57 protein-coding genes and 1 pseudogene (2 of these 58 running past the window's edge) are annotated in these 55,300 nt (G+C 71.3%); 22 read left to right on the top strand and 36 right to left on the bottom strand.

The genetic code is table 11. The annotated features are described in order from the left end of the window. A protein-coding gene (locus IEY88_RS04515; RefSeq protein WP_189153233.1) for a hypothetical protein crosses the window boundary here: on the bottom strand, nt 1–215 show its 5' portion. Its footprint begins 436 nt before the window's first position; the window shows 215 of its 651 coding nt (coding positions 1–215); it begins with the start codon at nt 213–215; the stop codon falls past the left edge of the window. Between the two features lie 256 nt (nt 216–471). Between IEY88_RS04515 and IEY88_RS04510 the strand changes: the two genes are divergently transcribed. Further along, nucleotides 472–1,233, top strand: coding sequence for a hypothetical protein (locus IEY88_RS04510; protein WP_189153232.1), 762 nt, complete (start codon nt 472–474; stop codon nt 1,231–1,233). Here IEY88_RS04510 and IEY88_RS04505 read toward each other — a convergent pair. Then, nucleotides 1,219–2,580 carry a caspase family protein gene (locus tag IEY88_RS04505; RefSeq protein ID WP_189153231.1) on the bottom strand — a complete coding sequence of 454 codons (1,362 nt, stop codon included), beginning with the start codon at nt 2,578–2,580 and terminating at the stop codon, nt 1,219–1,221. The two genes, IEY88_RS04510 and IEY88_RS04505, sit on opposite strands and share 15 nt — an antisense overlap. Nucleotides 2,581–2,584: 4 nt before the next feature. Continuing rightward, nucleotides 2,585–2,929 carry an effector-associated constant component EACC1 gene (locus IEY88_RS04500; protein WP_189153230.1) on the bottom strand — a complete coding sequence of 115 codons (345 nt, stop codon included), beginning with the start codon at nt 2,927–2,929 and terminating at the stop codon, nt 2,585–2,587. Between the two features lie 273 nt (nt 2,930–3,202). Here IEY88_RS04500 and IEY88_RS04495 point away from each other — a divergent pair, with 273 nt between their 5' ends. Continuing rightward, nucleotides 3,203–4,465 (top strand): putative glycoside hydrolase, encoded by a 1,263-nt coding sequence (locus tag IEY88_RS04495; RefSeq protein ID WP_189153229.1) that lies wholly within the window; start codon nt 3,203–3,205, stop codon nt 4,463–4,465. A 71-nt stretch (nt 4,466–4,536) separates the two neighbouring features. Here the strand turns inward: IEY88_RS04495 and IEY88_RS04490 are convergent, their stop codons facing one another. Beyond that, the gene (locus tag IEY88_RS04490; protein ID WP_189153228.1) at nt 4,537–5,130 is read right to left on the bottom strand and encodes a TetR/AcrR family transcriptional regulator; all 594 of its coding nucleotides are present in this window, start codon (nt 5,128–5,130) and stop codon (nt 4,537–4,539) included. Between the two features lie 65 nt (nt 5,131–5,195). Between IEY88_RS04490 and IEY88_RS04485 the strand changes: the two genes are divergently transcribed. Continuing rightward, a complete protein-coding gene (locus IEY88_RS04485) occupies nt 5,196–6,614 on the top strand; it encodes an aldehyde dehydrogenase family protein (RefSeq protein ID WP_189153227.1) in 1,419 nt (472 codons plus the stop codon). On the opposite strand, the gene IEY88_RS04480 is transcribed toward IEY88_RS04485, so the two are convergent. From IEY88_RS04480 to IEY88_RS04465, 4 genes and pseudogenes are all read right to left on the bottom strand, one after another. Next, a complete protein-coding gene (locus tag IEY88_RS04480) occupies nt 6,611–7,558 on the bottom strand; it encodes a TIGR03564 family F420-dependent LLM class oxidoreductase (protein ID WP_189153226.1) in 948 nt (315 codons plus the stop codon). The two genes, IEY88_RS04485 and IEY88_RS04480, sit on opposite strands and share 4 nt — an antisense overlap. Nucleotides 7,559–7,606: 48 nt before the next feature. Continuing rightward, on the bottom strand, nt 7,607–8,539 hold the full coding sequence (locus IEY88_RS04475; RefSeq protein WP_189153225.1) for a LysR family transcriptional regulator: 933 nt from the start codon (nt 8,537–8,539) through the stop codon (nt 7,607–7,609). A 37-nt stretch (nt 8,540–8,576) separates the two neighbouring features. Further along, nucleotides 8,577–9,487 (bottom strand): annotated as a pseudogene (locus tag IEY88_RS04470) (TauD/TfdA dioxygenase family protein). 123 nt (nt 9,488–9,610) lie between these two features. Then, complete coding sequence (locus IEY88_RS04465; RefSeq protein ID WP_189153224.1) at nt 9,611–10,165, bottom strand: CGNR zinc finger domain-containing protein; 555 nt, start codon at nt 10,163–10,165, stop codon at nt 9,611–9,613. A gap of 87 nt (nt 10,166–10,252) precedes the next feature. Here IEY88_RS04465 and IEY88_RS04460 point away from each other — a divergent pair, with 87 nt between their 5' ends. Both IEY88_RS04460 and IEY88_RS04455 read left to right on the top strand, forming a co-directional pair. Further along, a complete protein-coding gene (locus IEY88_RS04460) occupies nt 10,253–11,176 on the top strand; it encodes an EamA family transporter (RefSeq protein WP_189153223.1) in 924 nt (307 codons plus the stop codon). A gap of 90 nt (nt 11,177–11,266) precedes the next feature. Next, entirely contained in the window at nt 11,267–12,064 is a 798-nt protein-coding gene (locus tag IEY88_RS04455) for a DUF1353 domain-containing protein (RefSeq protein WP_189153222.1), read from the top strand. A gap of 14 nt (nt 12,065–12,078) precedes the next feature. Here the strand turns inward: IEY88_RS04455 and IEY88_RS04450 are convergent, their stop codons facing one another. Next, the gene (locus IEY88_RS04450) at nt 12,079–12,987 is read right to left on the bottom strand and encodes a DUF4082 domain-containing protein (protein ID WP_189153221.1); all 909 of its coding nucleotides are present in this window, start codon (nt 12,985–12,987) and stop codon (nt 12,079–12,081) included. 281 nt (nt 12,988–13,268) lie between these two features. Here IEY88_RS04450 and IEY88_RS04445 point away from each other — a divergent pair, with 281 nt between their 5' ends. The 3 genes from IEY88_RS04445 to IEY88_RS04435 are packed head-to-tail and all read left to right on the top strand — an operon-like array spanning nt 13,269 to nt 15,892. Then, nucleotides 13,269–13,940, top strand: a complete 672-nt coding sequence (locus IEY88_RS04445) for a response regulator transcription factor (RefSeq protein ID WP_189153220.1) — start codon at nt 13,269–13,271, stop codon at nt 13,938–13,940. Then, complete coding sequence (locus tag IEY88_RS04440; protein WP_189153219.1) at nt 13,937–15,346, top strand: sensor histidine kinase; 1,410 nt, start codon at nt 13,937–13,939, stop codon at nt 15,344–15,346. The genes IEY88_RS04445 and IEY88_RS04440 overlap by 4 nt, the downstream gene beginning before the upstream one ends. Before the next feature lie 30 nt (nt 15,347–15,376). After that, nucleotides 15,377–15,892, top strand: a complete 516-nt coding sequence (locus IEY88_RS04435) for a P-loop NTPase family protein (RefSeq protein WP_189153218.1) — start codon at nt 15,377–15,379, stop codon at nt 15,890–15,892. A 202-nt stretch (nt 15,893–16,094) separates the two neighbouring features. Here the strand turns inward: IEY88_RS04435 and IEY88_RS04430 are convergent, their stop codons facing one another. Both IEY88_RS04430 and IEY88_RS04425 read right to left on the bottom strand, forming a co-directional pair. Then, nucleotides 16,095–17,468 (bottom strand): flavin monoamine oxidase family protein, encoded by a 1,374-nt coding sequence (locus IEY88_RS04430; protein ID WP_308425953.1) that lies wholly within the window; start codon nt 17,466–17,468, stop codon nt 16,095–16,097. 102 nt (nt 17,469–17,570) lie between these two features. Further along, entirely contained in the window at nt 17,571–17,963 is a 393-nt protein-coding gene (locus IEY88_RS04425) for a hypothetical protein (protein WP_189153558.1), read from the bottom strand. A 185-nt stretch (nt 17,964–18,148) separates the two neighbouring features. Here IEY88_RS04425 and IEY88_RS04420 point away from each other — a divergent pair, with 185 nt between their 5' ends. Further along, complete coding sequence (locus IEY88_RS04420; protein WP_189153216.1) at nt 18,149–18,910, top strand: NYN domain-containing protein; 762 nt, start codon at nt 18,149–18,151, stop codon at nt 18,908–18,910. A gap of 34 nt (nt 18,911–18,944) precedes the next feature. On the opposite strand, the gene IEY88_RS04415 is transcribed toward IEY88_RS04420, so the two are convergent. The 9 genes from IEY88_RS04415 to modA form a co-directional block, all read right to left on the bottom strand. Further along, nucleotides 18,945–19,748: a hypothetical protein gene (locus IEY88_RS04415; protein ID WP_189153215.1), complete on the bottom strand. Its 804-nt coding sequence runs from the start codon at nt 19,746–19,748 to the stop codon at nt 18,945–18,947. Between the two features lie 23 nt (nt 19,749–19,771). Further along, the gene (locus tag IEY88_RS04410; RefSeq protein WP_189153214.1) at nt 19,772–20,794 is read right to left on the bottom strand and encodes an LLM class flavin-dependent oxidoreductase; all 1,023 of its coding nucleotides are present in this window, start codon (nt 20,792–20,794) and stop codon (nt 19,772–19,774) included. A gap of 62 nt (nt 20,795–20,856) precedes the next feature. Further along, complete coding sequence (gene paaK, locus IEY88_RS04405) at nt 20,857–22,155, bottom strand: phenylacetate--CoA ligase PaaK (RefSeq protein WP_189153213.1); 1,299 nt, start codon at nt 22,153–22,155, stop codon at nt 20,857–20,859. An 18-nt stretch (nt 22,156–22,173) separates the two neighbouring features. Then, nucleotides 22,174–22,950, bottom strand: coding sequence for a three-helix bundle dimerization domain-containing protein (locus IEY88_RS04400; protein WP_189153212.1), 777 nt, complete (start codon nt 22,948–22,950; stop codon nt 22,174–22,176). Nucleotides 22,951–22,980: 30 nt separating this feature from the next. After that, on the bottom strand, nt 22,981–24,069 hold the full coding sequence (locus IEY88_RS04395; RefSeq protein ID WP_189153211.1) for a YeiH family protein: 1,089 nt from the start codon (nt 24,067–24,069) through the stop codon (nt 22,981–22,983). Beyond that, on the bottom strand, nt 24,069–24,200 hold the full coding sequence (locus IEY88_RS45005; protein WP_268241206.1) for a hypothetical protein: 132 nt from the start codon (nt 24,198–24,200) through the stop codon (nt 24,069–24,071). Before IEY88_RS45005 ends, IEY88_RS04395 begins: the two co-directional genes overlap by 1 nt. Nucleotides 24,201–24,284: 84 nt before the next feature. After that, the gene (locus IEY88_RS04390; RefSeq protein WP_189153210.1) at nt 24,285–25,331 is read right to left on the bottom strand and encodes an ABC transporter ATP-binding protein; all 1,047 of its coding nucleotides are present in this window, start codon (nt 25,329–25,331) and stop codon (nt 24,285–24,287) included. Beyond that, a complete protein-coding gene (modB, locus tag IEY88_RS04385) occupies nt 25,328–26,125 on the bottom strand; it encodes a molybdate ABC transporter permease subunit (protein ID WP_189153209.1) in 798 nt (265 codons plus the stop codon). Before modB ends, IEY88_RS04390 begins: the two co-directional genes overlap by 4 nt. After that, a complete protein-coding gene (modA, locus tag IEY88_RS04380) occupies nt 26,122–26,952 on the bottom strand; it encodes a molybdate ABC transporter substrate-binding protein (RefSeq protein WP_308425952.1) in 831 nt (276 codons plus the stop codon). Before modA ends, modB begins: the two co-directional genes overlap by 4 nt. Nucleotides 26,953–26,993: 41 nt before the next feature. Between modA and IEY88_RS04375 the strand changes: the two genes are divergently transcribed. The 5 genes from IEY88_RS04375 (at nt 26,994) to IEY88_RS04355 (ending at nt 30,953) form a co-directional block, all read left to right on the top strand. Then, nucleotides 26,994–27,266, top strand: coding sequence for a hypothetical protein (locus tag IEY88_RS04375; protein WP_189153208.1), 273 nt, complete (start codon nt 26,994–26,996; stop codon nt 27,264–27,266). Nucleotides 27,267–27,660: 394 nt separating this feature from the next. Then, nucleotides 27,661–28,620: a threonine/serine dehydratase family protein gene (locus tag IEY88_RS04370; protein ID WP_229693071.1), complete on the top strand. Its 960-nt coding sequence runs from the start codon at nt 27,661–27,663 to the stop codon at nt 28,618–28,620. A gap of 23 nt (nt 28,621–28,643) precedes the next feature. Further along, nucleotides 28,644–29,312: an ankyrin repeat domain-containing protein gene (locus tag IEY88_RS04365; protein WP_229693070.1), complete on the top strand. Its 669-nt coding sequence runs from the start codon at nt 28,644–28,646 to the stop codon at nt 29,310–29,312. A gap of 38 nt (nt 29,313–29,350) precedes the next feature. Then, the gene (locus IEY88_RS04360) at nt 29,351–29,545 is read left to right on the top strand and encodes a DUF2795 domain-containing protein (RefSeq protein ID WP_189153207.1); all 195 of its coding nucleotides are present in this window, start codon (nt 29,351–29,353) and stop codon (nt 29,543–29,545) included. An 88-nt stretch (nt 29,546–29,633) separates the two neighbouring features. Then, the gene (locus IEY88_RS04355; RefSeq protein WP_229693069.1) at nt 29,634–30,953 is read left to right on the top strand and encodes a calcium:cation antiporter family protein; all 1,320 of its coding nucleotides are present in this window, start codon (nt 29,634–29,636) and stop codon (nt 30,951–30,953) included. A gap of 37 nt (nt 30,954–30,990) precedes the next feature. On the opposite strand, the gene IEY88_RS04350 is transcribed toward IEY88_RS04355, so the two are convergent. Beyond that, nucleotides 30,991–31,575, bottom strand: a complete 585-nt coding sequence (locus tag IEY88_RS04350) for a LysM peptidoglycan-binding domain-containing protein (protein ID WP_189153205.1) — start codon at nt 31,573–31,575, stop codon at nt 30,991–30,993. Between the two features lie 384 nt (nt 31,576–31,959). Here IEY88_RS04350 and IEY88_RS04345 point away from each other — a divergent pair, with 384 nt between their 5' ends. Together IEY88_RS04345 and IEY88_RS04340 are read left to right on the top strand one after the other, a co-directional pair. After that, nucleotides 31,960–32,889, top strand: a complete 930-nt coding sequence (locus tag IEY88_RS04345) for a heme oxygenase-like domain-containing protein (RefSeq protein ID WP_189153204.1) — start codon at nt 31,960–31,962, stop codon at nt 32,887–32,889. A gap of 72 nt (nt 32,890–32,961) precedes the next feature. Then, entirely contained in the window at nt 32,962–35,598 is a 2,637-nt protein-coding gene (locus IEY88_RS04340) for a SpoIIE family protein phosphatase (RefSeq protein ID WP_189153203.1), read from the top strand. Nucleotides 35,599–35,624: 26 nt separating this feature from the next. On the opposite strand, the gene IEY88_RS04335 is transcribed toward IEY88_RS04340, so the two are convergent. The 3 genes from IEY88_RS04335 to IEY88_RS04325 form a co-directional block, all read right to left on the bottom strand. After that, on the bottom strand, nt 35,625–36,020 hold the full coding sequence (locus IEY88_RS04335; protein ID WP_189153202.1) for an STAS domain-containing protein: 396 nt from the start codon (nt 36,018–36,020) through the stop codon (nt 35,625–35,627). A 394-nt stretch (nt 36,021–36,414) separates the two neighbouring features. After that, nucleotides 36,415–37,458 carry a glycosyltransferase gene (locus tag IEY88_RS04330; protein WP_189153201.1) on the bottom strand — a complete coding sequence of 348 codons (1,044 nt, stop codon included), beginning with the start codon at nt 37,456–37,458 and terminating at the stop codon, nt 36,415–36,417. Between the two features lie 151 nt (nt 37,459–37,609). Further along, nucleotides 37,610–38,002 carry a hypothetical protein gene (locus tag IEY88_RS04325; protein WP_189153554.1) on the bottom strand — a complete coding sequence of 131 codons (393 nt, stop codon included), beginning with the start codon at nt 38,000–38,002 and terminating at the stop codon, nt 37,610–37,612. 84 nt (nt 38,003–38,086) lie between these two features. Here IEY88_RS04325 and IEY88_RS04320 point away from each other — a divergent pair, with 84 nt between their 5' ends. The 3 genes from IEY88_RS04320 (at nt 38,087) to IEY88_RS04310 (ending at nt 41,361) form a co-directional block, all read left to right on the top strand. Then, entirely contained in the window at nt 38,087–39,076 is a 990-nt protein-coding gene (locus IEY88_RS04320) for a carboxylate-amine ligase (protein ID WP_189153200.1), read from the top strand. Next, entirely contained in the window at nt 39,051–40,073 is a 1,023-nt protein-coding gene (locus tag IEY88_RS04315; protein ID WP_189153199.1) for an iron-containing redox enzyme family protein, read from the top strand. Before IEY88_RS04320 ends, IEY88_RS04315 begins: the two co-directional genes overlap by 26 nt. 103 nt (nt 40,074–40,176) lie before the next feature. After that, nucleotides 40,177–41,361, top strand: coding sequence for a zinc-dependent alcohol dehydrogenase (locus IEY88_RS04310; protein ID WP_189153198.1), 1,185 nt, complete (start codon nt 40,177–40,179; stop codon nt 41,359–41,361). Between the two features lie 72 nt (nt 41,362–41,433). Here the strand turns inward: IEY88_RS04310 and IEY88_RS04305 are convergent, their stop codons facing one another. Beyond that, entirely contained in the window at nt 41,434–41,880 is a 447-nt protein-coding gene (locus tag IEY88_RS04305; RefSeq protein ID WP_189153197.1) for a DUF4383 domain-containing protein, read from the bottom strand. A 145-nt stretch (nt 41,881–42,025) separates the two neighbouring features. Between IEY88_RS04305 and IEY88_RS04300 the strand changes: the two genes are divergently transcribed. Then, nucleotides 42,026–44,221 carry a catalase gene (locus IEY88_RS04300; protein ID WP_308425951.1) on the top strand — a complete coding sequence of 732 codons (2,196 nt, stop codon included), beginning with the start codon at nt 42,026–42,028 and terminating at the stop codon, nt 44,219–44,221. Then, entirely contained in the window at nt 44,218–44,613 is a 396-nt protein-coding gene (locus IEY88_RS04295; RefSeq protein WP_189153195.1) for an ankyrin repeat domain-containing protein, read from the top strand. The genes IEY88_RS04300 and IEY88_RS04295 overlap by 4 nt, the downstream gene beginning before the upstream one ends. A 28-nt stretch (nt 44,614–44,641) precedes the next feature. On the opposite strand, the gene IEY88_RS04290 is transcribed toward IEY88_RS04295, so the two are convergent. The 10 genes from IEY88_RS04290 to IEY88_RS04245 all read right to left on the bottom strand — a co-directional run bounded on the left by IEY88_RS04290 (nt 44,642) and on the right by IEY88_RS04245 (nt 54,364). Then, the gene (locus tag IEY88_RS04290) at nt 44,642–44,914 is read right to left on the bottom strand and encodes a hypothetical protein (RefSeq protein WP_189153194.1); all 273 of its coding nucleotides are present in this window, start codon (nt 44,912–44,914) and stop codon (nt 44,642–44,644) included. A gap of 65 nt (nt 44,915–44,979) precedes the next feature. Next, on the bottom strand, nt 44,980–45,363 hold the full coding sequence (locus IEY88_RS04285) for an ATP-binding protein (RefSeq protein WP_189153193.1): 384 nt from the start codon (nt 45,361–45,363) through the stop codon (nt 44,980–44,982). Next, nucleotides 45,360–46,904 carry a fused response regulator/phosphatase gene (locus IEY88_RS04280; RefSeq protein ID WP_189153192.1) on the bottom strand — a complete coding sequence of 515 codons (1,545 nt, stop codon included), beginning with the start codon at nt 46,902–46,904 and terminating at the stop codon, nt 45,360–45,362. Before IEY88_RS04280 ends, IEY88_RS04285 begins: the two co-directional genes overlap by 4 nt. Next, on the bottom strand, nt 46,901–48,628 hold the full coding sequence (locus IEY88_RS04275) for an ATP-binding response regulator (protein WP_189153191.1): 1,728 nt from the start codon (nt 48,626–48,628) through the stop codon (nt 46,901–46,903). Before IEY88_RS04275 ends, IEY88_RS04280 begins: the two co-directional genes overlap by 4 nt. Further along, complete coding sequence (locus IEY88_RS04270; RefSeq protein ID WP_189153553.1) at nt 48,625–49,653, bottom strand: ATP-binding SpoIIE family protein phosphatase; 1,029 nt, start codon at nt 49,651–49,653, stop codon at nt 48,625–48,627. Before IEY88_RS04270 ends, IEY88_RS04275 begins: the two co-directional genes overlap by 4 nt. After that, entirely contained in the window at nt 49,650–50,063 is a 414-nt protein-coding gene (locus tag IEY88_RS04265) for an anti-sigma regulatory factor (RefSeq protein ID WP_189153190.1), read from the bottom strand. The genes IEY88_RS04270 and IEY88_RS04265 overlap by 4 nt, the downstream gene beginning before the upstream one ends. Continuing rightward, complete coding sequence (locus IEY88_RS04260) at nt 50,063–50,431, bottom strand: STAS domain-containing protein (protein ID WP_189153189.1); 369 nt, start codon at nt 50,429–50,431, stop codon at nt 50,063–50,065. Before IEY88_RS04260 ends, IEY88_RS04265 begins: the two co-directional genes overlap by 1 nt. After that, nucleotides 50,431–51,282 (bottom strand): STAS domain-containing protein, encoded by an 852-nt coding sequence (locus IEY88_RS04255; protein ID WP_229693068.1) that lies wholly within the window; start codon nt 51,280–51,282, stop codon nt 50,431–50,433. Before IEY88_RS04255 ends, IEY88_RS04260 begins: the two co-directional genes overlap by 1 nt. A 368-nt stretch (nt 51,283–51,650) precedes the next feature. After that, nucleotides 51,651–52,334: a DUF899 domain-containing protein gene (locus IEY88_RS04250; protein WP_189153188.1), complete on the bottom strand. Its 684-nt coding sequence runs from the start codon at nt 52,332–52,334 to the stop codon at nt 51,651–51,653. Between the two features lie 47 nt (nt 52,335–52,381). Beyond that, complete coding sequence (locus IEY88_RS04245; protein WP_189153187.1) at nt 52,382–54,364, bottom strand: 2Fe-2S iron-sulfur cluster-binding protein; 1,983 nt, start codon at nt 54,362–54,364, stop codon at nt 52,382–52,384. Nucleotides 54,365–54,419: 55 nt separating this feature from the next. Between IEY88_RS04245 and IEY88_RS04240 the strand changes: the two genes are divergently transcribed. Beyond that, nucleotides 54,420–55,037 carry a TetR/AcrR family transcriptional regulator gene (locus tag IEY88_RS04240; protein ID WP_189153186.1) on the top strand — a complete coding sequence of 206 codons (618 nt, stop codon included), beginning with the start codon at nt 54,420–54,422 and terminating at the stop codon, nt 55,035–55,037. A gap of 7 nt (nt 55,038–55,044) precedes the next feature. On the opposite strand, the gene IEY88_RS04235 is transcribed toward IEY88_RS04240, so the two are convergent. Then, a protein-coding gene (locus IEY88_RS04235) for a GAF domain-containing protein (RefSeq protein WP_229693067.1) crosses the window boundary here: on the bottom strand, nt 55,045–55,300 show its 3' portion. Its footprint extends 983 nt past the window's final position; 256 of the gene's 1,239 nt are visible here — the last part of the coding sequence; the start codon falls outside the window, past its right edge; it ends in the stop codon at nt 55,045–55,047.

Here is a 55,300-nt window from a genome sequence, read left to right as displayed (position 1 = left end):
CTCGCGTCACCGCTCACCATGCCGGTCGCTGCCTTCTTGGCAGGCATGGCGGGCTGCTTCACCGTGTCCGCTCCTTCGCGGGCCTCGGGCTTGACTCGTCGGGCTCCGTTCGTCGTGCCGGCCGGCGGTTCCACGGTGCCACCCTGTTCCCGCCGCGGTCGCCCGACTTCGGCGCGCAGCTCGTTCGCTCCGGCGGGAACGTTCTTGTCGCTCATCGGTGTGCCCTTTCACTGGCGGTGGCCATGTCCTGCTCGCGGCCGATCAACTTGATCTACCTCTACCCAAAAGAGCCGTGGTGTACGCACGGAGTTCGGGACGACCCGTCGCTCAGGGCGCACGATGGGTACGGGCCCGCGGCGATGCTCCTACCGATCTGAACGGCCGGCGCTTCGTGATGTCGCGCGACTCATTGCGGTCCGCACCGCGGCGCCCTCCCGGTTCAGTACGATCTCCTCTTGGAGGGAGACCGGGGTGCTGCTCAGCGGACTTGTGCTGATCGTGCTGGGCATCGCGGGCTTGGTGGTCGACGCGCCGAAACCGCTGGACCAGTACGACCAGCTGATCACCGGTGGCGCGGTGGTCGCGATCGTCATCGGCGGTGTGCTGGTGCTCAGGCACGTCCGCGAGGAGCTCAGCACCGCCGCGAGCATCTCGCTGGTCGGCATCGCGCTCCTGGTCAGCGAGGGAATCGCGACGTGGCTCCCGGAAGGGCTGCGACCGTGGGTGCTCCCGCTGGTCAGCGCGGTCGTCGTGGTCGCCGTGCTCTTCGCGCTGTTCGACTTCGCCTTCGGCAGCCTCTTCATGTTCGGCACGTTCATGGCCGGCTTCGGGGTCGTCGTCTTCGCCACCGACTTCTTCCTCGACCTCGGCGGCTGGGACCCGGCGCTGAACGTTCTCGGCACCGCGCTGGTGACCGCGGCGCCGATCCACCTGTTCGCCGAGGCGCACCTGGACGACCGCGAGGGCACGAACGTCTACGCTGGTGCGGCCGCCGCCACGGCGTCGTTCGCGGTCGCGATCACCTCGGTCGTCGCGGTGAACGTGTTCGACCTCTGGACATGGGCCCACGTCGTGCTGATCGTGGTGTCGGTGCTCGGGTTCATCGGTGGAGCCTTCGGAGTGCTGTACGCGATCGGCAGTCAGCCGTCCTCGGCCCCGCCCGCACCAGAAGCGTCGCTGGCCCGCCTGCGGGACCAGCCCGACGGCGCGTACCGGCTGCTACCGCGCATCTAACAGGTTCGTCACCTGCACCTCCTTCAGGAGACCGATCGACTTCTCGGTGAGCATGCCGCGCAGCACGGCGTCGGCGTGATCCGGCCGCCCCAGCCCGCGCAGCTCCAGCGCGGCAGCGAGGCGTTGCTCGAAACCCAGGCGCGCCGCGGCCATGAGCCCGGCCATCACGATGCCCCACAACGAGTGGTCGTCGACCTCCGCCGGCACGTCCCAGGACTTGATCATCCTTCGCCGGAAACGCTGGACGTCCTTCAGCGAGTCGACGTACTCGACCAGCTCGACCAGGTTCTTGAGCCCGTACGAGTGGCCGGTGATCGCGTTCAGAGCGGCTGCGGCGGTCTCCCGGTGGTCGGGCAGCGTGCCCAGCTCGTGAACGAGGCGCAGCCGCATCAGGATCGGCAGGGCCGGGTCTCGAACGAGCTCCGCCAGCTCACCCGCCGCGTCCGCACCGAGCTCCACCAACGCGTCGACCGCGTCCATGCGCGGGTTCAGGTCGAGCTGCCGGTCGCGCACCTGGCGGCCGAGCCCGCGGACGTCCTGCGCGAGTTCCGGCACCGTCAGGAGGTCGTGGACGAGCGGCGCGACCTCCTTCGGCCCTGATGGGGTGGCTTGGACCCGTGCGCCGAACGCGACGTTGCGCGCCAACGCCAGCGACGCCGCCGTCTCGCTGTGCAGCTGCCGGGGAGCCGGGAAGTTCTTCTTCCGCAACGCGATCTGCAACTGCTGGTACACCGTGCGCAGCGAGATCAACTCCTCGCCACCGGCCATCCCGTTGTGCAGCAACGAGATCAGCTCGCCGCTGAACGCCGTGTGCCTGGCCCCACGCGGCGCGAGCGACACCTCGTCACGTGCCGAGGACGCCAGCGTGTAGGTGCCCTCGATCTCCGCCAGCTCACCCGGCCCGCTCATGAAGCCGGGATCGGTGATGCGGCCCGAGTAGCAGCAGTCGAGCACGAGCACCTGCACCGCGGCCGGGCTCGCGCGGAAGATCGCGCGCAGCTGGTCGAGGTGCAGCGAGTTGATTTCGCGGTGCCGTTCGCTGGTGTCGCTCAACGCGAACAGCAACCGCCCGTTCTCGCTGATCAGTCCGTGCCCGGCGTAGTAGACCAGCAGGACGTCCTCTGCCTGTTCGGCGATGTCCGCGATCCGCACGACGTCTGGTGAGCGCGGGTCGGCGAACACGTGGCACGAGGCCGCGGTCAGCCCGCCACGCGCCGGGTCGGTGAGGATCCGGTGCAGGTCCTGGACGTTGTTGCGGACCGAGGGCAGGTCGTTCAGGTTCGAGTCGTCGAAATGCGCGGCGCCGATGAGGACGACCTGCGACCTGGCGGGGTCGGCCAGCCTCATGCGGTCACTCCTGTTCCAGAGCCTTGTTCGCCTCGTCGAGCAGCTCGCGCACGGCGTCCTTGTCGGCCTTGATGCTCTCCGCGTTCAGCGAGATGGTCTTGTCGCCGCGGGTGATCTCGACGCGGACGTTGGTGCGCCTGCTCTTCAACCAGTCGGTCACCGAGTTCAGCACCACGGCCACACCACCGCTGCCGAGCAACACCGTCAGCACGTCCGAGGTCGCGCTCATGTGTTCGTCCGACGACGGCGTTTCGGCGTAACGGACCCGCCCGCGCAGCTCCCGTTCGCTCTTCATCCAGTTGAGCAACTGCGCTGCGTCGTCGTCGAGCACGCGGACCGAGATGTTCATGGTCGAAAGGTACCGCTAGCGGCCAGATGACACGCCGGTTACTCCGCTGTACGAAGCGAAACGAACCACTCGGCCGTGTCCAGGTGCCCTGCCGCGAAGAAGGCTGGCTGCTGAGTCCTGGAGGTCACCGGCGCCCGAGAGCGTGGCCCGGTGGTACTCACCGTGTCATTTCATCTCGCGCTCCACACCGCAACAGGTGGTTTACGACTTCGACGCTTTCTCCCGTTCGGCAACGGGTAGCTCCTCGGCACGTGTCCCGAGCCAGGAGGTGCAATGCTTGAGAAAACAGGCAAAGCAGGTCGAATCCTGCTGGCGGCCCTGCTCACCGCTTTGGCCGCGCCGGTGGCACAGGCGTGCGAGGCCGTTCCGGTGGGACGTGTCCAGTCCTTCTGGCTCCACCTCAACAGCACGCCGGTCTCCGACACCATGATCGCCACCGAGGCCAGGCGCCGCTCCCACGTCGTGCTCAACGCGTGGGAGGGTGACCTGCTCAAGAAGCTCAAGGCCGTGAACCCGAAGGTCAAGGTCTACGTCTACAAGGACCTCTCCTCCACGCGCTCCTACGCGTGCAAGAACGGCAGGGACGACGAGCACCTGCCCGCCGGACTGGGGTACTGCCACGTCCGCAAGAACCACCCGGAGTGGTTCCTCAAGGGTTCCGACGGCAAGGATCTGCTCTACTCCGGTTACGAGGGCCACGTGCAGATGGACATCGGGAATCCCGAATACCGCAAAGCGTGGGTCAGCAAGGTGGTGGCGACTTCCAAATCCACCGGATTCGACGGCGTTTTCCTCGACAACGCGCTCTACACGTGCGATGCCTATCATTCCGGTGAGTGCCCGCCGAAGTATCCCGACAACGCGACGTTCCAGCAGGCCTACAAAGGCATGCTGGCGGAGGTCAGGAGCGGGTTCAAGGCCGCGGGCCTGATCTCGGTCGGCAACCTGACGAACGCACGGCTGCACGCGGGCGGCTGGGACGCGTACGGCGCCTACCTCGACGGCGCGTTCGACGAGTGGTGGCTGACGTTCTCCAGCAACCGGCTGCTCGAGGACTACCCGCAGGGCTGGCGCCGGCAGGTCGCGGAGGTCGCCGTCCACGAGGCGAGCGGCAAGATGACCTGGGTCCAGCCGCACTTCGACGCGGGCGACGAGAAGGCCTTCCGGTACGCGCTGGCCAGCCTGTTCATGACCACCAGCGGGCACGCCGCGATCGCCGAGATCGCGAAGACCGACGGTTACGCGGATCCGACGCCGTGGCACGCCGAGTACGACTGGCACCTCGGCCATCCCGCCGGCGCCTACCGGAAGGTCGCGGACAAGGTGTTCCGCCGGGACTTCACCTGCGGTGTGGCGCTGGTGAACGCGAACCCGACCGGCAGCCCCGCGGCCAGGGTGTCGCTCCACCGCACCTATCACGACCACGCCGGCAAGCCGGTCACGTCGGTGAGCCTGCCGGGCACCACCGGGATGGTGCTGCGAGCGGCCTGCTCACCCTCTGCGGCAGGACGGCCGGCAACGCCCCCGCGATCGTGACGACGGCCCGGCGAACTGGAGGCACGCCACAAGACCGCGCCCTGCACGGGCACGCTGCACGTTCCTGACGTTCAGCCGCGTTTGATCGCGGCGAGCAGCAGGTGGAGCTCGGCCTCGGTGGCGTCGGGACCGTCGGTGTCCACGAACACCGACCGGGCCAGCGCGGTCCCGATCAGCACGAGCGTCAGCACGTCGATCTGCGCGCTGCCCACGGCCCTCGCCGACTCGCCGCGGCCGGCGGCGCGGTCGATCAGGGTGCCGAGCTCACCGCGCACCGCGAGGTAGACGTCGTCACGCAGGATCTGCCGCAGGTCCGGGTCGTGCGCGGCCTGGGCCATCAGTGAGAGCAGCGCGGGACCCGTGGCGGCTTCGAGGATCCGCCTCTTGCGCGTTAGGAGTTCCCGGAGGTCGCCCTCGAGGGTGCCGGTGTCGATCCCGGTCAGCTCGGCCTGGGCGATGTGGCGGGCGACCGCGCCGGCGAGTGCCTGCTTGGAGGGCCAGCGCCGGTAGAGGGACGCCGTGGAGGCGCCCGCGCGCCTGGCGACGGCGGTGGTCGTGAACGAGGCCCAGCCCGACTCGGTGAGGACCTCGATCGCCGCGTTGATCAGGGCCGCGTCCACCCGTGGGTCTTTGGGGCGCCCCTGTGCCGCGTCGGCTTTCGTCATCGGGTCCAGCATACCGGCGCCGAGAAACGAAAAGGATCTGTTTCGTATTGCGGTAGGGTGGGCGCATGCCCACGACGACAGCTGACATCCCCGCGGCCGTGTCCGGTGCGCGCCAGGTGTTCGACTCAGGCGCCACCCGTCCCGTGGCGGCCCGCGCCTCCGGCCTGCGGGCGTTGCGCGCGATGATCACCGAGAACGAGGCGGCGTTCGAGGCCGCGCTGTGGAACGACCTGCGCAAGGGCGCGGGCGAGGCGCAGCTGACGGAGATCGGCGTCGTGCTCGCGGAGCTAGCTCACACGCTGCGCCACCTGCGGAGGTGGTCGCGGTCCCGGCGCGGCCCGGTGCCGATGGCGTTGTGGCCCGCGCGGGCACGGCTGGTGCCCGAACCGCTCGGCGTGGTGCTGGTGATCGCGCCGTGGAACTACCCGGTGCAGCTGCTGCTCGACCCGCTGGTCGGCGTGCTGGCCGCGGGCAACACGGCCGTCCTCAAGCCGAGTGAGCTCGCGCCCGCGACGTCGGCGCTGATCGCGAGGCTCGTGCCCGCGTACTTCCCCGACGGCACCGTGCGGGTGGTCGAGGGCGGCGTACCGGAGACGACCGACCTGCTGGCCCAGCGGTTCGACCACATCGTGTTCACGGGCAGCGGCGCGGTCGGCCGGGTCGTGATGCGGGCCGCGGCCGAGCACCTGACGCCGGTGACGCTGGAGCTCGGCGGCAAGTCGCCCGCCTGGTTCGACGACGACGCCCACCTGGAGCAGGCGGCGCGGCGGCTGGTGTGGGCGAAGTTCACGAACGCGGGCCAGACGTGCGTGGCCCCGGACTACGTGATGACCACCCCGGACCGGGTGCCCGCACTCGTACGGGCGCTCGGGAAGGCGATCGCGGACCTGTGGGGCCCCGATCCGCGGGCGAGCGAGGACTACGGCCGCATCGTGAACGAGCGGCAGTTCGAGCGGCTCGTGTCCCTGCTGGACGGCACGAACGTGGTGGTCGGCGGTGAGCACGACCGGGCGGAGCGGTACCTCGCGCCCACGGTCGTGACGTTGAGCGGCGACCGCCTGTCCGTCGGCCCGGACGCCGCCCACCCGGTGCTGCGGGAGGAGATCTTCGGACCGGTCCTGCCCGTCGTCGCGGTCGACTCGGCCGAGCAAGCCGTGGACGTCGTCAACGCCTGGGACAAGCCCCTGGCCCTGTACGTCTTCACGTCGAGCTCCCGCACCCGCCGCCTGTTCGAGCAGCGGACGTCGTCCGGCGCCGTGGTCCACGACGCGGGCCTGATCCACGTGGCGGCGAGCGGGCTGCCGTTCGGCGGTGTCGGCGCCAGCGGGATCGGCGCGTACCACGGCCCGTACTCGTGGAGCGCCTTCTCACACCTCAAGCCCGTGCTGCGCAAGCCACTCGCGCTCGACACGCTGCGCCTGGCCCAGCCTCCGTTCGGCGGGTGGGGAACGCGCCTCGCCCAGCGTCTGACGCGACGCGGCTAGCGCGAGCCGGCCTCCCGGGCGAGAGTTCCTGCCAGCCGCCGCGTCCTGCGCTGGGTGGCCGCGTCGAGGTCGTGGTGCGCGGTCAGGACGATCTCGGTGGCGCCGGCCTCGGCATAGGCGCGCAGGCCGGCGGCCACGGTGTCCTCGTCACCGATCAGCGCCAGGTCCGCCGGGTTCTCGGTGCCGTTGAGCGCGAGAACCCGCCGGTAGGACTCGAACCGGGTGTAGAAGGCGAGGCCTTCGGCCATGGTGCGGCGGGCGTCCGGGCTCGTGGTGACGGCCGCGGGCACGAGGGTGACGACGCGCGGAGCCGGTCTGCCCGCCGCCGCGGCGGTGATGGCGGGGACGATGTGCTCGGCCAGCACGCGCGGGCCGGCCAGGTACGGAACGGTGCCGTCCGCCAGTTCCCCGGCGATGCGCAGCGCTTTCGGGGCCATCGCGGCGACGAGGACCGGGGTCGCCGACGCGCCGGGCACGTGGGTCGGCAGCAGCGAGCGGGCGGTGATCAGTTCGCCCTCGTGCTCGACGGGCTCGCCCCGCAGCAGCGGCCCCAGCACGGTGAGGAACTCGCGCAGCCGGGCCACCGGCCGTTCCCAGGGCAGGCCGAACGCCTGCTCGACGATCGGTGGCGCGCCCAGGGCGACGGCGAGGTGGAACCGGCCTCCGACGGCCGCCTGCGTGGTCTGGGCCTGGCTCGCGACCAGCAGCGGGTGCCGGGCGAAGACCGGTACGGCGGACACGCCCACGTCGATGCCGGGTACCCGTGACCCGACGAGCCCTGCCAGCCCGATCGCGTCGTAGTCCAGGCGCTGTCCCATCCACACCGAGGTGGCGCCGTGCCCGGCGGCCTCGGCAGCCTCGTCCACGACGGCCTCGACCAGGTTGTCCCCGGCCGTGCCCGCCAGGGTGACGCCGTACCGCACGGCTCGCGTAGTGATCGACATGTCCCCCATGTCACCCGCTGCGGGCCGCGGTCGTGCCTCTGATGCCCGTCAACCCCGCTTCTGATGCTTGCGAGGCATCAGCCGGGCGAGGAGCTGTCCGGTGCCGGGGCAGTGTGCCCTCGTGACGTCCAGGAAGGCGCCCAGCGGCGGTGAGATGTCGTTGACGCGGAAGGACATCGTGAGGTCGGGCAGTCGCAGCGGCGGGTCGACCTCCACCATGACTGTTTCCGCCCGGTCCAGCCGGCGCACGCTCGACGGCACCAGCCCGACGCCCATCCCGCAGGCCGCCAGCCCGATCACCGTGTGCACGTCGCGCGCGTGCGTGACCCCGCTCCCGGTCTCGATCAACGACGCCAGCACGCGCGTCGCCGCGGGTTCGTCGGCGGCGGGCGCGGCGATCAGCGGCTGGCCGCGCAGCTGACCGGGCGAGATCGCGGACTGGCCCGCGAAGGGGTGGCCGCGGTGGCACACGGCGATGAGGTGGTCGGCGGCGACCGGGACCGCGGTCAGTCGTTCGGCGCCCTCTCCCGCCGGTGCGCCACGGCTGATCGCCAGGTCGATCTCGCCCGCGAGCAGTGCCGCGCCGCTCTGGGCGGTCGACAGTTCGCGGCACTCCAGGACGACGCCGGGGTGCGCCGACCGGAACCGCGCCAGCAACGACGGCAGCAGCTCGATCAGCGCCTCCCCGACGAAGCCGAGGCGCAACGAGCCCGCCTGCCCGCGGGCCGCCCGTCGCGCCTCGGTCGCCCCGGCCTCGACCTGGTCCAGGACCCGCCGGGCGTGCCCGGCGTAGACCGCGCCCGCCGCCGTCACCACGACCCCGCGCGCGGTCCGTTCGAACAGCCGGGTGCCCAGCTCGCGTTCGACCGCTCCCACCTGACGCGACAGGGAGGGCTGGGTCATGCCGAGCGCCTGGGCCGCACGGCGGAAGTTGCCGTGCTCGGCCACCGACACGACGTACCGCAGTTGCCTCAGTTCCACATCGGACAGCCAACCACTCCCTGATGCCCGGCGGGCATCAGAGTGCGGAGAAGTGGGCCGCGTCGCCGACGATCGTCGTGCCGGCCACGCCGTCGACGCTCACCGGCACGTCACCGGCGATCGTGATCCGGTGCAGCCGGCGCCGCAGGTCGTCGTGGTCCGCGACGCCGTAGTGCTGCGTCGCCCGGTTGTCCCACACCGCCACGTCGCCGCCGGACCACTGCCACCGCACGGTGTTCTCGAGCCGCGTCACCCGGTTCTGCAGCAGTTCGAAGATCGCCTTCGACTCCGCCGGGCTCACCCCGACGATCCGCTTCACGAAGTGCCCCAGCAACAACGCCCGTTCGCCGGTCTCGGGGTGCACGCGCACGAGGGGGTGTTCGGTCTCGTACCGCTGCGACACGAACTCCTCGCGGTAGGCCTCCTCCTTCACGTCCACTCCCCCGATCCGGGCCGAGTCGACGTGGCCCGCGTAGTCGTGGACGTTGGTGTGCACCGCCCACAGCCTGTCCGCGAGAGCCTTCAACGCCTCGGGCAGCTCGTCGTACGCGCGGGCCGTGTTCGCCCACACCGTGCTCCCGCCGTAGGGAGGCAGCTCGATCGCACGCAGGATGCTGATCGCGGGCACGCGGTCGACGAACGTGACGTCGGTGTGCCAGCTGTTCGCCTTGCCGTGCTCGGAGTCGATCGCCAGGACGTTCGCGTGCTCCTCCCCTTGACGGTGGGGTGCGCGAGCGTCGGTTCGCCGAGCAGCCGGGCGAACGCGAGCTGCCCGGCGTCGTCGAGGTGGTCCTGGCCGGAGAAGAACACCACCTTGTGCACCAGCAGGGCCGCGCGGACCTCGGCCACGACCTCGTCGGGCAGATCGCCGCCGAGCCGGACGCCGTCGATCCGCGCGCCGATGCCCGCACGCAGCTTGCGGACGGTGGCGGAGAGCTGTGCGGTCATCGCGAACTTCCTTTCGCAGAAAGCAGATCCGCTCTCCACGATGCTGAGGTCCCGGTGTCCGCCACAACTTTGCGCGCGGCGAAAACAAGTCTTCTCAACTGCTGGAAGGGATTGCGGTCCTGCTCACTTCCCGTCCGCGCGGCGTTCGCGGAACGCGATCATGTTCATCCGGTTGCCGCACCGCACCGTGCAGAACCGCTTCAACCCGTTGCGGGACAGGTCGAGCAGGAGTCCCTCGCAGTCGTCGGCCGCGCAGATCCGCAGGCGGCCCATCTCGTTCATGCGGATCACGTCGATGAGGGCGAGCGCGGCCTCGACCCGCATCCGTTCGGCGAGCGGCGACGTGGGTTCGGTGGCGTGCATGTGCCAGTCGAGGTCGTCGTGCCGCACGAGGTGCGGTAGCGCTTTCGCGTCGCGCAGCATCTTGTTGACGGCCTCGACGGCGTCATCGCGGCTGAGCGACCACACGCGTCGCAGCAGCGTCCGCGTGCGGTGGACGTCCTGCAGCTCCGCCTCGTCGCCGTCCACGCGCCCCGTGTAGTGGAACCGGCCGAGCAGGGCCCCGAGCTGCCCGACCGTGGCCAGCTCGTCGTCGCCGCCGCGGGACGCCGACGGGTCCGTGTTGCACAGCGCCACGAGGAACGCCAGCGACTCCTCTGTGTCAGGGGCAAAACGCAAATTGACTCCTTACCGAGACCGGCCTAGCGTCAGGGGCGTAAGCCAGATTAGGCCATGACGTAGTCCGGAACCGGGAGGCACGCGACCATGTCGAAGTCCACGGGCCTGATCGCCGCGGCGATCTCGTTCATCTCGTTCGGCACCTCGGGCGCGTTCGTCAAACCACTGCTCGAAGCCGGCTGGTCCCCCGCTGCGGCCGTCACGGCCCGTGCCCTCACCGCGGGTCTGGTGCTGCTGCCGTTCGTCATCGTCCTGATGCGCGGCCGCTGGACGTTGTTACGGCAGGCCCGCTGGCCGGTGGTCGGCATGGGCCTGGTCGGCGTGGCGGTCACGCAGGTCCTCTACTTCGCCGCCATCGCGCGGATCCCGGTGGCGACGGCCCTGCTCATCGAGTTCCTGGCGCCGCTCATCCTGGTCGGCTTCACCTGGGCCGTCAGCAGGCGAACGCCCGCCCCCGTCGTCCTGGTCGGCTCGGTGCTGGCGGTCGGCGGCCTCGTCCTGGTGATCGGCCCCGGCGCCATCCAGGCCGTCGACCCCATCGGCCTGGCAGCGGCTTTCGGCGCCGCCATCGGGTGCTCGGTGTACTTCGTGATCGCCGCCCGCCCCAACAACGGCCTGCCCCCGGTCGCGCTGGCCGGCGCGGGCCTGCTGCTCGCCGCACCGGTGCTGGCGTTGATCGGCGCCACCGGCCTGCTGCCGTTCACCGCCACCTTCGGCGACGTGCCGCTGTTCGGCACCCCCACGCCCTGGTGGGTGCCCCTGCTCGTGGTCGCGGTCGTCGGCACGGCGCTGGCGTACGCGAGCGGCATCACGGCCTCGGGCATCCTCGGGTCGCGGCTGGCGTCGTTCATCGCGCTGCTGGAGGTCGTGTCGGCCTCGCTGTTCGCCTGGCTGCTGCTGGGCGAGGGGCTCTCGCCGCTGCAATTGCTGGGTGGGGTGCTGATCCTGGGCGGTATCGCCTCGGTGCGGGCCGAGAAGCAGAAGGTGGAACCGGTCGCCGCGCTCGCTTAGCGCTCGGAGTAACGCGGGCGGGGCTGGTCGCGACTACGGACTACCCCGTGCCGCCGCACGGTGGGGCTGAACCCGAAAGGGGACTTCACCATGCCCTTCTTCAGCAGCAAGCAGTGCACCGAACCCGCGCAGGCCGCCCTGAAGGTCTTGGGCGACAAAACGTTCCAGATCACGTCGTCGTTCTGGTATCGGATCCCCGCCGGCTTCACGAAGAAGTACCTCCCCGACAGCCCGCTGATCGAGGTGCGCGCCCACCAGGGCAAGGCGACGACCGACCTCGCCTCGGTGCCCTCGTTCCTGTGGGGAGTGCTCGCCAGCTACGGCCCACACCTGATGCCCGCCCTGCTGCACGACCAGCGCTGCGAGGACGTCCGGATCGCGAAGAAGGCCGGCGAGGGCAATCCCTTCCTGTTGCGCAGCAAGGCCGATTACGAGTTCCGCAAGGCGCTCGCCGAGGCCGGCGTCGGTCGCGTGCGGCGGCGGGTGTTCTGGGCGGGCGTGGCGTTCGGGAAGTACCTCTCCTACGGCCGGGGCCGGGGTCTGCTGCTCGCGCCGCACGTCGTCATCGGCATGGCCGCACAGGTCGGACTGCTGCTGTCGCTGTTCGGGGTGCGCTGGATGGACCGGGAGCCACGCGACTTCGCCGTCGTACTGGGGCTCGCACTCCTCGCCTCGGCCGCTTGGTGGCGGGACTGGAGCCTGCCGTTCGTCGCGATCCTCGCCGGTCCTCTCCTGGTCTCGCTGATCGTCTTCACCTACGTCGTGACGATCATCGTCTTCTTCACGGACGGCGCCGAGCAGGCGCCGGCGACGATCCGGAAGCTCTGGACGGCGTTGGCCGCCAAGCTCACGGCGAGGAAGGCGCCCGCCGTGGAACCAGCCGCGTAGGAGGAGAAGCCTCGTCAGGACTGGAACTCCGGGCTGACCCAGTAGTGGCTGTCGTTCCAGGTCCGGGTCGGGAACCCGCCGTCGTAGCTGCAGACCCCGGCGTGCGCGGGAAGGACGAAGGGCGACTGGATCACCGTCGCCGGGAAGGTGTTCTCGCTCGTCCGGTACCGCCCGCGCCACGAGGTGAACGACGCGACGTACTCCTCCCCCGGCACCACCGCCACGGGCGTGGGGAACGGTTCAGCGTACGGCGTGGACACCTGCCGGTCGGCCAGCAACGTCCCGTCACCACGCCACAGGCGCACTCTGCCGGCCTCGTTGGAGTTCCACGAGGTGATGACCCTGGTGATGGTGCCCGGCCGATCGACGCGGAACCTCAGGCCGAGCTCCAGGACCACTCCCTCGTCCTCGTTCTTGACGGGGTTGTGGGTGTAGTAACCGCACTGGTAGCAGCCCGTGGGAGTCGGTCCGGGCACGCCGACGTACAACGTCCGCGGCGCGGAGACCTGGCCGTACACGGTGTCGGTGTTGACGCGACTGACGATCGTGTAGACGCCGGCCTCCTGCGGGGTGAACACGTACTCCCACAACGCCTGCGCGATCCCGGTCTCCCCGCCCAGCGGGATGGTGCCGGTCCGGTGGCCGGAGTTCCAGGTGGCTCCGCCGTCCACCGACACCTGGTAGTCCTGCAGCGCGCCGGGCCCCGTCTGCTCGTAGCCGCCTCCCGAGATCAGCACGGGTTCACCGACCTCGGTGTGGCCGTTGTTCGAGGGCGTGTAGAGGTGCGACTGCGGGAGCGGGGCCGCCGCGCGGGCCGTGCCGGAGGACAGCAGCAGGGCCGCCGCGGCGACGGCCAGCACCTTGCGCCACATCGGTCTGACGCGGGCCGGTGGGGGTGCGACGATCATGACCTGCCGGGACATGCGTTTCTCCTCGCGATCGCGTGCGCACGGGGACGGTTCCCTGAGCTGGATCGCGCGAAGTGATCGGCTCGCTACACGGTGCGGCGACCAGCGCAGCGGTGATCGTGCGGACGGACCAGAAGGTGGCAGCAACGCCCCCCGGCGCCGCCGCCACCTTCTCCCCCGGTCGTGGATCCCCTCGTCCACGACGCAGAGACTGCCAGGGTGAACCTGAAAGGACGCTGAACGATCCTGAACCGGATTTCAGGACGCGATCATGATCGATGCGGCAGGCTGCCCCCATGCGCGTGCTCGTGGTGGAAGACGACCCCCGCCTCGCCGGCCTGCTCACCCGCGGCCTGACCGCCGAGGGGTTCGCGGTCGACGTGGAGCGCACCGGCACGGACGGGCTGTGGCGGGCGCGCGAGCACCCGTACGACGTGATCGTCCTCGACATCATGCTGCCCGGCCTGAACGGCTACCGGGTCTGCCAGGAGCTGCGCGACGCGGGCGTGTGGACGCCGATCCTCATGCTCACCGCGAAGGACGGCGAGTTCGACGAGGCCGAGGGCCTGGACACCGGCGCGGACGACTACCTGACCAAGCCGTTCTCGTACGTGGTGCTGGTGGCCCGGCTCCGGGCGCTGGGCCGGCGGTCGCGCACCGCGCAGCCGGTGTTGCTGCGGGCGGGCGACCTGGTGCTCGATCCGGTCAGCCGGGAGTGCCACCGGGGCACCACGCGGATCGACCTGAAGGCGAAGGAGTTCTCGGTGCTGAACTTCCTGCTCCGGCACGCGGGTGAGGTCGTCACCAAGTCCGAGATCATCGACGGGGTGTGGGACGCGGCCCAGGACCCCGACCCCAACCTCGTCGAGGTCTACATCAGCGCGCTGCGCCGCAAGATCGACACACCGTTCGACCGGCGGAGCATCACGACCGTGCGCGGCGTCGGCTACCGGCTGGCGGACCGATGAGGTCGCTCCAGGTCAGGGTGACCGTGCTGGCCACGGTGTTCACCGGGGTGCTGATCGGCCTCGCCGGGGTGCTGATGCTCGTGTCGCAACGGCAGGAGATCGCCGTCCAGACCGCGGACAACTCACGCGTGCACTTCATGTGTTCCACCCGGAGTTGCGTCGAACTGCTCCGGCACGCGCCCGTGGCCACGCCGGCCATGTCCGTCCGGTACGCGAGCACCGAGGTACGACCGGCCTTGTCGCTGTGGCCGTTCACCGACGCCACGGGCACCCGGTTCGAGCAGGCCGGCGACGGACCCCGGCGCGAGCAGGACGAGGCGCTCGCGATCGCCGCCGACGCCCAGGAGCGCCTCAACAGCGCCACGCTGGCGCTGCTCGGCGTGCTCGCCTCCATCACCGCGCTCGTGTCGGTCACGGTGCTCGCCGCGGCGAACCGGGTGCTGCGGCCGGTCGAGGCGATGCGCGCCGAGGTGGCCGAGATCAACGAGCACAACCTCACCCGGCGCGTCCCGGTGCCGTCGTCCGACAACGAGATCGCCCGGCTGGGCGCCACCCTGAACGAGACGCTCGACCGGGTGCACCACGCCGTCGAGGACACCCGCAGGTTCGTCGCGGACGCCTCGCACGAGCTGCGCAGCCCCCTCGCCGCGCTGAGGGCCGAGCTGGAGATCGCGCTCCAGCACCCGCACATGGCGGACTGGCCCACCGTCGTCAAGGCCGCGCTGGAGGACGCCGAACGCCTGCAGGAGCTTACCACGGACCTGTTGCTGCTGGCCAGGCTGGACGCCGACGCACTGGACAGGCAGGACACCGTCGACCTGACCGCCGTGGTGCAGCGTGAGGTCGCCCGCCGGGCCATGGTCACCCTGGAGGCCGACGACCAGGTGCTCGTGCCCGGCCGGCGTGCCCAGCTGTCCCGCCTTCTCGGCAACCTCCTCGACAACGCCGAACGGCACGCGGGCACCGAGGTGGTCGTGCGCCTGCGCGGAGGCACGTCGGCGACGCTGGAGGTCATCGACGACGGCCCCGGCATCCCCGAGGCGGACCGCGACCGCGTCTTCGACCGGTTCACCCGCCTCGACGAGGCCCGCACCCGTGCCGCGGGAGGCGCCGGCCTCGGACTCGCGATCGCCCGCCGCATCGCGACCCGGCACCAGGGCACGCTGGAGGCCACCGACGCCGACGGGTTCCGCGGCATCCGTTTCGTGGCGACGATCCCGACCGGCATCCCGCAGCCCAGGAAGGCCACCTCGCTGGCTCAGCAACGCGCGGGTGACGAGGTGTGGCAGTTCCTCAACGGCTCGATCGTGCCGACCCACGGCCACATCCCCGAACCCCGCCCGGCTCCCGCGCCGGACCTCGACTGGGGCCTCATCTTCGGCGAGCACCAGCCCGCGCACGCGTGAGCCGGAGGCCCCTCTGGCACGATCACGGTCATGAAACGCGTCGTCATCCTGGGCCGTGGCGGCGCCGGGAAGTCCACTCTCGCGACCGCGCTGGGCACCGCAACCGGGCTCCCCGTCATCGAGCTGGACAAGCACTTCTGGGGCCCGGACCTGGAGCCGACTCCCCACGACCTCTGGGCCATCGTCCAGGGCGAGCTCGCCACCGGGGACGAGTGGGTCATGGACGGGGACCTGGGTCCCTACGACGTCCTGGAGGTCCGGCTCGCCAGGGCGGACACCGTGCTGCTGCTCGACTACTCGTTCCCGCGCTGCGCCTGGCGGGCGTTGCTGCGGTCGCGGGAGAACGCCGAGTTCTGGCGCTGGGTGTGGTCGTGGCGCCGCAAGTCCCGGCCGCTGCTGCTCGAATCGATCGCGACCCACGCCGGCGACGCGAAGCTGCACGTGTTGCGGAGTCCTCGTGCGACGGCGCGCTTCATGCGGACGAACGTACCCGGCGTCCACAAAGGACGGCCGGGCACGTTCAGCGGCAGGGGTGCTACGGGGTGACCGCGGGTACGAGTCGCACAACACCAGATGATTCCCACCTGTCCAACGGCTGCGGCAACACCTGGCGCGGCAACCGTTCGGACCTCGGCGGTGTGGGCCAGTACGCCAGCGCGGACGGCTTCGTGCGCATGCTGCAGGCACGTTCCGCAGCCCCGGCACCTTCGCCAACGTCATCGCGGTCAGCATCGCTGCGGGAACGGCGTCACGCCGGTGGCGCGGTGACCTCCAGAGCCGCCAGCACCTCGTCGGCGGCACGCTCGCCCGACGTGATGGCGCCGTCGACGTGGCCGTTCCAGACGGACGCGGTCTCGGCGCCCGCCCAGTGCACGCTGCCGGTCGCGGCGCGCCAGCCGTGCTCGCCGTACTGCGCCCAGCCGCCGGGGTACACGAAGCACGCGCGGCCGCCGATGGTCCAGCCGTCCTCGGACCAGGCCGTCTCGGCGTAGTCGATCGGCATGCGCGCTCGCGGTCCGGCGACCTCGGCCAGCGCGGCGAGGACCTCGGTGCGGCGGACGTCGTCGGGCGCGGCGACCCAGCGGTCCACGCGGTCGCCGTGGACGAACGCGGCGAGCACGCCCCGTGAGGCGTCCTGCGGCGAGTCGTCGAACACCACGCCCACCGGGGTGCGGCCGTAGAACGCGGCGATGCCGGAGCGGTTCTTCTTGCGCCAGAACGGTTCCTCGTACACCGCGTGGATCTTCGCGACCCGGCCCATCGGCGTGTGACCCGTCCAGCCGCGCCGCGCGGACGGCAACGCGGGCTCGAACCCGATCCGTCCCAGCGCCGCCGGGGGCACGGTGACGACCACCCGCCGGGCCCGCAGCACCGACTTGCCGGTGACCACCTCGGCGCCGTCCTCACCATGACGGACCGTCAGCACCGGTTCGTCGAGCCGGACGGTCAACGACTCGGCCATCGCCAGCGCCACCGCGTCCGCGCCGTCGGCGAAACGGGAGTTCCCGGAGGTCTCCACCAGCGGCGCGTACCCTCCCGCCGAGGCGAGGGAGAACAGCACGTGGAAGAACGACACCTCCCTCGGCTCACAACACCACACGCCCTGCACCATCAGCGCCAGCCTGCGGTGCGCGTCCTCGTCACCGGTCTGCGCGAGGAAGAACTCCTCGGCCGACATCTCGTCGAGCACCTCGAAGTTCGGCGTGAGCCAGGGCTGTTCCCGGTCGACGGTCGACGCGACCTCGTCGAGCAACGCGGTGATGCGGCCGAACTCGGCCAGACCCTGACCGCCCTGGGGCACGGCGCCGGAGTAGTCGGCACGGGTGCCGTCGTGCCAGACCTCGACGTGCCCGCCGGTCTCCCAGAGCGGGAACGTCGCGCAGCCGAACCGCGCCGCGAGCTCGTGGAACCGCTTCTGCGACGGCCCGGCCCACTGGCCACCGCGGTCGACGCGCACCCCGGACGGCAGCACCTCGCTGACCACCCGGCCACCCACGCGGTCCGCGGCCTCCAGGACCACGGCACCGACCCCGGCGGCCGCCAGGCGGGACGCGGCGGCCAGGCCCGCGTAGCCGGCACCGACGACCACGACGTCGGTGGAATGCTGCTCCAGTCCAGTCACCGCACACACGATGGGTGGCGCTCACCCACCAGTCAAGACAGCGCGACGAACTGCGGTTCAGCCAGGCGACCCACCACCCGCTGCTCGGCGTCCGGCACCGCGCTAGAAGGCGTCGCCGCTCGTCAGCTGGTGCTCCATCGCGTCCGCGCGGCCGACCAGCAACGTGAGCGGGCGTTCGAACTCCTCCCGCACGCTCAGGTCCTCCAGCGGCACCACGTGCTTGAGCAGGGCAAGACCGTCCACAACGGCCGCTCCCCCCACCTGCGACTCGCCCGCGAGCTCGAGGAAGCGGCGCAGGTCGATGTCCGCGACACGCCCGACCGGGGAGGAGATCTCCACCCACGCGGCGCCACCGAGGTCGGGCAGGTGGTGCACGGAGACCTGTTGCGTCCGCGCGCCGTCGGTGTCGAGGCGGAAGCGCAGCCAGTCGTCCGTCTCCTCCAGCACCTCGTACCGCAACCGGACATAGTTGATCACTTCGACCCAGGACGTCACGCCCGGTTCCGCCTCTCTCACGCCAGTTCCCACACCACCGTAATGCGGGAACAGGGCCTCCGTGTTGCTTTGGACCATCGTGTCGGCACCGGACCCCGGGGCCCTGTTCGCGCGCCCGGCGCCCGAGGTCTACAAAGAACAACGTCGACGGGACCTGCCCCCGCACACCGGAAAGGCGAACAACCTTGGCCACTGGCAACGAGAGCGCCGTCAAACTCGCGGTGCTGATCGACGCGGACAACGCCCAGCCCTCGATCACCGAGGCGCTGCTCGCCGAGATCGCGAAGTACGGCACCGCCCACGTCAAGCGCGCCTACGGCGACTGGACCGGCACCAACCTCAAGGGCTGGAAGGACCACCTGCTGGCCCAGTCGATCCAGCCGATCCAGCAGTTCGCGTACACGACGGGCAAGAACGCGACCGACGCGGCGATGGTCATCGACGCGATGGACCTGCTCTACTCCGACCGCTTCGACGGCTTCTGCATCGTCTCGAGCGACTCCGACTTCACCCGCCTCGCCGCCCGGTTGCGCGAGTCCGGTCTCACCGTCTACGGCTTCGGCGAACGCAAGACGCCCAAGCCGTTCGTCGCTGCCTGCGACAAGTTCATCTACGTCGAGAACCTCGTCGACCCCGAGAGCGAAGTCCCCGCCGAGACTCCCCTGGCGCGCAAGCGGACGACGTCGGTCGCCCAGCTCAAGGGCGACACCACCCTCGTCAGCCTGCTGCGCAACGCCGTCGAGGCGGCCTCCGACGACGACGGCTGGGCCACGCTCGCCGCGGTCGGCAGCATCATCACCAAGCAGCGGCCCGAGTTCGACTCCCGCACGTACGGCTACTCGAAGCTCAGCGACCTGATCACGGCGACCACGTTGTTCGAGGTCGACCGCCGCACTCCGGGCGAGGGCAAGCAGTCGTCGATCTACGTCCGCGACCGCCGCCGGTGACGTGTTTCGGTCAACACTGAAGCAATAGAGGCGATTAGCTCAGAAGGTCGGCGAGTCCCTGGCGGAACCTCTCCAGGGACGCCGCGGTCTCCACCGGGGCGACACCCGCCGGTGAACGGGCGATCAGCAAGGCGCATCGGTGTCCGGCGGCGACCGCGAGCCGGGCCGGGCCGGTGCCCGCCCCGGCGACCGTCGACGCGTCCTGCGCGGTGGCGGCCTCCGCGAGGAACAGCAGTGCGAAGTGGCCTGACCGCCAGTGCTCCCGTTCAGCCCGCACACCGGCGACCGCGACCAGCGATCGGCGTGGTTCCTCGCGCCGGTCCCCGAGCGGCCACGAGGTGCCCACGGTGATCTCGGCGTCGACGTACCAGCCCGCCTCCAGCAGGTCCGCCGCCCGCAGTGCCCGCACTGCCAGGTCGGAGCCGTCCGGGTACCGCCCGCCGTCGTCCCGCACCAGCACCACGCCGTCGGGTGTGCTCACCTCGCGCATCCCCCAGTCGCCGGAGAGGTCGATCTCCCCTGCCGACTGCGTGGCGCCGACCCGGTACGCGGCGTAGGCCACGAGAGCCGCGTCCCGCTCATCGACCCGCTCGACGCCGACCACGGCCAGCGCCTCGAAAGCCGCGTCCAGCGCCGCCGGATCACCCGTGCGCAGCGTCGCGAGCGCGATCCGGCGGGCGAAGGTGATCAGCGTGCGCCGATCGGCCTCGCTCAGGTCCCGCGCCCGTTCGTCGGCGCCCAGAACCGCCTGCAGCGCGACGAAACCGGCCACCTCGGCGTCCTGTGGCGCGTCGACCCAGCGCCACAGTCGTCGTGCCTGCCGGGGGTAGCCGTTCACGCCGCCGACAGTAGTGCCGGACGTCAGCGCCAGCCGAGTCCCGGGGCGACGTGCGTCAGGATGTTCTCCAGGACGTGCACGTTGAAGTCGACGCCGAGCTGGTTCGGCACGGTCAGCAGCACCGTGTCGGCCTCGGCGACGGCCTCGTCACCGGCGAGCTGCTCGACCAGCACGTCCGGCTCGGCCGCGTAGGACCGGCCGAAGATCGCCTGCTTCGGCCCGTCGATGAACCCGATCGAGTCCTTGCTGTTGCCGTCGCCGCCGAAGTACATGCGGTCGAGGTCGGTGGTGAGCGCGAAGATGCTGCGCGACACCGAGACCCGCGGCTCGTGCTTCCAGCCGGCCTCGGTCCACGCCTTGCGGAACGCCCTGATCTGGTCGGCCTGCTGCACGTGGAACGGCGCGCCGCCCTCGTCGAACTTCAGCGTCGAGCTCATCAGGTTCATGCCCAGCTTCGCCGCCCACTCGGCGGTGCCGTTGGTGGCCGCGCCCCACCAGATGCGGTCGCGCAGACCCGGCGAGTGCGGCTCGATGCGCAGCAGTCCGGGCGGGTTCGGGAACATCGGGCGCGGGTGCGGCTCCGCGAAGCCACCACCCTCGATGACCTTGAGGAACAGCTCCGAGTGCATGCGGGCCATGTCGGCGTCGGTCTCGCCCTCGCCGGGGCCGTGGCCGAAGTGCCGCCAGCCGTCGATGACCTGCTCGGGCGATCCCCGGGAGATGCCGAGCTGCAGCCTGCCGCCGGCGATCAGGTCTGCCGCGCTCGCGTCCTCGGCCATGTACATCGGGTTCTCGTAGCGCATGTCGATCACGCCGGTGCCGATCTCGATGCGGTCGGTCTTCGCGCCGATCGCGGCGAGCAGCGGGAACGGCGACGCGAGCTGCCGGGCGAAGTGGTGCACGCGGAAGTACGCGCCGTCCGCACCCAGCTCCTCGGCGGCCACGGCGAGGTCGATCGACTGCAGCAACGTGTCGGCCGCCGACCTCGTCTGCGAGTGCGGGCTGTCCGTCCAGTGCCCGAACGACAGGAAACCGATCTTCTTCATGGCGTCCAAGATAGTTCAACATTCAAGTAAATGCTCGTGACCCGTGCGACACGGGCCTCGGGTCACCGCTTGGGCCGGCGGTCCACGATCCGCTTCATCTTGCCCACCGACCGCTCGATCCCGCCGGGCGCGACGACGTCCACCGCCACCGTGACGCCGATCGAGTTCTTCACCAGCCGCCGCAACGCCTCCCCCGCGTCGCCTGCCAGGGCGCCCTCGCGGTGCTCGACCAGCACGGTCAGGTCGTCGAGGTTGCCGCTGCGGTTCAGCACGCACTGGAAGTGCGGCGACAACGCGGGAACGCGCAGGATCAGCTCCTCGATCTGGGTCGGGAACAGGTTCACGCCGCGCAGGATGATCATGTCGTCCGTGCGGCCGGTGATCTTCTCGATCCGGCGCATCGACCGCGCGGTGCCCGGCAGCAGGCGGGTCAGGTCGCGGGTGCGGTAGCGGAGGACCGGCATCGCCTGCTTGGTGAGCGAGGTGAGGACGAGCTCGCCCTCCTCGCCGTCGGGCAGCACCTCGCCGCTGACCGGGTCGATGATCTCCGGGAAGAAGTGGTCCTCCCAGACGTGCAGGCCGTCCTTGGTCTCCACGCACTCGCTCGCCACGCCCGGTCCGATCACCTCGGACAGGCCGTAGATGTCGACCGCGTGCATGTCCAGGCGGCGTTCCATCTCGGCGCGCATGTCGTTCGTCCACGGCTCGGCGCCGAAGATGCCGACCTTGAGCGACGTGCCGCGCGGGTCGACGCCCTGCCGTTCCATCTCGTCGATGATCGAGAGCATGTAGGACGGCGTGACCATGATGACGTCCGGCTCGAAGTCGCGGATCAGCTGCACCTGGCGTTCGGTCATGCCGCCGGACACCGGGACCACCGTGCATCCGAGCAGTTCCGCGCCCGCGTGCGCACCGAGCCCGCCGGTGAACAGGCCGTAGCCGTAGGCGTTGTGCAGGACGTGCCCCTTGCGCCCGCCGGCCGCGCGGATGCTGCGGGCCATGACCGTCGCCCACGTGGCGAGATCGGCCTTCGTGTAGCCGACGACGGTCGGCTTGCCGGTCGTGCCCGACGAGGCGTGCACGCGCGAGACCTCTTCGCGCGGCACCGCGAACATGCCGAACGGGTAGTTGTCCCGAAGGTCCGCTTTGGTCGTGAACGGCAGCTTCGCCAGGTCCGCCAACGACTTCACGTCGTCCGGGTGCACTCCGGCGCCGTCGAGGCTCGCCCGGTAGTGCGGGACGTTCTCGTAGGCGTGCCGGACGGACCACCGCAGCCGTTCCAGTTGCAACGCCCTCAGCTCGTCGATCGACGCGGTCTCGACAGGCTCCAGGTCACCCGGCTGCGGGCTCAGGTCCAGCATGACGCCACGGTAGACCGTTCAGGCGGCGCGGCGGAGCAGCCGGTGCGTGCGCCGGACGGCGGCGAGGCGCTCGTCGCCGTTCATCGCGAGCGCGCGGACCACCGGGTCGTCCGGTCCGCGCCGCTGCCGGATCTCGGCCAGCCTGCCGTGCACGGTCGTCGGGGAGCCGTCGGGGCCGGTGCTCATGTCGCAGTACCAGAGCGCGTCCCGCAGGCGGCCCCGGTTGTCCTCGAACTCCGCCAGGTCGTCGGCGAGCCCGACCAGCTCGGCCACCGCCGCCGCGCCGGAGTGGTGGGCGACCAGGCCGCAGATCCGGTCCGAGACGCCCGCCCGGCGCAGGTAGCGCGCCCCGTCGAGCGGGTGCAGGCCCGTGTCGGCCAGCTCGGCGGCGTAGCCGATGTCGTGCACCCAGGCCGCGGCGACGAGCAGCTCGCGTTCGCCCTCGGGCAGGACGCGCGCCACGTGCTCGGCCCTGCGCGCCACCCCGGCCGTGTGCGCCCACCGGCGTGGCAGTTCGGCGGCGAGCAGGCGGCGGGCGGTGTTGCGCGCCCAGCTCGACAGGTTCGTCCCCGCCGTCGTCTCGACCGGGAAGGCACGCGCCGACGCACGCACCTCCCTGGCCACGAACAACGGCACGTAGTCCTGCAGCCGAGCACCGCCGAACCGGGACCGCGCCCGTTCGATCCACTCGTGCACCAGGCTCGGCGGCACGTCGCCGTACTCGCGCACCAGCTGGAACTCCAGGCGACGGATCTTCTCGTCGGCCCGGCCCGCAACCTCCGCCGTGGTCGTCACCGGACCACCATATGCGCTACCGGACGGGCCCTAACCGCCGAAGTTCGCGAACAGCACGCTCGCCAGCCCGAGGCCCACCAGCAGGTTGAACACCGTGGCACTGGCGAAGACCCCGATCGGCTTCCAGCCCGCCTCCCGCAGCGGCGCGACCCGGAACTCGAGGCCGATCGAGACGAACGCGAGGATCAGGAACAGCGTGCGCAGGTCGTTGACGGTCGTGATGGCGGCCTTGTCACCGCCGGACTCCAGGAAGACCGTCGCCACGATCGACGCCGCCAGGAACCCGAGCACGAACTTGGGGAAGCGCTCCCACAACGCGCGCCCGCTGACCTTCGCCTCGCCGGTGCGCTCGACCTTCAGCGCGAAGTACGCCGTCAGCGCGACCGCCACCACGCCGAGCAGCGCGTTCTGCGTCGTCTTCACGATGGTCGCGATCTGCAGCGCCTCCTCGCTGACCAGCGCGCCCGCCGCGCTCACCGCGGCGGTGGTGTCGATGTTGCCGCCGATCCACGCACCCGCCACCGCGGGGGACAGTCCCAGCGCGTCCACGGCCAGTGGCAGCAGGAAGATGGACGGCAGCGCGAAGATGATGACCATGCTCGCGGTGTAGGCGAGCTGCTCCCGGCGGGCCTGCACGGCGCCGGCCGCCGCGATGGCCGCGCTCACCCCGCAGATCGACACGGCCGACGCCAGCAGCGCGCGCAGCTTCTGGTCGATGCCGAGCTTGCCGCCCAGCCACCACGTGAAGCCGAACACCAGCGTGATCAGCAGGAACGCCTGCGCGATCGCCGGACCGGCGGCCTTGACGATCACCGCGAAGTTGATCGACGCGCCCAGCAGCACGAGTCCGGTCTTGATGAAGAACTCGGTGCGGAACCCCGCGGCCAGCCGGTCGCGGAACCCGAGCCCGGTCAGCACCGCGTTTCCCAGCAGTCCCAACAGGATCGCGTAGACCGGATATTCGACGCTCTTCGCGATGCCGCCGAGCCAGGTGCCCTTGGTGAACACCGGCACGTTCTGCTCCAGGTACCGGGTCAGCGCGGCCAGCACCACGACGACCGCTACACCTCCGACCGCCCAGAGGACCCGGGACCGTTGCCGCGTCTCGACTTCCGTCATCACGGCACCAGCCAGCCGGGCAGGATCCCCGCCAGCACCAGGCCCAGCAGCACCAGGCCCGCGATCGTCGCCGCCCAGTCCTCGTTCACCGCGAGCCCGCGCTCACGGTTCACGCCTTCCTCCGCGCTCATGCCGCCCCTCCGCATCCCTTGGTGGCGGTCATGGTCGGAGCAGGAGGCGAGCAGCGGCAAGGGCTCCCGCGATGTGGAACGGGCTCAGGCGGGGTAGACGTGGGTCTCGGTCGCCTTCACCGCCGCCCACAACGCGTCTCCGGGCCGCAGCCGCAGCTCGGCGAGGGTGGCCGTGGTGATGTCCGCGAGCACGTTCGGAGCGCCGTCCAGGCGGACGCGGGTGGTGTGCGCGTGCTGTTCGATCGCCTCGACCGTCACGGGCCAGACGTTGCGCGGGCTCCCCTCCGGTCGTTCGGCGTGCAGGCTGACGGCGGTGGGCGGGAAGACGACGTGCACCGGGCCTTCGACGGGTCGCGGGATCGTGAGCGTGCCGCCGCCGTCCAGGCCGACCTCGGTGCCCGATGCCCTGCCGCGGTAGAAGTTCAGGCCGACGAGGTTGGCGACGTAGTCGGTGCGCGGCTGGCGCGCCACCTCCGCGGGTGGCCCCGATTGCACGGCACGGCCGCTTTCCAGGATCACCAGCCGGTCGGCCAGGACCATGGCGTCCAACGGGTCGTGCGTCACCAGCAGCGTGTGGCCGCCGAAGTCCGCGAGGTGCCGGCCGAGTTCGGAACGGACCTGCAGGCGGGTGCTCGCGTCCAGCGCGGCGAGCGGTTCGTCGAGCAGCAGCAGGCTCGGGCCGGTGGCCAGCGCTCGGGCCAGTGCCACGCGTTGCGCCTGCCCGCCGGACAACGAGCGCGGCTTGATCTGCGCGTACCCGCTCAGGCCCACGCGGTCGAGCCAGCGCGACGCCTCCGCCCGTGCCTCGGCCTTGCGCGTACCCCTGGACCTCAACCCGAACGCGACGTTCTCCAGCGCGGACATGTGGGCGAAGAGCAGGTAGTCCTGGAACACCACGCCGATCGGCCGTTTCTCGGCGGCCACGAACGCGTCCGCACCGTCCCAGGTGGACTCCCCGACCGTGATGTGCCCGGACGACAACGGGAGCAGACCGGCCAGGGCCCGGAGCGCGGTGGACTTCCCCGCGCCGTTGGGGCCGAGCAGCGCGACGACCTCGCCCGGCGCGATCGTCAGCCCGAGGTCGAGGGTGAAGGTGCCGCGCGTGACGCGCAGTTCCGCGTTCAGGGTCACGTCGGCCCGCTGATCCACCGGTCGCGCAGACCGGCCAGCACTCCGACGGACACCAGCAACAGCACGACGCTCAGCACGATCGCCGCGTCCGGATCCGTCTCCAGGGCGAGGTAGACCGCCAGCGGCATGGTCGTCGTCTCGCCGGGGAAGTTGCCCGCGAACGTGATCGTCGCCCCGAACTCCCCCAGCGCCCGCGCCCAGCACAGCACCGTGCCCGCCACCACCCCCGGCAGCACCGACGGCAGCGTCACCCGCCGGAACGTCAGCCACTTCGAGGCGCCGAGCGTGGCCGCCGCCTCCTCGAACCGCGGATCGGCGGCCCGCAGCGCGCCCTCCACCGAGATCACCAGGAACGGCATGGCCACGAACGCCTCCGCGACGACCACACCGGCCGTGGTGAACGGCAACGAGATCCCGAACCACGCGTCGAGGTGCTCGCCGATCAGCCCGCGCCGCCCCAGGACCAGCAGCAGGGCGACACCGCCGACGACCGGCGGCAACACCAGGGGCACCGTGACGAGCGCGCGCAGGAACCCCCGTCCGGGCAACCCGGAACGCGCCAGCAGCCACGCCAGCGGGATGCCGAGGAACAGGCACAGCACGGTGGCGAGCGAGGCGCAGATCAGCGACAACCGCAGCGCCTCACCGACCTCCGCGCTGAGCAAAGTGGACAGTGAGGTCCACGGCGTCCTGATCAGCAGCCCGGCGAGCGGCACCAGCAGGAACGCGAGGCCTGCCACGGCGGGCAGGACGAGGACGACGGGCAGCCGTCCTCGCACCCGGTTGCGCGTCACGGGTTTTCGAAGCCCGCCGCGCTGAACACAGCACGACCCTTGTCGGACAACACGAACTCGACGAAAGCCTTGGCCGCGGCCGCGTTCGGTGCCTTGGCGACCGGCGCGATCGGGTAGTCGTTGACCGCTTGGGACGCCTCGGCGAACGTGATGCCCTCGACCTCGTCCCCCGCGGCCTTCACGTCGGTCCTGTAGACGAGCGCGCCGTCGACCTCACCGAGCGAGACCTTGGTGAGCACGGCCTTGACGTCCTGCTCCAGCGTGTCCGGCGCGGGCGTGATCTTCGCGGCCTCGAACACCTTCTTGGCCGCCGCGCCGCACGGCACCTGCTCGGCGCACAGCGCGATCTTGCGGCCGGCGTCGGCGAAGTCCGCGAGCCCGGCGATCTTGCCCGGGTTGCCCTTGGGCACCGCGATCTGCAGCGTGTTCCTCACGAACGTGCGGGGCGCGTCCGTGATCGCCTTGGTGTCGGTCACCTGCTTCATGTTGGCAGGTGCGGCGCTCGCGAACACGTCGGCGGGCGCGCCCTGGTTGAGCTGTTGCGCGAGCGCGGAGCTGCCGCCGAAGTTGAACCTCACCCTCGTGCCGGGGTGGGCCGCCTCGAAGTCCTCGCCCAGCTGGGTGAACGTCCCGGTCAGCGACGCCGCCGCGAACACCGTGACGTCACCGGTGACCTTCGACGGGTCCGCGGACGGGGTGGGTCCGGAGCCGCAGCCCGCGAGCACCAGCGCGGCTGAGGCGACGAGAACCCTGTTCACGATCTTGGACATGTTCCAGGCCTCCTGGGCGTCGGCGAGCCGGGTGGCCTTCATCCGCAGAATCGGCACTCACGGATCCTAGTTCACGCTGTTGCGGCGACAAACCACCCTTGAGTTCCGCAGATGCCGCGCTCCGCACGTCCAGCGGCAACAAGATGGATAAGCTCAGCTTCGTCGTCGTGGCCTCGTCCGCCGACGGCTACCGCGTGCTGCTGTCGTGGGCGGAGGTCGACCCGGAGTTCGGCGCCTGCTCGGCCCCGCTCGCCACCCGCTACAACGGCAGGCCGCTCGTCCGCCCGACCCTCGTCACGCCGCGGGACGGACGGGCCAGCCGGTACGTGCGCGACGTGGCCCGCCTGGAGATCGCCCGGTTCGGCGCCTGACGTGGCCCGCCTGGAGATCGCCCGGTCGGCGCGGCCTCGGGGTCGCCCGGTCCGGCACGGCCTCGGGTCGCCCAGTCTGGCGCGGCCTCGGGTCGCCCAGTCCTGGCGCGGCCTCGGGTCGCCCAGTCTGGCGCGGCCTCGGGTCGCCCAGTCCTGGCGCGGCCTCGGGTCGCCCAGTCTGGCGCGGCCTCGGGTCGCCCAGTCCTGGCGCGGCCTCGGGATCGCCCAGTCCGCACGGCCTCGGGTCACCCAGTCCGGCGCGGCCTCGGGGTCGCCCAGTCCGGCGCAGCCTCGGCGTCGCCAGTCCCGCGCAGCCTCGGCGTCGCCAGTCCCGCGCAGCCTCGAGGTCGCCCGGTCCCGCACCTAGGGACCACGCCGACATAGGCTGGGCGGCATGGCCGAGCTGCTGAGCATCGACGACGTCCTGGCCGCGGCCGAGGTGCTCGACGGACGGGTGCTGCGCACGCCGGCCCTGCCTGCGCCGGGGCTGTCCGCGCTGCTGGGCGTCCCGACGACGGTGAAGCTGGAACTGTTGCAGCGCAGCGGTTCGTTCAAGACGCGCGGCGCGTTCGCGAAGATCCTCTCGCTGTCCGCCGAGGCACGCGCGGCGGGCGTGGTCGGGGTCAGCGGCGGCAACCACGGGATCGCGCTGGCCGCCGCCGCGGCCGAGCTCGGCGTGGCCGCGACCGTCGTGATGCCCTCGACCGCACCCGCCCGGTCGGTCGAGCTCGCGCGGGCGTCCGGCGCGGACGTGCGGCTCACCGACGGGCTGGCGGCGGCGTTCGCGCTGCTGAACGACCTGGTCGAGGCGGGCGCGACGCTCGTGCACCCCTACGACGACCCGATCGTCGTCGCCGGGCAGGGCACGGCGGGCCTGGAGTTCGCGACCGACGCGCCGGACGTCACCGACGTGCTGGTGAGCGTCGGCGGCGGAGGGTTCATCTCGGGCGTCGCGACGGCGTTCCGCGCGCTCGTGCCCGGAGTGCGGGTGTGGGGCGTCGAGGTCGAGGGGGCCGACGCCATGCGCCAGGCGCTGGAGGCCGGTGGCCCGGTGGAGATCGCGCCCACGTCGATCGTCTCGACGTTGTCCGCGCCGCACGTGTCGCAGCTGACCTACGACCACACCGTCGCGCTGGTCGAGGACGTGCTCGTCGTGTCCGACGCGGACGCCGTGCGGGGCACGATCACCCTGGCCGAGACGCAGAAGGTGTGGGCGGAGCCCGCCGCCGGTTGCCTCGTGCCGGCGGCACGGAGGGTGCTCGACCGGGTCGGGCCGGACGCGCGGCTGGGACTCGTGGTGTGCGGCGGGAACGTGACGTTCGCCGACGTCGTCCGCTGGTCTCGGGGAAGCTGAGACCATTGCGGCAGAACGATCCCTTGGCCACCGTTGCGACCGCCGCACTCCACGACGGCGACCTCACCACGCTGCGGCACCTGCTGGCCGACAACTCCCGACTGGCCACCGCGCGGATCGTCGACGAGCAAGGAAGTGGCCGAACCCTGCTGCACGTGCTGACCGACTGGCCCGCCCGACGCCCCAACGGCGCACAGTCCGTGGCGGCGCTGGTCGAGGCGGGAGCAGACGTCAACGCACGGTTCGAGGGCTCCCACAGCGAGACACCACTGCACTGGGCCGCAAGCGCCAACGACGTCGAGGTGCTCGACGCACTCCTGGACGCCGGCGCCGACATCGACGCCGACGGGGCGGTCATCGGCGGCGGCACTCCCCTGGCCGACGCACGGGCGTTCGCGCAGTGGCAGGCGGCCCACCGGCTCGTGGAACGCGGCGCGGCGGTCACCCTGACCGACGCCGCGACCCTCGGGCTGACCGACCGGCTCGACGCCCTTCTCGCCGGCGCCACACCGGATGACGTGAACATCGCGTTCTGGGGTGCGTGCCACGGCGGTCAGCGGGAGTGCGCGGAGAGGTTGCTGGCGCTGGGCGCGGACGCGCACTGGCTGCCGCCCTGGGAACCGGTCACACCGCTCGATGCGGCCGTGCGCAACGGTTTCGGGGACTTCGCGGCGTGGCTGCGCGGCCGCTGAGCCGGTTTCCGCAGCTCACCGCTGGGTATTCGGCTGCCATGGAAACCACGGTGACGGACGAGGAGATCGAGTTGCGGCTGGTGCTGGACCGTCTGTCCTATCCGGCCGACAAGGTGCGCGTCGTGAGCTGCGCCGAGGTCCACGGCCTGGGCACCGATGCCCGCCGTCGGCTGCACCACCTCCCCGACCGCCGCTACGCCTCGGCCACCGAGGTGGTCGCCGCGCTGCCGTGAACCGCCTGGCGGGCAACGGAACGGCATAGCGGCGCGCGGGACGGGTAACCGGCGGGGCGGACGTGGCGACGTTCGTCCCGACCTGGAGGTGCGCTTGTCCGACGACCGGCGTCGTTTCCCCGCACGGCTTCCCCTCGCCGCGCTCACCACGCTCCCCGGGACGTACCTGGGTGCCGCGGACTACCTGGGCTGGCCGCACCCCGACGTGCCCGCGCCGCTCGCGGCCCTGGTGTTCGGCATCGCCATCGTGGGCGCGGCGTTCATCCTCGCGTGGGCCGCCGAGGCCGCGCAGGTGGACGTCAGCGCAGGACTGGCGATCGCGGTGCTCGCGCTCGTGGCCGTGCTGCCCGAGTACGCGGTGGACCTGGTGTTCACGTTCGAGGCGGGCCAGGAGTTCGCACGCCAGGGCACCTGCGTGCCGCCTCCCGGCGAGCCGGACCCGTGTTCGCTCGCCCTGGCCAACATGACCGGCGCCAACCGGGTGCTCGTCGGGTTCGGCTGGCCCCTGGTCGTCCTCGTGGGCGCGATCGCCGTGCGGCGTGCGCACCGGGAGAGCAGATCGACCCACGAGGGACGGGTCGTGCTCGCGCCGGTCATGTCCGTCGAGGTCGTGTTCCTGGGCCTCGCGACCCTGTACTCGCTGAGCCTGCCGCTGCGCGCGTCGCTCACGATGGCCGACGCCGCGGTGTTCCTGGTGATCTTCGCCGCGTACGCCTGGCGGCTGTCGAAGGCGCCGGTCGAGGAACCGAACCTGCTCGGCGTGTCCGAGTGGGTCGGCCGTCGGGACCGCGCACCGCGGCGCCGGTGGGTCATCGGCATGTTCGCGTTCGCCGGAACCGTCATCCTCGCCACGGCCGAACACTTCGCGCGGAACCTCGTGGACACCGGGTCGAGCCTCGGCGTGGACGAGTTCGTGCTCGTGCAGTGGGTGGCGCCGCTGGCGAGCGAGTCGCCGGAGCTCATCGTCGCGTGCCTCTACGCCGCCCGGCTGATGGCCTCGCACTCGCTGGGCACGTTGCTGTCCAGCAAGGTGAACCAGTGGACGCTGCTGGTCGGCACCATCCCGATCGTGTTCGCGATCTCCAGCGGCAGCACCCACGGCCTGCCGCTGGACGAGCACCAGCGCCTGGAGCTGCTCATCACCGCCGCGCAGTCGTTGTTCGCGGTGAGCATCCTCGCGGACCTCGGTCTGACGGCGGTGGGCGCGACGACGCTGTTCGTGCTGTTCGCCGCCCAGTTCGTCGCCAGCGTCACACTGCCCGGCGCCGCGAACCGCGTCGTGATCCTCGTGCTGTCCGGGCTCTACGTCCTGCTGGCGGTCGTGCAACTGGTGCGGCGCAGGCAGATCGGCGCCCGCACCGCGCGCGACGGCGTGGTGACGCCGCTGCCCGAGCTCGCTCGGAGGTGACGGCGCGGGACCTGCCGCACAGGTCCCGCGCCCCGCGTCACTTCGTGACGATCTTGTCCCCGACCCTGATCAGGTCCGGGTTGGTCAGGTGCCGGGAGTTCTTCTCCACCAACGCCTGCCAGCCGCCCTCGACGCCCAGTTCCACGGCGATGCCGCTGAGCGTGTCCCCGGCCTTCACCGTGTAGTCACCGTCCGGGTTGCTCGTGGACGGCGCGGCCACCGGCACCACGCGGGACGCGGCCTTGCGACCGGCCGGGGGCTGACCCTGCCGGACCGGTTGCTGGCCTCCGGCGGACGCGCGACGCCCGCACGCGCCCCACGCACCCAGACCCTGGGTCCGCAGCACGTTCTCCGCGACGCGGATCTGCTCCTCGCGGGACGCTTGGTGAGCCTGGCCGGAGCCTCCGTTGGCCCGCCAGGTCGACGGGCTGAACTGCAGCCCGCCCTGGTAGCCGTTGCCGGTGTTGGTGGACCAGTTGCCGCCGCTCTCGCACTGCGCGATCCGGTCCCAGTCGACCGGCGCGGAGGCCGAGGCGACCGTGCCGCCCAGTGTCACGAGGGCCGTCGCGGAGACGGCGACGAGCACGGCACGGCCGGTGATGTTGCCACGAAGATGACGCATGTCCCTTTGGCACCTCGTCCCGCTCCCACCGAACACGGCGCCTGTCCGACGAGGGTTTCGTCCACGACATGGACAGAGCTCGCCGCTGGACAGGTGAGCGCACGGCTGGCCCTGGTGGTGCGGCGGTCTCGCGACCGCTGGGCAGGACCGTAAGAACGCCCGGCCGGATCCGCACGACCGGAGGCGGGCAAGATCACCCGATAGGTGGCGATCTCGACATCGGTCGTGCCGGACACCCCCGGGACGTGATCGCGGTACCGCTCCGGCCGCAGGCCCGTTCAGACCCCGGGTGTTCACCCGAAAGGCGCGCGGCAGGCGGGTTTGGCGGGTGCCGCAGCGGGTAGTTGTTCTCCGGATCGTGGATCACTCCTGACGGAGGCGCTGATGTTGTTGCCCACCGCTCGCGGACCGTTGAGCGCCGGTGTCATCGCCGCCCTGCTCTCGGCCGGCTCGCCCCGGCCGGCGGGGACGGCGGACGGCCCGGAGGAGCTCGCCGGGGACGCGGACTTCCAGCTGGCGCTGTGGATCGCGCTCGAAACGCTGGACGGCGGCTTCGAGGGCATCACGACCGACCACGGCGAACACCCGGACCTCGTGCACTGGCGCACGTGGCTGAGCGAGCGGTGGGGCGCGGCCCTGCGCGAGATGACGGCGCCCGTGGTGCGCGCGGCCGGCGGTGACACGGCGTCGCCGTCGCTGATCGGCGACCACCTGATCAGCCTCATGAGGGGCGGCCACACCGGCCTGTACACCTTCGCCGAGAGCAAGGCGACCGCCGCACAGCTGCGCGAGCTGCTCGCCACGAAGTCGCTGTCCTGCGCCGACCACACCCTCGTCGACCGGTTGCCCGCGGTGGCGATCGCGGCGCACAACACCATGCGGGTGCTCAGCCGCGGCGCGACACCTGCCGCCGCACTCGGCCACCAGGCCGCCTCGGCCGCCCGGTCCTGGCTGTCGGGCCGCAAGCTCGACCGGGGGCTGCGGCGCGCGGGGCTCGAGCCCGCGACGACGCTCGAAGCCCCTGAGCGACGCTGGGACCGGTTGCTCGGCGCGTGCCGGGCACACCTCGCGGAGAACCCCGGCCGGACGCAGGACCTCCTGCACGGCGCGGCCGCCGCGATCGTGCTGGAGGCACGGCTCGGCAGGCACCTGCTGCGGTGCTGGGCCCAGGCCACCCCGGTGCTCGAGCCGGTGCGGCCGGCGGCGCTCTCGGTGATCGGCGGGGAGCAGTCGCGCACGCGCGCACGCCTTCACCTCACCTCGATCCCGGCCGACCCCGATGAGGGGCGTTCGAGCGACGTACGATGCGGTTGACGTGCGTCGAGCAGCCGGCGCCGTGGACTCCGCCTCGCCCGGAGAAGGAGAGCCGCGGTATGGCTGAACGCGATGAGTGAGCCGGGATCCGGGCTCGCCGCGCTCGTGGACGCCCTGCCGCTGGTGGTCTGGCGCGGCGAGTCCGGCGTGGTCACCTACCTGTCGGGCGCGGTCGAGCAGGTGCTCGGGCACCCGGCGCGCCGCTGGCTCGACGACCCCGGGTTCTGGCGGGAGATCACCCATCCCGGCGACCGCGAGGAGAGCGAGCGGCTGCGCTGGGGTTCTGACACCGACTACGAGACCGTCTACCGCGTCCGCACGGCCGCGGGGGATCTCGTCTGGCTGATGGAGCGAGCCTGCGTGCAGGGCGCGCTGCGCACCGGCGTGCTGATCGACGTCACGGCCCGGCACGCGGCCGACGAACGGCAGCGGTTCCTCGACGCGCTCGACCGCGCGTTCCAGCGGCTCGACGACGCCGAGGACCTCATGGCGCTGGCGACGAGGATGCTCGGCGAGCACCTCGGCGTCGACCGGTGCGCCTACGCCCGCACGGAGGCAGACGAGAACCACTTCGTCATGAGCGGCGACCACGCCACGGGCCTGCCCCCGCTGCCCGGCCGGTTCGCGATGCGGGCGTTCGGCAACGGCGCCCTGACGGCGATGCGCGCGGGCGAGCCGTGGGTGGTGGACGACTGCCAGGACGACCAGCGGCTCGACGCCGAGGACCTCGCCGCGTACCGGGTGACCGGCATCCGGGCGGTGATCTGCCTCCCGCTGCTGCGCGGCGGGCGGTTCGTGGCCGCCATGGCCGTGCACCAGGCCACCGTGCGCCACTGGACGCAGGACGAGATCGACCTGGTCTCCGTCGTGGTGAACCGCTGCTGGGAGTCCCTGCAGCGGGTGCACTCCGACCGGGCCCTGCGCGACAGCGAGCAGCGGCTGCGGCTGCTCGTCGAGCGCGCGACGGACGCGATCTGGTTGCTGGACCACGAACTCCGGTTCGTGGCCGCGAACCCGGCGACCGGCGACCTGCTCGGCTACCGGTCCGACGAGCTGCTCGGTTCCTCGATCGCCGACCTGCTCGTGGACGGTCTGCCGCAGGACCTCTCGGTCTCGCAGGTCGTGACGATGCGCCGCGCCGACGGGACGGAGGTCGCGCTGGAGCTCAACGTCCAGTCCACGCCGTCCGGTCTGCAGGCGATCGGCAGGGACGTCACCGAGCGCCAGCGCGCCGAGGCCGAGCGCGACCTGCTGCTGCAACGGGAGCACGAGATCGCCGCCGCGTTGCAGGAAAGCCTCCTCCCCAGGGAACTCCCGCTCCTGCCCAGGCTCGCGACGGCCGCCAGGTACCTGCCGGCCGCGGAGCACTCCCAGATCGGTGGCGACTGGTACGAGGTCGTGCTGGTCGGCGCGACCCGCGTCGCCCTCACCGTCGGGGACGTGGTCGGCAAGGGACCGACCGCGGCGGCCGTCATGGGCCAGCTGCGCAGCGCCCTGGCCGGCTACCTGCTCGACGGCCACTCCCCCGCCGAGTCACTGCGGCGCCTGGACGCGTTCGCGGCGCGCGTCAACGGCGCGGCCGGCAGCACGTGCGCGTGCCTGATCTTCGACTGGAGCACCGGCGAGCTCTGCTGGGCGTCGGCGGGTCATCCCCCTCCCGTGGTGGTCGGCGACGACGGGGCGCGCCTGCTGGCGACCGAGGCCGGACCGGTGCTGGGCGCGGGAGGCCCGGCGACGCCGACCCAGCACACCGCGGACTTCCCGCCGGGCACGTCGGTCGTGCTCTACACCGACGGCCTGGTCGAACGCCGCGACGAGGTGCTCGACGAAGGTCTGCGCAGGCTCGCGGCGGCAGCGGACGGCGCGGCCGGCTTCGACCCCGCCTCGCTGGCGCGGCGGATCACCGACACGATGCTGACGGACGGCCAGGCCGACGACGTCGCCCTCGTCGTGGCACGGCACCTGCCTCCCCCGCTGCACCTGAGTCTCCCGGCCGAACCCGCCGAGCTCTCCCCGCTGCGCCGCGCCGCGACGACCTGGGCGGGTCTCGCGGGCCTGTCCGACGACGCCGCGTACGACCTGGAGCTCGCACTGGGAGAGGCCGCCTCGAACGTCGTGGACCACGCCTACCCCGAGGGGGGCGGCACGTTCGACACGACCCTGGAGAGCACCGGCCGGGGCGTGCGGGTGGCCGTGACCGACCACGGCCGGTGGCGGCCACCGCCGGCCGACAAGGGACACCGCGGCCGGGGCCTGGGCATGATCCGCGCCATCTCCGACGAGGACGACCTGCAGGCGGGCGAGAACGGCACGACCATCCGCTTCCACGTCCCCGCCGTGCCGGACACCCGCACCTCGCCTCCGCCACCACCACCGGCCGCGGTCGCGAGTGGACTGTCGGACGGGACCGACGAGCACACGCAGGTCGTGCTGCTCGGCGGAGACCTGGACCTGTCCACAGTGGACGGCTTACGGCCGGCGTTGCTGGAGCGGGTGGACGCGGCCGACGAACGGCCGATCGAGGTCGACCTCACCGGCGTGGGCTACCTGAGCAGCTCCGGCGTCGCACTGCTGCTGCAGGCGATGCTGCGGGCGAAGGAGCGCGGCCGGGTGATGTCGTTGGTGGCCACCGGTTCCAGCGCGCCGGCGCGGATCCTCGACCTGTCCGGGCTCGCGCACACCACCCGCTTCACGCCGGCGGTGCCGTGAACTGACTCAACGCCGTTGCGGCGGCTTCAACGCCGCCGCTGCGGTGGCACGGACCGCAGCGCGGCCAACGCGCCGCGCAGATCCGGGCGCACGGTCAGCAGGGCGTCCACGCCGGAGATCGCGAGCGGCCGCAGCACGACCCGGCTCTCCGCGACGATGGCGAGCGGGACGTTCGCGGACCTCAGCCGCCGCACGACGGCGACCAGCAGGTTGATGCCCGCGGAACCGAAGAAGGTCACCGCCCCCAGGTCGAGGACGAGACCGGCGGAAGGACGTTCCCGCAGCGCGTCGACAGCCGCCAGAACCGGTGATCCGTCCGCCATCCGGTCGATCTCCCCGGCCACGATCACGACGTCGACTCCGTCGTGCGCCTCCGTGCGCGTTGTCAGCACGGCTGCGGCTCCGCTGGACTGCGGACTCATCGGCTTGCTCCTCTCGGCCAACCGCGAGAAGCGCCGACACCCAGCCGCTGCCCAACCCGGAGAACCTGTAGACGACCTCACATGAACGACTCGGTGTCACATGAAACTCCGACCACGCTATGCCCCTTCCCCACCAGACACAACCGCAACACAGCTTCGCGGGCCGCGACGAGTTCGACGTGGAGGTGCGGAGGAGTTGCGGCGCGGCAACGTGAACGCAAGCCCTGCCAGTTCGTGCGCACGCCCTTGGCCTGCCCGATCATGTGCTGTGGCGCAAGTGCCGCGGTACGCACGTGGGCAAGCGGGATAGCCGGTGACGAAGCCGGGTAGCCGGTGTCAGAGATCACGCGGTGACAGCGGGCCGGTCCGGCGCACCGGACCGGCCTGCCCGGTGTCAGCCCGCCACCCGTCGCCCGCGCTTCACGACCGCGGGCGGCTCCAGCACGCGCCGGTAAAGCCTCTCCAGGCCGCGCGCGACGTCCGGCCAGGTGTGCCGGGCCTGGACCCGGTCCACCGCCGCGATCCCGCAGGAGGTGCGGAGCGTGGCGTCCTCCAGGACCACCCGCAGATTCTTGACCAGCGTCTTCACCTCGCCCGGCGGGACCAGGACCCCGGTCACGCCGTCGGTCACGGCGTCGGTGAGCCCGCTCACCGACGTGGCCACGACCGCCACACCGCACGCCATCGCCTCCAGCGGCCACGCATCCCACACGGGTTGTCTGGGCACGCACGCCACCACGTCCGCCGACCGCAGCAACGCCGGCAGGTTCTCGTGGGCGACCGGTCCGGCCGACCGGATCCGCTCGTGCACGCCGAGCTCCCGTGCCCGCCGCCCCAGCCGCTTGGCTTCGTCCGCCGGGAACGGCCCGGTGATCAGCAGTTCGGCGTCCGGCAGCCACGGCAGCGCCGCGACGACGTCCTCGACGCCGTCGCCCGCCCTCGCCACGATGCGCTTCACCCGCCTGCGAGCGGGTTCGCCCTGCGGCTGGAACAACTCGACGTCGACGCCACGCGGGACGACCACCATCCTGGGCCGCGGTACCCCGGCCGCCGCGAGACGCAGCAGTTCGTCCTCGCAGCCCGCCACGACGACGGCGGCCTCCCGGCCCACCAGCCGCTCGACGTCGGGCCGGCGGCCGAAACCGTGGAACGACTGCACCACGGGCACACCGGCCGGTCGCACGGCCAGCAGAGCGGCCAGCCCCGGCTGCCAGTGGTGGGCGTGCACGACGTCCGGACGCGCGTGCGCCCACTCGGAGCGGAGCGAGTCGACGAAGTCGCCGAGGTAGGGCTCCTGGCCGGGAGTGGTGGCCGCGGCCTCGGGGCAGGTGTGGACCGTGACCTCGTGCCCCAGCGCCACCAGTGCCGCTGCCAGGTCCGCGGCGTGCACGTCCCAGCGGCCGGGTCCGTCGTCCTCCGACACCATTGCGATCTTCATGCGCCTTCTTCCGGCTTGATCGCGGAAGGGTCGAGCGGTCACCTCGGTGGCAGCTCCGTCCTTCCGCACGGCAGTGCCGTGACGGAGGGCTGCATGCTGAACCCGATTTCGAACCTAACGCAGCCCCCGCGTGACCGCATGACAGAACTGCTCACCGATCGTTGTTCTCGGAGTACGCGGCGGCACTCAGGCGCTGGCGGTCTCGTTTGAGCTGCTTCTCCAGACCGTGCCGCTGGCCGTCCGCCAGATCGTCCCGCACGGCGCGTTCGACCTCGCGGACCACGTTGTAGTACATGTCGTCGTACTCCTCGACGATCTGGAAGGTCCAGCGTCCCGGCAGGACGTTGCGGCCGAGCAGCTCCCGTTGCACGCGGTTCGCGTGGTCGGTGTGCCCCGCCTCACGCAGTGCCTCGATCGCGTCGCCGACCTCGAAGTCCGCGGTGCCGGTGAGCTGGTGGAAGGAGTACAGGTGGCCGCGGGCCCGTTCCGTGGTCTCCAGCGCCTTGCTGAGCTTGCCGAGCGCCTCGATCGTCTTGTCGTCCATGCCGCCGGATACCCGGCGACGGTTCGTCCTCACCCGGCGCGGGTAACCGGTCGGCAACGTCCCACGAAGAGCGGAGATGGGCACTTGCCGGACGCGTGCGCTGACACCGTTGGGGTGGAAGAGGAGTTCCTGCTCGTCGACACGGCTTCGCGGCGCACGGTGATGCGCGCGGACGCCGTGCTGGCGCGGGTGCGGGACACCGAGCTCACCAAGTTCCACGCCGAGCTGGCCGGGACGCAGGTCGAGGCGGCGACCGGTCCGTGCACCAGCGTGGCCGCGCTGGGCGACGCGCTCTCGCACGCCCGCTCGATGCTCACCGACGCGGCCCGCGCGGAAGGCCTGGAGCTGCTCTCCCGTGGCACGCCTCTCAAAGCCTCGGCGCAGTCGGTCGTCTCGGACGGCGCCCGGTTCCACCGCGTGCTCGACATGTACGCGGGCGTCGTGGAGGACTACGAGGCGAGCGGATGCCACGTGCACGTCGGCGTGCCGGACCGCGAGACGGCGGTGGCCGTGCTGAACCACGTGCGGCCGTGGTTGCCGACCTTGCTGGCGCTGGCCGCCAACTCCCCCGATCACGGCTACGCGAGCTGGCGGATCGTGCAGCAGTCGCGGTTCCCCGGCTCGGGCGTGCCACCGCTGTTCGCCGACGCGCGGGACTACGACGCCCACGTTGCCAGGATGGTGACCTGCGGGACGCTCGTGGACACGGCTCAGACGTTCTGGTTCGTGCGGCTGGCCTCCCGGCTGCCGACCGTGGAGTTCCGCATGGCCGACGCCGCCACCGAGGTCGAGGGCTCGGTGCTGCAGGCCGCGCTGTCCCGCGCTCTCGTGCACACCGCCGACCAGGACATCCGGGCCGGCAAGGAGCCGCCCGCCATTCGTGACGACGTGCTCGCCGCGGCCGTGTGGACGGCGTCCAGGTACGGCGTGGACGGAGCCGGTGTGGACCCGTGGCAGGAGTGCCGGGTGCCCGCCACCGCGCTGCTCGACAGGCTGCTGGAGCACGTGACGCCGGCGTTGGAGGAACGTGACGAGCTGAAGCTCGTGCATGGGCTCGTCTCCGCGCGGGTATGACTCCGAAGTGCACCTTCCTACGCCCCGTGGTCCGTTGTCCGAGCAGGTCGTCGCCGCGCTGAGCGGTGAGCCGGACGGCCGCGCGATCCCGTTCGCCGCCGCCGAGCCGTACGGAGAGGACCTGACCATCGCGCTGTACACGCTGTACGAGCTGCATTACTGCGGTTTCGACGGCGTGGACCCCGCCTGGGAGTGGGACCCGGAACTGCTGCGGCTGCGCGCCCAGGTCGAAAGCGCGTTCCTCGGCCGTCTCCGCTCCGATGTGGAGGGTGGCGACGACCTCGACGCGGCCCTGGGCGACCTGCTGGTCGAGCACGTGCCCGGCAGCGGCGTCTCGCACCACCTGCGCGACGAGGGCACCTGGGAGCAGATGTGCGAGTACTTCGCGCACCGCTCGGTGTACCACCACAAGGAGGCCGACCCGCACGCGTGGGTCATCCCCCGCCTGCGGGGCAGGGCGAAGGCCGCGCTGGTGGCGGTGGAGTTCGACGAGTTCGGCGGCGGGCGGGCCGACCGCATGCACTCCCAGCTCTACGCCGACCTCCTCGACGGCGCCGGCATGTCCTCGGACTACCTGCACTACCTCGACGACGTGCCCGCGCCGGCCATCGCGATCGTCAACATGATGTCGCTGTTCGGCCTGCACCGGTCGTTGCGCGGCGCCCTGGTCGGCCACTTCGCCGCCGCCGAGATCACCACGGCACCGAGCGCCCAGCGCATGGCCCAGGCCCTGGGACGGATGGACGCCGACCCGCGGTGCGTCGAGTTCTTCACCGAGCACATCGAGGCCGACGCCGTGCACGAGCAGATCATGCGCAACGACGTCATCGGTTCGCTGCTGGAGCAGGAGCCGTCGCTCAAGGCCGACGTCGTGTTCGGCATCCAGGCGACGGAGCACCTGGAGGCACGCCTGGCCGATCACCTGATGTCGTCGTGGAAGAAGGGTGGAACGTCGCTGCGGACGCCCTTGCGGCGGCTGGTGTCGCAGCACGGATAGCACAGTCCTCAGTGGACTGGAAGCGGTGTCGCCCCCGGCGTGTTTGCGAGACCGGCACGAGGGCACCCGCCCCACAACTGTGTTTCCTCGAAAAGGAGCTTTGATGAAGGCGGTCACCTGGCACGGCAAACGCGACGTCCGGGTGGACACGGTGCCCGATCCGCGGATCGAGTCCCCGACGGACGCCGTCATCCGGATCACCTCCACCGGCGTGTGCGGCTCGGACCTGCACCTGTACGAGGTCCTCGGCCCGTTCATGACCGAGGGCGACGTCCTGGGCCACGAGCCGATGGGCGTCGTGGAGGAGGTCGGCGCGGAGGTCACGTCCCTCAAACCGGGCGACCGCGTGGTCGTCCCGTTCAACATCTCCTGCGGGCACTGCTTCATGTGCGACCGCGGGCTGCAGTCGCAGTGCGAGACGACCCAGGTCACCGAGCAGGGCAAGGGCGCGTCGCTGTTCGGCTACACGAAGCTCTACGGGCAGGTGCCCGGCGGGCAGGCCGAGTACCTGCGGGTGCCGCAGGCGCAGTACGGGCCGATCAAGGTCCCGGACGGCCCGCCGGACGACCGGTTCGTCTACCTGTCCGACGTGCTGCCGACGGCCTGGCAGGCGGTCGAGTACGCCGAGATCCCCGCGGGTGGTTCCGTGGTGGTCTTCGGGCTCGGGCCGATCGGGCAAATGTGCGCCCGCGTCGCCCTGCACAAGGGAGCCGGGCAGGTCATCGGGATCGACCTCGTGCCCGAACGCCTGGCGCGCGCCGAGGCGCACGGTGCCACGGTGATCGACACGCGGGACCACGACGACATCGGCGACGCCGTCCGCGCTCTCACCGCGGGCCGGGGCGCGGACTCCGTCATCGACGCGGTGGGCATGGAGGCGCACGGCGCACCGGCCGCCCGGCTCACGCAGAACCTGGTCGCCCTGCTGCCGCAGGCCGCCGGGGCGTTGATCACCGAGAAGGCCGGCATCGACCGGCTCAGCGTGCTGTACGCCGCCATCGACGCGGTGCGGCGCGGCGGCACGATCTCGCTGTCCGGCGTGTACGGCGGCATGATCGACCCGATGCCCATGATGGAACTGTTCGACAAGCAGATCCGGCTCCACATGGGACAGGCGAACGTCCGGCGCTGGATCGACGAGATCGTGCCGCTGCTCTCCGGTTCCGAAGACCCCCTCGGCGTGGACGACTTCGCGACGCACAGGTTGCCGTTGCAGGACGCGCCCAAGGCCTACGAGATGTTCCAGAAGAAGCAGCACGGGGCTCAGAAGATCCTGCTCCAGCCCTGATCGGGCTCGCACGACGAAGAAGCGGTGGGCATCGCGGTCGCGATGCCCACCGCTTTCGGTTCCGGACGAGGATCAGTGGTCGTGCGCCGTGCGGTGGCGGCGGCCCGCCGCCAGCCCGAGCCCGATCATGCCGACGCCCAGGAACAGGTGCAGCCAGTTGTCGGCCGGGTTCACCGGCACGAAGTTCGCGTCGCTGCCGTGGTCGACAACCAGTCCGTACAGGAACAGCACGAGGTAGACGATCCCGCCACCGACGAGGTACCAGTAGGCACCGTCGACGGTGCGCGCCAGGAGGAATCCGGCCACGCCGAAGGCCAGGTGGACGACGTTGTGCAGGATCGACACCGCGAAGAGGCCCAGCAGCATCGCCTGCGACTCGTGGCCGGCGAACATCAGCGTGTCGTAGTTCGTGGTCAGGCCGGGGATGAACCCGGCGATGCCCACCAGCGTGAACACCGCGCCCACGACCATCGCGATCGTCTGGACGGTGTGGCGACTTGCCGTTCCGGTTCGGGACATGACGACTCCCGTCGAAGGGAAACGCTCTTCGGACGCGACGTGCCTACCCCCGTCCGGCCGGAACAAACGGTTCAACGGCAAATGGTTGGCCCCCGAACTATCGGGTACTGCCTGTCAGTCGTTCCCGTGCATCAAGGAGGGTTCTGTGGCCACCCGCAAGCCAGGCAAGGTAGTGAAGGCGGCTGTCGAGAAGGCCGTGGACAAGGTCACCGAACTGGTGAACCCGCCCATCCCGGGCGCCCCCGCCAGCGAGCCGCCGTCGCTCACCGAGCCGACCGAACCGCGGGGCCCGCTGCCACCCAAACCCGACCAGACCGGTCCGGAGACGGTGTCACCGACGGGCACCCCGACCGGAGCACCGCAGCTGTCCCAGGGCCAGCAGGGCGAGTTCCTCACGACCGCCGGCGGCACCCGGCTGTACGACACCGACCACTCGCTGAAGGCCGGTGAACGCGGCCCGACCTTGCTGCAGGACCACCACCTGCGCGAGAAGATCATGCACTTCGACCACGAGCGCATCCCGGAACGGGTCGTCCACGCCCGCGGCTACGGAGCGCACGGCGTGTTCGTCGGCTACGGCACCGCCGCGAACGTCTGCAAGGCCGGGTTCCTCGGCGACGGCGTGGAAACGCCCGTGTTCGTGCGGTTCTCCACGGTGCTGGGCTCGCGCGGCTCGGCGGACACCGTCCGCGACACCCGCGGGTTCGCGACGAAGTTCTACACCCAGGAGGGCAACTTCGACCTGGTGGGCAACAACATCCCGGTCTTCTTCATCCAGGACGGGATCAAGTTCCCGGACGTGATCCACGCGGGCAAGCCGCACCCGGACCGCGAGATCCCGCAGGCCCAGAGCGCGCACGACACGTTCTGGGACTTCGTGTCCACCCACACCGAGGCCACCCACCACGTCCTGTGGAACATGTCCGACCGCGGCATCCCCCGCTCCTACCGCACGATGGAGGGGTTCGGCGTCCACACGTTCCGGCTGGTCAACGCCGACGGTGAGACCGCGCTCGCGAAGTTCCACTGGAAGCCGAAACTGGGCGTGCACTCCCTCGTGTGGGAGGAGGCGCAGCTGCTCGCCGGCGTCGACCCGGACTTCCACCGCCGCGACCTCGCCGACGCCATCGAGTCCGGCGCGCACCCGCAGTGGGAACTCGGCCTGCAGATCATGCCCGACAGTCCACAGCAGACGTTCGAGGGCATCGACCTGCTGGACCCGACGAAGATCGTCCCCGAGGAGCTCGCGCCGGTGCAGCCGGTCGGGTTGCTCACGCTGAACCGCAACCCGCTCAACTACTTCGCGGAGACCGAGCAGGTCGCGTTCCACCTCGGCAACCTGGTGCCGGGCATCGACGTCACCGACGACCCGCTGTTCCAGGCGCGGCTGTTCTCCTACCTGGACACCCAGCTGACGAGGCTCGCGGGGCCGAACTTCAACCAGATCCCGATCAACCGCCCGCACGCGCCGGTCAACGACATGTTCCGCGACGGCTTCCACCAGCACGCGGTGCACGCGGGGGTCGCCCCGTACCGGCCGAACACGCTCGACGGCGGCAACCCGTTCGTCGCGAAGGCGGGCGACCGGCCGTTCGTCGAGGTGGCGCGACCGCTGCCGAAGGCGGTGAAGGTCCGCTCGTCGCCCGCGTCGTTCGCGGACCACTTCACGCAGCCGAGGCTGTTCTGGCAGAGCCTGACGCCGGTCGAGAAGGACCACGTCGTCAGCGCGTTCACCTTCGAGCTGGGCAAGTGCTACGAGCAGGCGATCAAGGAACGCGAGCTGCTGGTGCTCGCCAACGTCGACGCCACGCTCTGCGCCGAGGTCGCGAAGGGACTGGGCCTCCCGGTGCCGGAGAAGGCACGGCTGAAGAAGGTCACGCCGAGCCCGGCGCTGTCGCAGCTCGGGCAGACGTGGCCCTCGGACGGCCGCATGATCGGGATCGTGGTCGACCCGGCGGACCTCGACGGTGTGCGCACGGTGCGCGAGACCGTCCTGGCGGGCGGGATGGTGCCGCTGCTGATCGCGCCGACCGGCGGCCCGCTCGGCGACAGCGGCCTGGTCGCGCAGCGCACGTTCCTCACCGCGCGCTCCGTCGAGTTCGACGCCCTGCTGGTCGCGGGCGACTCCCCCGACGCGCGCGTCACCCTCATGATCCAGGAGGCCTTCCGCCACGCCAAGGCGATCGGCGCGTGGGGCACCGGACGCGCCGCCGTCGAGGCGGCCGGGTGCACGGGGCCGGGAGTCGTGCTCGACGACGACGCGTCGAAGGTCCTCGCGGACGTGACGACACTGCTCGGAGCCCACCGCGTGTGGGAACGCTTCCCCCCGGCCATCGCATGACGAGCCAGGAGACGCTGACCGAGGAGGAACTCGGGTTCCTGCGCTCGATGTTCGACCTGGCCCGGGACGGCGACGCCACGGGACTGAGCGAGGCCGTCGACGCGGGAATCCCGGTCAACCTCACCAACGGGTCGGGCGACTCGCTGCTGATCCTCGCCGCGTACCACTGCCGCACGGACGTGGTGCGGGCGTTGCTGGAGCGCGGCGCCGACACCGGGCGGGTCAACGACCGGGGCCAGACGGCGCTGGGAGCGGCGGTCTTCCGGCGTTCCGCGGAGATCGTCCGGCTGCTGCTCGGCGCGGGCGCGGATCCGGCTCTCGGGCCGAGGTCCGCGCTCGACGTCGCCCGGCACTTCGACCTGCCGGAGATGCTGGCACTGCTGGAACCCTGAGCCGGATGACGTGGACATCTCTCCCGGCCTAGCCGGGAGAGATGTCCACGACCAGCGTCCAGACGACCAGGTCGATCGTCAGGTCGTCGCGCAGCACGGGGATCCAGCGGAGGTCCGTGCGCGGATCGACGATCTCCGCCCCGATCGCCACCGCGCGGTGGAAGGGGCCCTCGGTGAACGGGGACGGGTCGAAGTACGTCACGACCGCGCCGTTGTCGAGGTGCTCGGTGACGGTTCTCTCGCCTGGGGGGACCGGCTTTCGCGCCTCGGGCTGCTGGGGCGCCGGCGGTGTGGAGGTCATGGCGGGAGATACCCCGGCCGAACCGGGGTAACCGCGACGGCCTGGTCCCGCCTTCCGCGCAGGCCTCAGCCGGTGCACTCCACCAGGGCGAACACGGTCTTGCCGCGGTCGCGCGCCCGGAAGCCCCACTCGCGCGAGATGTTGTCCACCACCACGATGCCCCTGCCGCGGTTCTCCCCCAGGCGGGAGCGGCCGTACACCGGTTCGACCTCGGACTCGTCGTCGACCTCGACCAGCACGGCGCAGGGGTCCTCGCGAAGCACGATTCGCAGGTGGCCGGTGCTGGCGCAGGTGTGGTCGAGGACGTTCGACACGAGTTCGGTCACCACGAGCTGCACGTCGTAGAGGTGGTCCTCGCCCAGGTCCTTCAGCGCGGCGGCCAGGTCGCGGCGCAGCGACGACATCGACATGCCCCGCCGGACGGGCAGGTCGACCACGGGGGCGCTCATCCGAGCCGCCGCAGCAGGAGCAGGGCGATGTCGTCCCGCTTGCCCTGGCCCAGCTCGGCGAGCAGGCGGTCGGCGAGATCGTCCATGTCCTCGGTGTTCGACACGGCTGCGCGCAGTTTTTCCATGCCCTCGTCCAGATCGATACCCGGCCGTTCGACGAGACCGTCGGTGGTGAGCAGCACGGTCGTCCCCAGTGGTAACGGCAGTTCCGTCGCTTCCGGCCGTTCCAGCCCGATGCCCAGCAACGGCCCGTGGACGTGTGCGTAGTGAGCGCCCTGGTCGTCGACGACGAGCGGGGGCACGTGGCCCGCGTTCGCGACGGCCATCGTGCCCGCCTCCAGGTCGACCAGGAGCAGGCACATGGTGGTGAGGCCGCCGGTCGGGTGGAACCGCTCGAGCAGGGCGTCGACCCTGCGCAGGATCTCCGCCGGCCGATGGCCCTCGACGGCGTAGGCGCGCAGGGTGTGCCGCACCTCCGCCATCACGGTCGCGGCCTCGATCGAGTGGCCGCACACGTCGCCGATGGCGATCAGCAGGCGGCCGTCGAGCTCGATCACGTCGTAGAAGTCGCCGCCGATCTCGGCGTTGCTCGACGCCGGCACGTACCTCGCCGTCATCGGCAGGGCGGGGACCTGCGGCAACGTACGAGGCAGGAGGCTGCGCTGCAACGTGAGCGCGAGCGAGTGCTCCTCCGCGAACGTGTGCAGGCCCTCGGCGGCGAGCGCGGCCGCCTGGGCGAGCTGGCGCAACAGGTTCCGGTCGTCGTCGGTCGTCACGGCCAGCGGGCTGACGGTGATGCCGATGGGCGGGCGCCGGAGCTTCGTGCGCGCGACCACCGCGACCTGGTGCCACGGCACCTCGGCGGCCTCGATCACGGCCACACCGACACCGGGGTTGAGCGAGGCCATCCACCGCTCGACGTCCGCGTCGTCCGGGCGGAGCCACGCGGCGCCGGCCATCACGACGCACACGGCACCGGACGGGTCGGTCAGGACCGCGGTCGCCTCCGCGTCGAGGACGTCCGCGGCCCCGATCGCGGCGGCTTCGGCCAGGGACTTGAACGTCGTCGCCGCGTTGATGGCGAACGTCGCCGTGGCGAGCCGGGTCAGCCGGGCGGCGAGGTGTTCGGCGAGGGCGCGTGCGCGGTGGTAGCGCAACGCCGCCTCGACGTTGGCCAGCAGCTCACCGGGGTCGACGGGTTCGGTGAGGTACGCGTCGGCGCCCCGCGTCAGGCCGGTGACCTTGTCCTCGGGCTCGATGTAGGTCGCCGACAGCATCACGACCGGGATCGAACTGGTGCGCGGGTCGGCCTTGATCCGCTCCGTCACGTCGTAGCCGCTCATGTCCGGCAGGTGCACGTCCAGCAGGACCAGGTCGAACGAGTCGCCCTCCAGTGCGATCAGCGCCTCGGCCGCCGTGGTTGCCTCGACCACCGTGTGGCCGCTGCGGCGCAGCCAGCTGCACGCGATGAACCGGCTCGCCTCCAGGTCGTCGACCACGAGGACCCTGGCCGGTCCACCGCCCATGGCTGTCGGGTTCATCGGCTGTCCGTTCTGCGCGCCGTGAGCTGAGCGTCCCTGATCGCACGGCCCACCGTTTCCGGGGAGATCCGCGCCTCGTGCAGCATCGCGGCACCAAGGCTGTACACGCTGCGCGCGAGACCGCCGGGGTCGTCGCCGCACACGATGACCACTGGTACCCCGGCCAGATCGGGGTCAAGCCTCAGCACGGACAGCACGGCGCTGCCGCTCATCACCGGGGCGCTCGCGCTGACCAGCACGAGGTCGGGCCGCCGTGACTTCGCGAGGTTCAGGGCGGTGCGGCCGTCCTCGGTCTCGACGACCTCGGCGGCGATCCCGGCCAGGGCGTCGCGCAGCTGCCGGCGGCAGTACTCGTCGCTGTCCGCGATCAGCGCGCACGCGACGGGCGCGGGCTGGACGAACTCGTCGGCGGCGGTCGGCAGGGTCAGCACGACCTCGGTGCCGACGCCGGACGTGCTGCTCAGCGTCAGGGTGCCGCCGAGGATCTCGGCGAGCTTGCGCGCGTAGGACAGGCCGAGCCCGGTGCCGCTCGCGCCGACCTGCAGCGCGTTCGGCACCTGGTAGAACTCCTCGAACACCCGGTCCTGCTCTTCGGGCGGGATGCCGATGCCGGTGTCGGTGACCACGAACCGGACCTCGTCGGGGTTCGGTGCGAGCTCGGCGGTGAAGCGGATCTCGCCGTGCTTGGTGAACTTGACGGCGTTCGACAGGACGTTGCGCAGGATCCGCACGAGCATCGTCTCGTCGGTGACCAGCGGCCGCAGCGCGGGCAGGTCGTCCACCACCAGCCGCACGTCGCCGGAGCGCAGCAACGGGCGCACCGCCGAGCGCAGCTGGGTGATCACGTAGTCGAGCGCGACGGGCGCCATCCGCGGCTGCAGGCTGCCGGACTCGGCCTTCGCGGTGTCGAGCAGCTCGTTCACCAGTGCCAGCAACGTCGCCGCGGACTCGTTGATCAGGTCGACGTGGTGGCGCTGGTCGTCGGTCATCGGGTCGCCGCCCGGCCCGCCGAGCAGGCGGGTCAGGCCGACCACCGAGTTGATCGGCGCGCGCAGCTCGTGGCTGATGTTGGACCAGAACCGGATGCGGGCGGCGGCCGCGTCGCGCAGCTCGGCGGACTTCGCCTCGAGCTCCGCGTAGAGCGCGACCACGCCCTGGTTCGTCTGCTCCAGCTCGTCGGACAGCTCCTGGTAGAGGGCGACGACGCCGCGGTTGGTCTCCTCCAACTCGTCGTTGAGGCGTTCAAGCTCCTTGCTCTTGGCCTCCAGGTTCTCGAGGGTCTCCAGCAGCTCCTGGTTCTGCGCGCGCAGCTCGTCGAGCGCGGTGGTGCCGGTGCTCTCGCGCAGTTCCCGGAGCAGGCCCTCGTCGAGCACAACCGCGTCCGGCACGTTCTTCACCAGCGTGACGCCCGAGGCGGTCATGACCAGGTCGTTCGTCAGCCTGCGCGCGGTGTCCCAGCCGGGCCCGGAGGTGGTCACCGCCGCCTGCCAGGACAGCTCGACCAGCAACGCGGAGACCGGCCCGCGCCGCAGCCGGAAGAGGACGGTCGTGCTCACGTCCTGCCGCACCAGTTCCCGGCCGAGGTCGCTCAGCGCCGTGGCGACCCGGATCTGGTTCTGCCCGTCGAGACCCGCCGCCGCCGCGACCTGGCGGCCGCGCTGCCGGAGCAGGAACACGTCCCGCTCGTCGGCGATCACCAGCCGCAGCAGGTCGTCGGTGGTCATGCCGGTCTGGCCACGAGCACGCAGGCGTCGTCCTTGCGCACGCCCGCGTCCCGCAGCAGTGCCGCCGCCACCAGCACCGGCGGGTCGGTGATCAGGTCGCTGCCGAGGCCGGGTCCCCAGCGTTCGGTGAGGCCGTCGGAGTGCAGGACCACGACCGCCTTCTCCGGCAACGCGTAGTCGAACGTGCGGATCGTGCGTGCCTGGTGGCCCGCCACTCCGGGCACCGAGATCATGCCCGTCTTGCGGCCGTCCCCCAGCACCGCCGCGGCGATGTTGCCCAGCCCGCAGAAGCGCACCGTCCGCGCGACGAGGTCGATGTCCGCGACCGCCACCGCGCCGCCCCGCGTGCCGCGCAACTCCTTGTGCAGCAACGCGACCAGCTGGTCTGGCGGCAGGAACGGCTGGTCGCGGAACAGGCGCACGGCGGCGTCGGACGCGGCTGCCGCCAGGGGGCCGTGCCCGGACCCGTCGCACATCATGAGCGTCATCCGGTCCGCGCTCCGGCAGAACGCGTAGGCGTCGCCGCACACGTCCTCGCCGCTGATCGGCCTGGTCACGCCGGCCGCTCGTTCCTCACCCCACTCGGGTGCCCAGTCGAGCACAGGGGCGAACCGGGCCACCAGCGCCGTTCCCACGCCGGGCCGGGAGGACATGGCGCAGGACGTCGCGATCCGCGCCACCGTGCCGAGCCCGACGCCGAGCGTGCCGGTCGTCGAGTGGCCGTCCGCCCATGCCAACGCGAGGTCGCTGATGCCGGGGCCGTGGTCGAGCGCGACGATCTCGACCGCCGAGTCCTCCACGCCGCGCACCGAACGGATCAGCACCACGCCCTGCTGGGCATGCTTGTGCAGGTTCGTGCCGATCTCCGTGGCGGCGAGGCCGATCTCCGCCGTGCGCGTGGCGGTGAACCCGAGCCGTTCGGCCAGCGATGTGGCCGTGCGGCGGATCCGGCCGACCTGGGCGGTCTCCTCGACCGGCAGCCAGGCCTCGTCGCGCACGAGCGGCAGGCAGGTCACCGCGGTCATCTCTTCCACTTGGTCACCGTCACGACCGTGCCGCGCCCGACCTCGGTGTCGAGGTCGAACTGGTCCACCAGGCGCTTCGCGCCGCTCAGGCCGAGGCCGAGCCCGCTGCCGCTGCTCCAGCCGTCGGCCAGGGCGAGCGTCAGGTCGGGGATGCCGGGTCCCTCGTCGTGGAAGGAGGCCCGCACGCCCGCGCGGCGTCCGTCGCTGACCTCCTCGACGCGGGCGAAGCCTCCCCCGCCGTAGATGAGCGTGTTGCGCGCGAGCTCACTCGCCGCGGTGACCAGTTTCGTCTGGTCCACCAGCGAGAGCTTGGTCTGCTGTGCGTAGGTCCGCACGAGTTGGCGAACGCGGACGACGTCGTCGTCGGCGGTGATCGGCAGTTCCTCCGGTCCCTCGGACCGGGGCGGCATCAGGAGTCCCGTCCGCGACCGAGCTGTCCCAGGATCTTCATGCCGCGTTCGAGGTCGAGCGCCGTGCGCACCCCGCCGAGCGTGAGACCCAGTTCCACCAGGGTGATCGCGACCGCCGGGCGCATGCCCACGACCACGGTGTCCGCGTCGAACAGCCGGGAGATGCCGGCGATCGTGGCGAACATCCGGCCGATGAACGAGTCGACGATCTCGACCGCCGAGATGTCGATGATCACGCCGTGGGCGCCGGTGGCGCTGATCTTCTCCGCCAGGTCCTCCTGCAGGGCCAGCACGCTCTGGTCCTGCAGGTCGATCTGGATGGAGACGAGCAGGAGGCCACCGATCTTCAGAATCGGTACGCGTTCCATCAGGCGATCTCGCTGCGCACGACGTCGACGCCCTCACGGCGCAGCGCGTGCCGCAGCGCGTCGGCGAGGGAGGCCTTGGTGACGATGTCGCCGAACTCGATGCCCAGCGCCACGATCGTCTGCGCGATCTGCGGGCGGATGCCGGACACGATGCACTCCGCGCCCATCAGCCGTGCCGCGACGACCGTCTTGAGCAGGTGCTGCGCGACCTGGGTGTCGACCGCGAACACACCGGTGATGTCGATGATCGCGTGCTCGGACCCGGTCTCGACCAGCGCTTCGAGCAGCTTCTCCATCACGACCTGGGTGCGCGCCGAGTCGAGGGTGCCGACCAGCGGCACCGCCAGCACGCCCTCCCACACCTTGACGACCGGCGTGGTGAGCTCGAGGAGCTGCTCGGACTGCTCCCGGATGATCTCCTCACGGACCCGCGCGAAGGACTCGAAGGTCAGCAGGCCGAGCGCGTCCAGCAGCCCCGAGAACGCCATGAGCTGGCGGAACATCTGCGGGTCGTCGCTGCTCTCGGTGAGGTCGAAGACCACGCGCTTGAGGGAGAACACGCTCGACGCCGTCTCCGTCGGGGTGAAGCCCGCCCGGACCCGGGAGCGCGAGTACTCCTCCAGGAACGCGCGGAGGTCGGTGAACTCCGGCCCGCCGATGTCCTTGCCGTCGCTGCCGACCACGGGCAGCAGTGCCGCGAAGAACTCCCTGAAGTCGGCTTCGAGCTCCGTCTTCGTCGACCGCCCGCGCAGCAGCGCCGCGACCACGCCCACCCACTCGTCGATCAGCGGCTCCGCGCTGTCGCGCATCAGGTCGGTCAGGTTCTGGGCACGTCCCGCGTCCACGGTCACTCAGGTCTCCTCGAGCAGTCGACAAGCCACGATGCACTCGCGGTGGAAGCCGGGATGAGCTTTCACCGGATCATGGTCGCTGTACAGCAGGAGCACCGAATGCGCCGACTGCTTGACGTGTCCGCACCTGCCCGGCGAAGCCTACATGCGCGGATGCGTCACCTGTGCCAGACCAGGTGGTGGTGGCGGAGTCCCCTGTCGCACGCCCAGGCCCGTGCCGACGCGGCTCCGGCGGGGTGAGCACGGTAGCTGGCCACCGCATGCCGCGCGGGAGACACGCCGCGGGCGTGGGGTCGGCGGACGTCCCCGGCGCCGTCCCGGTTCCGGGGCGCACCGGCCACAGATGTGGTGGACGTCGAGACCCGCCGTCAGCCGGCGTCCTCGGCGGTGCCGTACTCGTCGTGGCGGCGCCACCACTGGTACGGCGGCTCCTGCGGGTACCCCTCCGGCGAGTCCTCCCAGTCCTCCTGGCGGCCGAGCGGGGTGAGGTCGAGCAGGCTCCAGACGTTGCCCGTCTGCTCGGCCGAGCGCGCGTTGGTGAAGTAGGTGCGGAAGACCTCGTCGTCGGCGCGCAGGAACACGTTGAGGCCGAAGTACTCGTCGACGCCGAAGTCCTTCGAGAAGTCGTCCCGCGTGGTGTACCAGGGCACGCCCTCCCAGCCCATGCGGTGGCGGTAGCGCCGGATGTCGGCCTGCGGGGCGGCGGAGACCAGCACGAACGTGACGTCGCGGGCGTTGAGGTGGGCGAGGTGGCCGAGGTTGTCGGTGAACATCGCGCACCCGCTGCAGCCGCCCCGCGGCCAGTCCGCGACACCGGGCTCGAAGAAGTGCCGGTAGACGATCAGCTGGCGGCGTTCCGCGAACAGGCCGGGCAGGCCGGTTTCGCCTTCCGGCCCCTCGAAGACGTACTGCCGCCCGACCCGGACCCACGGCAGCCGGCGACGCTCGGCGGCCAGGGCGTCCTTCGCGCGGGTGTGCTCCTTCTCCTTGCGCAGCAGCTCCCGGCGCGCTGCCTCCCACTCCTCCGCCGGCACGATCGGTGGTGTCCTCATCGAAACGCCGTACCCGAGCCGTCCGGGCCGCAAACAGGCCGGCCTGGTCACAGTTCCAGCGTGACGTCCGTCAGCGGCGCGCTGGTGCACGCGAGAACCTGACCGTCCTCCTCGCTCGTCACCTTCCCGGCGAGGAGTTTCACCACGCACTCCCGGCAACTGCCCACCGTGCAGGAGTACGGCATCGGCAGACCGGCGGCCAGTCCGGCGTCGAGCAACGTCTGCCCCGGCTCCGCCACCGCCTCGCCGACACCCTCGACGACCATCCGTCGCGGTGTCAGGGACCCCGCCGCCACCGACGCACTGGTGTAGCTCTCGCAGTGCACGCGGTCAGCCGGGACGTCCAGCTCGTCCAGCGCCTGGCGCACGGTGTTCATCAGGGGTTCCGGACCGCAGACGTAGAACCGCGCGGCGGGAGAGAACCCGGCCGCCCACTTCCGCACACCGGGAACGTCCAGCCGTCCGTCGCGCGAGGTGTGGACGTGGGTGACGGCGAGCCTTCCGGGGTGCTGCTCCCCCAGCCTCGCCAGTTCGGCGGCGAAGATGGTCTCCTCCGCGGTCCTGTTGCTGTAGAGCAGGGAGATGCGGCCACCCGGCTGTGCGAGCAGGGTGCGGATGATGCTCATCATCGGCGTGACACCACTGCCCGCCGCGATCAGCACCACCTCGTGACCGGGCTCCGCGTGGAACGTGCCCGAAGGGCCGCGCACGAACAGCCGGTCACCGGCCACGAGCGTGCGGACGTGACGGGAGAACCGGCCCACCACCTTGACCGTCACCTCCAGCCGCCGCGACCCTGGTGCCGACGAGGCCGAGTAGGGCCTGCGCAGCTGGACGCCGCCGACGTCGGCCACGAGCGTGAAGAACTGGCCCGGCCGGAAGTCGAACGGCCGGTCGTCCTCCAGCACCAGCGTCACGGCGCTCGGCGTCTCCTGCCGCACCTCGGCGACACGCACCGCGCGCAGCGGATCCTCAGTCACGGCACGGGGTTTCAGGACGACCTCGTAGCCCTCCTTGCGCAGGCCAGAGCGGTAGGCGACGTTCATCACCGCCCGCAACCACCGCGCGGGAATCAGGCCGGCGATCTTGAACAGGAAGCCGCCCCTCGTGGTGTTCGCGGCCAGGTGACGACCCGCGAGCGCCATCAGGTCGGGCACGTCGGCGGGCAGGGCGGAGGTCCACAGCCGGGACCGCGTCACCGCGTCGTTCGCCCTCAGCTCGGCGGCCTCGACGTCGATGAGCAGGGCGGCGTGCGGCGGGATCCCCCGCAGCGACAACGGTTCCAGCAGGACGGGGTCCACGGAGATCGTCGCGCGTCCCCGGACGTGCACGACACCGGTGCGTCCCGGCACGAGCGCGGCGAACGAGAGCCGGTCGTCCTCGACCAGGTTGTGCAGCGTGTCGGCGCGCTTGTTGCCGCGCCGGTCCGCGATCAGCAGGGTGTGGCCGTCGAGGACCCGCGCCACCATCCCCTGTTCCCCGCGCGGGCTGGTGTCGGCGCCACCCGCCGAGTCCCATGTGGACAGGGCCAGGAACGGTGCGGCGGCGAGGAAGTCCGCGACACCGGCCGCCGCGAGCGGACCGTCGCCGACCTCGGGAGCAGGCGGCGCCGGCTCTGGCGGCTGCCACAGTCCGGACCGCAGCACGGCTTGGGCGCAGTGGACGTACACCTGCTCGACGTCGAAGCCGCCGCGACGCACGGCACCGTTGACCCGCAACGTCTCCCCGACTCCCGGCACCAGGAAGACCATCGACGCCGGCCCGTCGGCGTCCCCCAGGTCGAACGAGATCCGCGTCGGCGAGTGCACCCGCGCGAACCCCGGCCCGCCACCGACGAACGTCGTCCTGCTCAGGCCGTCCGCACCGCGGTACCCGAACCCCGCGATCGGGCTGCGCGCGAGCAGGTCCACACATCCCTCGTCGAGCGCGCCGAGCTGCTTCAGCATGATCACCGACGCCGGCCGCCCGAGGACGGCCTCGACGCCCTCGACCGTGTCAAGCCGTGAAAAAGGATTGTTTTCCCAGCTCATAGCACTATTATGAGCATTTGCTCAGGTCTTGGATACTCGCTTTCGGAGGCGCGGAATGCCGTCGGCCAGCCGTGACGTCGACGCACGTCGCAAGCCCCGGCAGGTGCGCGCGGAGCTCACCCGCGACCGCATCCTGACCGCGGCTGCTCACGTTTTCTCCGAGCACGGGTACGCCGCGGGCACCACGAACCGCATCGCCGAACGCGCCCGCGTCTCGATCGGCTCGCTGTACCAGTACTTCCCGAACAAGGACTCGATCCTCGCCGAGCTGATGGTCCGCCACATCGACCGGGGCACCTGGACCCAGGCCGACCAGCTGGACTTCTCGCCGGGCAGCCTGGAATCCGTGGTGCGGGCACTGGTCCGCGACGCGATCGACAACCACCGCGACGACCCGCAGCTGCTGCGCATCATGATTGAGGAGGGCCAGTTCTCCGCTGAACTGCGCGACACCATCACCCGCCACGGCGAGCAGCGCGTCGCGCAGGTCCGTGCCGTGTTCGCCCGTCACCCCGACGTCGACGTGCGGGACCTGGACACCGCGGTCGACCTCGTCGTGTTCACCGTGGAGCTGAACACGCACCGGCTGGCCGCGTTCCGGCAGCCGGCGGAGACGTTCGAGAACGAGCTCGTGGACATGATGACCCGCTACCTGCGCGGACCCTCCGCGTGAGAAGGTCTCACCGGTTCAGATACGCCGCCAGGCCACCGAGTTCCTCACCCGCGATGAAGACCGAACGCACGTGGATGAGCACTTCCTCGACGTGCGCGGGGCAACCCCAGGCCGAGTCGCCCCAGGAGTCGGCGACCTTCAGCTCGGCCGCGGCGGTGCACCCGGCCTGACCACCCAGCTGGCACAGTTCGGGGTGCGGCGCCCCCGCCTGGGCGGCCGCGGCGGCCTGCATCCGGGTGGTGAGCTCCGCGGCGGCGTCCGCA

It is taken from the genome of Lentzea pudingi (genome assembly GCF_014646255.1).
GTDB classification, from domain to species: domain Bacteria; phylum Actinomycetota; class Actinomycetes; order Mycobacteriales; family Pseudonocardiaceae; genus Lentzea; species Lentzea pudingi.
Note: the sequence above shows the minus strand (reverse complement) of the source record. Positions and strands in the feature narration are given on the sequence as shown.

Coding starts and splice junctions, on each gene's coding strand:
- IEY88_RS04395 (WP_189153211.1), bottom strand. CDS start 24,069: ATGACGGAAGTCGAGACGCGGCAACGGTCCCGGGTCCTCTGGGCGGTC.
- IEY88_RS45005 (WP_268241206.1), bottom strand. CDS start 24,200: ATGAGCGCGGAGGAAGGCGTGAACCGTGAGCGCGGGCTCGCGGTGAAC.
- IEY88_RS04260 (WP_189153189.1), bottom strand. CDS start 50,431: ATGGAACGCGTACCGATTCTGAAGATCGGTGGCCTCCTGCTCGTCTCC.
- IEY88_RS04265 (WP_189153190.1), bottom strand. CDS start 50,063: ATGCCGCCCCGGTCCGAGGGACCGGAGGAACTGCCGATCACCGCCGAC.
- IEY88_RS04370 (WP_229693071.1), top strand. CDS start 27,661: ATGGCCGAGCTGCTGAGCATCGACGACGTCCTGGCCGCGGCCGAGGTG.
- IEY88_RS04285 (WP_189153193.1), bottom strand. CDS start 45,363: ATGAGCGCCCCCGTGGTCGACCTGCCCGTCCGGCGGGGCATGTCGATG.
- IEY88_RS04305 (WP_189153197.1), bottom strand. CDS start 41,880: ATGTCCCGAACCGGAACGGCAAGTCGCCACACCGTCCAGACGATCGCG.
- IEY88_RS04350 (WP_189153205.1), bottom strand. CDS start 31,575: ATGCGTCATCTTCGTGGCAACATCACCGGCCGTGCCGTGCTCGTCGCC.
- IEY88_RS04280 (WP_189153192.1), bottom strand. CDS start 46,904: ATGAACCCGACAGCCATGGGCGGTGGACCGGCCAGGGTCCTCGTGGTC.
- IEY88_RS04485 (WP_189153227.1), top strand. CDS start 5,196: ATGCCCACGACGACAGCTGACATCCCCGCGGCCGTGTCCGGTGCGCGC.
- IEY88_RS04345 (WP_189153204.1), top strand. CDS start 31,960: ATGTTGTTGCCCACCGCTCGCGGACCGTTGAGCGCCGGTGTCATCGCC.
- IEY88_RS04360 (WP_189153207.1), top strand. CDS start 29,351: ATGGAAACCACGGTGACGGACGAGGAGATCGAGTTGCGGCTGGTGCTG.
- IEY88_RS04440 (WP_189153219.1), top strand. CDS start 13,937: ATGAGGTCGCTCCAGGTCAGGGTGACCGTGCTGGCCACGGTGTTCACC.
- IEY88_RS04445 (WP_189153220.1), top strand. CDS start 13,269: ATGCGCGTGCTCGTGGTGGAAGACGACCCCCGCCTCGCCGGCCTGCTC.
- IEY88_RS04330 (WP_189153201.1), bottom strand. CDS start 37,458: ATGAAGATCGCAATGGTGTCGGAGGACGACGGACCCGGCCGCTGGGAC.
- IEY88_RS04505 (WP_189153231.1), bottom strand. CDS start 2,580: ATGAGGCTGGCCGACCCCGCCAGGTCGCAGGTCGTCCTCATCGGCGCC.
- IEY88_RS04335 (WP_189153202.1), bottom strand. CDS start 36,020: ATGAGTCCGCAGTCCAGCGGAGCCGCAGCCGTGCTGACAACGCGCACG.
- IEY88_RS04275 (WP_189153191.1), bottom strand. CDS start 48,628: ATGACCACCGACGACCTGCTGCGGCTGGTGATCGCCGACGAGCGGGAC.
- IEY88_RS04340 (WP_189153203.1), top strand. CDS start 32,962: ATGAGTGAGCCGGGATCCGGGCTCGCCGCGCTCGTGGACGCCCTGCCG.
- IEY88_RS04250 (WP_189153188.1), bottom strand. CDS start 52,334: ATGAGGACACCACCGATCGTGCCGGCGGAGGAGTGGGAGGCAGCGCGC.
- IEY88_RS04245 (WP_189153187.1), bottom strand. CDS start 54,364: ATGAGCTGGGAAAACAATCCTTTTTCACGGCTTGACACGGTCGAGGGC.
- IEY88_RS04435 (WP_189153218.1), top strand. CDS start 15,377: ATGAAACGCGTCGTCATCCTGGGCCGTGGCGGCGCCGGGAAGTCCACT.
- IEY88_RS04450 (WP_189153221.1), bottom strand. CDS start 12,987: ATGTCCCGGCAGGTCATGATCGTCGCACCCCCACCGGCCCGCGTCAGA.
- IEY88_RS04410 (WP_189153214.1), bottom strand. CDS start 20,794: ATGAAGAAGATCGGTTTCCTGTCGTTCGGGCACTGGACGGACAGCCCG.
- IEY88_RS04495 (WP_189153229.1), top strand. CDS start 3,203: ATGCTTGAGAAAACAGGCAAAGCAGGTCGAATCCTGCTGGCGGCCCTG.
- IEY88_RS04490 (WP_189153228.1), bottom strand. CDS start 5,130: ATGACGAAAGCCGACGCGGCACAGGGGCGCCCCAAAGACCCACGGGTG.
- IEY88_RS04240 (WP_189153186.1), top strand. CDS start 54,420: ATGCCGTCGGCCAGCCGTGACGTCGACGCACGTCGCAAGCCCCGGCAG.
- IEY88_RS04480 (WP_189153226.1), bottom strand. CDS start 7,558: ATGTCGATCACTACGCGAGCCGTGCGGTACGGCGTCACCCTGGCGGGC.
- IEY88_RS04455 (WP_189153222.1), top strand. CDS start 11,267: ATGCCCTTCTTCAGCAGCAAGCAGTGCACCGAACCCGCGCAGGCCGCC.
- paaK (WP_189153213.1), bottom strand. CDS start 22,155: ATGCTGGACCTGAGCCCGCAGCCGGGTGACCTGGAGCCTGTCGAGACC.
- IEY88_RS04460 (WP_189153223.1), top strand. CDS start 10,253: ATGTCGAAGTCCACGGGCCTGATCGCCGCGGCGATCTCGTTCATCTCG.
- IEY88_RS04315 (WP_189153199.1), top strand. CDS start 39,051: ATGGGCTCGTCTCCGCGCGGGTATGACTCCGAAGTGCACCTTCCTACG.
- IEY88_RS04290 (WP_189153194.1), bottom strand. CDS start 44,914: ATGACCTCCACACCGCCGGCGCCCCAGCAGCCCGAGGCGCGAAAGCCG.
- IEY88_RS04270 (WP_189153553.1), bottom strand. CDS start 49,653: ATGACCGCGGTGACCTGCCTGCCGCTCGTGCGCGACGAGGCCTGGCTG.
- IEY88_RS04325 (WP_189153554.1), bottom strand. CDS start 38,002: ATGGACGACAAGACGATCGAGGCGCTCGGCAAGCTCAGCAAGGCGCTG.
- IEY88_RS04310 (WP_189153198.1), top strand. CDS start 40,177: ATGAAGGCGGTCACCTGGCACGGCAAACGCGACGTCCGGGTGGACACG.
- IEY88_RS04500 (WP_189153230.1), bottom strand. CDS start 2,929: ATGAACATCTCGGTCCGCGTGCTCGACGACGACGCAGCGCAGTTGCTC.
- IEY88_RS04295 (WP_189153195.1), top strand. CDS start 44,218: ATGACGAGCCAGGAGACGCTGACCGAGGAGGAACTCGGGTTCCTGCGC.